This window comes from Neorhizobium petrolearium (assembly GCF_029854435.1).
Lineage (GTDB): Bacteria > Pseudomonadota > Alphaproteobacteria > Rhizobiales > Rhizobiaceae > Neorhizobium > Neorhizobium petrolearium.
Genome location: NZ_CP123000.1, coordinates 5,348,693 through 5,404,488, shown reverse-complemented (window position 1 = coordinate 5,404,488; position 55,796 = coordinate 5,348,693). Strand labels below are relative to the sequence as shown.

Sequence of the window (55,796 nt, the reverse complement as noted above, 5' to 3'; positions counted from 1 at the left end):
CATCCGGGCATTGGGAGATCGCCGGAACTCCAGTGATGTTCGACTGGGGTTATTTCCCGGGCGAGGGCGATGCGTTTCCGCCCGAACTGATCGAGGCGATCTGCCGGGAAGGCAATATTCCGGGCATTCTCGGCAATTGCCATGCTTCAGGCACGGAGATCATCGCACGCCTGGGAGAGGAACATATCCGCACCGGAAAACCGATCTGCTATACCTCAAGCGACTCCGTGTTCCAGATCGCCGCCCACGAGACCCATTTCGGCCTCGACCGGCTCATCAAGCTCTGCCAGGTGGTGCGCGAGTTGCTCGACCCGCTCAACATCGGCCGGGTGATCGCGCGCCCCTTCGTCGGCGAAACGACGGAAACCTTCGAGCGCACCGGCAACCGCCGCGACTTTTCCGTTCCCCCGCCCGAACCGACACTCCTCGACCGATTGATCCAGGAGGGACGATCGGTACACGCCATCGGCAAGATCGGCGATATCTTTGCCCATCAAGGCGTATCGCGCGTGATCAAGGCAAACGGCAATGCGGCCCTGATGGACGCGACGCTTTCCGCGATGGACGAGGCAGCCGTCGGCGATCTCGTCTTCACCAATTTCGTCGATTTCGACATGCTTTACGGCCATCGCCGCGACGTTCCCGGCTATGCGGCGGCGCTCGAAGCCTTCGATCGCGCATTGCCGGACATTCACCGACGGCTGAAGCCCGGCGATCTGGTGATCCTCACCGCCGACCACGGCTGCGATCCGACCTGGCGCGGAACCGACCATACCCGCGAACGGGTGCCGATCATGGCATTCGGCCCCGGAATACGCTCCCGTTCCATCGGGCTGAGGTCGACCTATGCGGATATCGCGGAGACGATCGCCGCCCACCTCTCCATCCCGCCGGGACCGCACGGACGGAGCTTCCTTTGACTGCGCACCTTCTCAAGGCCGAAATCCATTGCCACATCGAAGGCGCGGCGCCGCCGGCACTTGCCGCAGCGCAGGCCAAAAAATACGGCGTCGATACGAGCCACATTTTGCGCAACGGCGCCTATGTCTGGTCGGACTTTGCCGAATTCCTCATCTGTTATGACGCAGTCGCTGCCCTCTTCAAGACGGCCGACGACTATGCACTGCTGACCGAGACCTACCTGACGGAGCTTGCCGACGCCAATGCGATCTATAGCGAGATCATCGTCTCGCCGGACCATGGCGACCGGATCGGGCTCGGGGCCGACGCCTACCTTGCCGGCATCTCGGACGGTATCCATGCCGCGCGTGAAAAGACCGGTATCGAGGCGCGCATCATCGTCACCGGCGAACGGCACTTCGGTCCGGACCGGGTAATCGCCGCCGCAGAATATGCCGCACGGGCAAAGAACCCGCTGGTGACGGGCTTCAACATGGCCGGCGAAGAGCGCATGGGCCGAGTCGCCGACTATGCGCGCGCTTTCGACATCGCCCGCGATGCGGGACTCGGGCTGACGATCCATGCCGGAGAAGTCTGCGGTGCCTTCAGTGTCTCCGATGCACTCGATCTCGTAAAACCTTCGCGGATCGGGCATGGCGTGCGTGCGATCGAAGACCCGGTGCTGGTGGCGCGTCTTGCCGATCTCGGCATCGTGCTGGAGATCTGCCCGGGCTCCAACATCGCTCTGAACGTCTTCCCGGACTTCGACAGTCATCCGCTGAGGCGGCTCAAGGTCGCCGGCGTGCGTGTCTGCCTCAATTCCGACGATCCACCCTTCTTCGGTACGTCACTGGCCCACGAATACGAGATTGCCTCGAAAATCATGGGATTTTCGGATCAGGAGATCGATACCATGACACGCACGGCGCTCGATGCCGCCTTCGTCGACGAGGATACGCGCTGCAGGTTGCTGGCGCGTTTCGACGCACAGGCTGGGGACGAGGCTGCAAAACGCGCCTGACGGCTTGCGGAACGTGGCTTTTTCCTCAAAAGAAGGAACAGGCAGGAATAAGGGGAAGCTCATGGACGGCGTCACTGTTATCGATCATCCGCTGGTGCAGCACAAGCTGACGATCATGCGCAAGAAAGAAACCTCGACGGCCGGCTTCCGACGGCTGCTGCGCGAGATTTCCATGCTGCTCTGCTATGAAGTGACCCGCGACCTCGAACTGACCATGGAGACGATCGAGACGCCGCTTACCGAAATGCAGGCGCCAGTCGTCGAAGGCAAGAAACTCGTCTTCGCCTCCATCCTGCGCGCCGGCAACGGCCTTCTGGAGGGCATGCTCGAACTTGTGCCTTCGGCACGCGTCTCGCATATCGGCGTCTATCGCGACCACGAAACGCTGCAGCCGGTCGAATATTACTTCAAGGCGCCGGAAGACATTGCCGAACGGCTCATCATCGTGGTCGATCCGATGCTGGCGACCGGCAATTCCTCGATCGCGGCGGTGGACAAGCTGAAGGAGCGCGGCGCTCACAACATCCGCTTCCTCTGCCTGCTAGCCGCTCCGGAAGGCATCAAGAATTTCCAGGGCGCCCATCCGGACGTCAAGATTTATACCGCTGCGATCGACAGCCATCTCAACGAGAAGGGTTATATCGTGCCCGGCCTCGGCGACGCCGGTGACCGCATGTATGGCACAAAGTAGACTTCAGAGTTTCCTTACCAAACTTTGAAATGAACGGTCCGTGGAAGCTCCATGGGCCGTTTTCTTATGGATTTCGCGCTATCGGAAGACGATACCGATTCATGCCGAGGGGACGGTCATGCTTCTGCGCACAGTCATTTTCGCAGCCATCGTAACGCTCATCGCCACCCAGATTCCCGCGATGATCAAGTTCGACGGCCAGCCGCAGGAGGCCCCGGCAGTCGAGGTGCCGGCGAGGCCCGAGCCCGTAGCGATCGCGCCGGGCAGCGTCTCCCTGAAGGCCGACGGGCGTGGCCATTTCATCGGCATGTTCCGCATCAACGGCAAATCCATCGACGGTCTGGTGGATACCGGCGCTTCCCTGGTGGCGATCAACGAAAGCACGGCGAGAAGGCTCGGCTTCGGCGTGAACAGCCTGGATTTCCGCCATACCGCCAATACCGCCAACGGCGGCACGGAAGCCGCGCATGTCGTGCTCGACCGGATCGAGATCGGCAGCGTGCGGGTGGAGGACGTCGATGCCTTCGTGCTGCGCGACGAGGCACTCTCGGGCACGCTGGTCGGAATGAGCTTTCTCAAGAGGCTGAAAGCCTTCCAGGTGGAACGCGGAATCCTGAAGCTCACCCAATGATCAGCCGATGCGCTCGATGACGACCGGCGATGGTTCAGGCGGCGTGTCGGCGATCGTGTAGAAACGAGCCACGTCCTTCGCGATCCGCTCCGCATCCTCCCGGGTTTTCGCATGCACCATGGCGATCGGCTCGCCTTTTGAAACCCGTGTGCCTAAAGGCAGAAGTTCGCTGATGCCGACACGATGATCGATCGCATCCGCCGCGCGCCTGCGTCCGCCGCCGAGTTCGACCACGGCCAGACCGAGAGCACGGGTCTCGCAAGCCGTAAGATATCCGTCCTGCGGCGCCTCAACGCGCAGCCGCACCGGTGCACGCTCAAGATAGGCATCAGGGCGCTCGCAAAAATCAGATGGCCCGCCCAGCGCATGCACCATGCGGGCGAAACGCTCCATCGCCTCGCCGGATGCCAGAACCTGTCGGGCATTCTCCTCCGCTTCCGGCCGATCGTCGGCAATGCCGGCCAGAACCAGCATTTCGGCGGCTTCCGCGATGACAACCGTTTCCAGCCGCGTGCCAGACTTCAGTCCAGCCAGAAAATCGAGGCAGTTGATGACCTCGAGCGTGTTACCGGCCGCATCGGCAAGCGGTTCATTCATGTTGGTCAGCAATGCGGCGGTCCTGACACCTGCACCATTCGCCACCTCGACCAGAGAGCGGGCGAGTGTCTCGGCTTCCTCCAGACTTTCCATGAAGGCGCCGTTGCCGACCTTGACGTCGAGCACCAGACTGCCAAGACCCGCGGCAAGCTTCTTCGACAGGATGGAAGCGGTGATCAGCGGCACGGACTCCACCGTCGCGGTGACGTCGCGGATCGCATAGAGACGCCGGTCGGCGGGCGCAAGCTCGGCGGTCTGTCCTATTATGGCACAGCCAATCTCATCGACGACCTTCCGGAAGAGAGCCTCTTCCGGCATGACATCATAACCGGGGATCGACTGCAGCTTGTCGAGCGTGCCGCCCGTGTGCCCCAGCCCACGGCCAGAAATCATCGGGACCGCAAGGCCGCAGGCCGCGACGATCGGCGCCAGCATCAAGGAAACGTTGTCACCGACGCCGCCTGTCGAATGCTTGTCCGCCACGGGACGATCGAGGCCGCGCCAATCCAGAACCGTGCCGGAATCACGCATCGCGAGCGTCAGCGCCACTGTCTCATTACGGGACATACCCCGAAAGAAGACAGCCATGGCGAAGGCCGCCGCCTGACCCTCGGTGATTTCCTCCTTCGTCAGGCCTGCGATGAAGGCTCCGATCTCTTCAGCGGAAAGAATCTGCCCGTCGCGTTTGCGGCGGATGATTTCCTGCGGGATCATGATCTTCTCTTCAGTAGCCGCCCGACGCGCGAATGGCGGTGCTGCCGCTCAGGAGGCCCAGGATATCGTCGAGCAGGCCGGATGCCCCGAAACGGAATGTCGACGGCATGATCCAGTTCGGACCCATGATGGTTTCGGCAAGGCGCAGATAGAGATCGGCATCCGCAACGCTGCCGATGCCACCCGCGGGCTTGAAGCCGACGCGCCTTTTGGAATCCCGGATCGCCTGCAGCATGATGTCGGCCGCTTCAAGCGTCGCATTGACGGCGACCTTGCCTGTCGAGGTCTTGATGAAATCCGCGCCGGCGGCGATTGCGAGCTCGGAAGCGCGGCGGATGAAGCCGCTGTCCTTCAGTTCCCCCGTCTCGAGGATCACCTTCAGGCAGGCATTCGGGCATGCGGCGCGCACAGCCTCGACCATCTCCGTCACGGCAGCCTCGTCGCCGGCCAGAAACTTGCGATAGGGGATGACCATGTCGATTTCGTCGGCACCGTCCTCGATCGCCTTCTTCGTTTCCTCCACGACATTCGCGACGGCCAGGTCGCCCGATGGGAAATTCACCACGGTGGCGATGCGGACCGCATGCTCAGGCCCCAGGATGGCGCGCGCATGCGCAACGAAACGCGGCCAGATGCAGATGGCCGCGGTATGGCCGTAGGGCGTCTCGGCGCGCAGGCACAGTTTCTCGATCGCGGCATTGTCGCAATCGTCGCGCAGGTTCGTCAGGTCGAGAAGTGAGAGCGCGAAGGCTGCCACCTCGCGTGGGCTCAGGAGTTCCATTTCGTGTGCCTCCCCGGCTTAAATCAGCCGGTATATTTATCGTTCAAACGATTAGATGCAACCCGCAGCCTGAGGGCAGATCGCCACACCGAGCGTATCCGTTTGAAATCCATCGTGTAATCAAGCCAAGATTTCTTTCAGGATCGCGGCCAATCGCTGCCCGCCGACGGGCGCCATGTCCTTGGTCTCCTCGTGGCTCAATTCCGCGCCGGTCATGCCCGCACCGAAATTGGTGATGACCGAAGCCGCCGCAACCTTTAGCCCGAAATAGCGCGCGAGAATGACTTCCGGCACCGTCGACATGCCGACCGCATCGGCACCCAGGATTCGCGCCATGCGGATCTCCGCCGGCGTTTCGAAACTCGGGCCGGAGAACCACATATAGACGCCGGAAAACAGGGGAATACCGCAGCGAATGGCCGCATTGCGCATGTCCAGAGCAAGGCCCGCGTCATAGGCACTGGTCATCCCGACGAAACGGCGGTCGCCCTTCTCTCCAATCAACGGATTCATGCCGGAATAGTTGATGTGGTCGGTGATCTGCATGACCGAACCGGGCGGCATGTCTTCGCGGAGCGATCCCGCCGAGTTCGTGAGGATCAGCGACCGGACGCCGAGCCCTTTCAAGACCTCGATCGGAAAGCGCATCGCCTTCGCGTCGCCATGTTCATAATAATGGGCCCGGCCCGAAAGCATGATGACCGGCGTGCCGCCCAGGCGGCCGGCGACCAGTTCGCCCGCGTGACCGGTGACACCGCTGACCGGAAAGCCTTCCAGCATTCCGTAAGGAATGCGGACCTGCCCCTTCACCTCATCGACCAGCGAACCCAGGCCGGAGCCAAGCACGATCGCATGGCGCGGCATGAGGCCACCAAGGCGATCCACGAGCAGGTCGACAACCTCTCTCATCCGATCACATCCGTTTCGAAGGCGTAGGGCAGAAGCTCGGCCATGGTGACCGTCTTCTGAACGCCGGCATCGTCGCAAAGATAGATACGGGTATCGGCCGCCGCGAATTCCGAAATCTTCTGCCGGCAGCCGCCGCATGGCGTGCAGAGCGGCAGCTTTTCAGCGATCACGGCGAGTTCCTCGATCTTCTTAGCTCCACCCATGATCATCGCACCGATCGCGGTCGGCTCGGCGCACCACCCCTGGGGAAAGGAAAGGTTCTCGATATTGGCGCCGAGATAGACCTTTCCATCGTCGGCCCGGATCGCCACGCCCACCGGGAATTTCGAATAGGGCGCATAGGCCTTGGTCATCGCCTCGCGAGCGGCTTCGAAAAGCTCATGAGACATCGATCAACGCTCCTTCGTATAGGGCACGCCGCCCGCCTTGGGCGGACGGGCGATGCCAATGAAGCCCGCCAGCAGCACGCAAGTCAGAATATAGGGCAGCGCCTGGAAAATCTGAACCGGCACTTCGCCGACCAGCGGCACCGATTTTCCCTGCATGAAGTTGGCGAAAGCATCCAGGAAACCGAAAAGCAGGCAGGCCAGCATGACCGGCACCGGCTTCCACTTGGCGAAGATCAGCGCGGCTAGCGCAATATAGCCCTTGCCCGCCGACATGTTGTTGATGAAGGCGGCCGATTGGGCAATCGCCAGATAGGTCCCCGAGAAGCCGCAGAGGAAGCCCGCCACGATCAGCGCGCGATACCTGAGCCAGCTCACGGAAATGCCGGCCGTATCCACCGCGCCCGGATTTTCGCCAACGGCCCGCAGCCTAAGACCGAAGCGCGTGCGATAAAGCACCCACCAGGAAACCGGCACCATCAGGAAGGCGATATAGGTCAGGATATTATTGCCGGAAATGACGTTGGCATAAAGCGGCCCGATGATCGGCACCTCACGCATGGCATCCGCACCGGGCAGGACGATGGAGGAGAAGCGACCTTCCGGCGGCACCTGCCCCGTTCGTCCTCCCTGGTTGAACCAGGCCTGGCCCAGCACGATCGTCAGGCCGGCCGCCACGAAGTTCAATGCCACGCCGGAGACGATCTGATTGCCGCGATTGGTGATCGAGGCAAAGCCGTGCACGAGCGAAAAGACGATCGATATGCCGATGCCCGCAAGGAGGCCGAGCCAAGCATTGCCGGTCCAGTAGGCCACGCAGGCGGATGCGAAGGCGGACGCCAGCATCTTGCCTTCCAGCCCGATATCGAAGATGCCGGCGCGTTCGGAAAACAGTCCGGCAAGCGCGGTGAACAGCAGCGGGACCGACAGGCGGATCGCCGAGCCGAGAATACTGATGAGAATATCGAAATAATCCATGAGCCTCGTTCCCGCCTATTTGCCGCCTACGGCCTGCTGGTAGAACCGGACGATGGCCGGGCGGAGCATATATTCCAATGCACCGGCGAACAGGATCACCATGCCCTGGATGACGACGATCATATCACGGGTGACTTTCGGCATGTCGAACGAGAGTTCCGCGCCACCCTGATAGAGAATGCCGAAAAGCAGCGCCGACAAGATGATGCCGACGGGATGGTTTCGGCCCATGAGCGACACGGCGATGCCGACGAAGCCGGCGCCACCGACGAATTCGATCTGCAGGCGGGCGGACGCGCCCATGACCGGATTGAGCGCCATCATGCCGGCCAGGCCACCGGAAATCAGCATGGTGATCATGACGATCTTCGCATAGGGGATGCCGGCGTAGCTCGCAGCACTCGGGCTGATGCCGAGCGTGCGCATCTCGTAGCCCAGCCTGGTGCGCCAGATCAGCACCCAGACCAGGAAACACATGACGAGCGCGATCAGGAAGGAAAAGTTGAGCGGTGCCGCCCCCAGCTTGCCGCCGAACATGGAGATCAGCCAGTCGAGCTTGGGGAGTTGCCCGCCGGGCAGAAAGGTGCGGGTTTCAGGCGCCATCTTGCCCGGCACGATCAGCACGCGCACCAGCACGTAATTCATCAGCGACGAGACGATGAAATTGAACATGATCGTGGTGATGACGATATGGCTGCCCCGCTTGGCCTGAAGCCAGGCGGGAACGGCGGCGCAAGCCGCGCCGAACAATGCCGCTCCGATCACCGCAAACGGCATGGTGACGTACCAGGGGACGTAATGGTCTAGCGAGAGCGCCACCAGGGCCGCCCCCAGACCACCGAGATAGGCCTGCCCTTCCGAACCGATGTTGAACAGACCCGCATGGATGGCGACCGCTACGGACAGACCGGTGAAGATGAAGCTCGTCGTGTAGAACAGGGTAAAGCCTATGCCCTCCCCGCGGCCAAGCGCGCCGATCAACAGAAGCTGCAGCGCCTCAAAAGGATTTTCGCCGATCGCCCAGACGACCAGTCCGGAGAAGAAGAAGGCAAGGACAAGATTGAGGAGCGGGATGACGCCGTAATTGATCCAGGCAGGAAGCGGTACGGATGCGGTGCTCATACCTCCTCCCGCACTTTTCCGGCTGCCGTCACGGCGCTCAGCATCTCATGGTTCAAACAGATCGATCCTTCAAAGGTCATGCGGCGATCCCAGCCATCATCAGGCCCAGCGTCTGCTCACCCGCCTCGCCCGACTTTTCGCCGACGACCTTGCCGGCAAACATCACCAGGATGCGGTCGGAGAGAGAGCGTATCTCATCGAGCTCGACCGAAACCAGGAGCACCGCTTTGCCGGCATCGCGCATCTCGATGATGCGCTTGTGGATGAATTCGATCGCACCGATATCGACGCCGCGGGTCGGCTGACCGATGATCAGGACGTTCGGATCGCGCTCGATCTCGCGCGCGACGACGATCTTCTGCTGGTTGCCGCCGGAGAAATTCGCCGTCCTCAATCGCGGGTTCGGCGGACGGATATCGTATTTGGCGATCTTCTCCTCCGCATCCTTGCGGATGGCATCGAGGTCCAGCAACGCACCACGCCCGTAACGCTGGTCGCGGTGATAGCCAAGGATCGAGTTCTCGTATTCCTCGAATTTCAGCACAAGGCCCATGTGGTGACGGTCTTCCGGGATGTGGGCAAGGCCGAGACTGCGCAATTCGGCCGGACCGACGCCGGCAACCGGTTTGCCATCGAGGAAGATCTCGCCGGAGGCCGGTTTGCGGATACCGGCAATCGCCTCCAGAAGCTCCGACTGGCCGTTGCCGGCAACACCCGCAATGCCGACGATCTCGCCAGCGCGAACCTCCAGAGAGACATCGTCCACCATGGTAACGCCGCGGCTATCCTTGACCGTCAGGTTCGTGACGGAGAGCAGGACCTTGCCGGGCTTGGCCTCGCCCTTTTCGACCCGCAACAGCACCCGGCGGCCGACCATCAGCTCGGCGAGTTCTTCCACCGTCGTCCCGGCCGTCTTGCGGGTCGCAACCATTTCGCCCCGGCGCATGACGGAAACCGTGTCGGTGATCGCCATGATCTCCCGCAGCTTGTGGGTGATCAGAATGATCGTCTTGCCCTGGTCGCGCAGCACCCGCAGCACCTTGAAAAGGTGGTCCGCCTCAGCCGGGGTGAGCACGCCCGTCGGTTCGTCGAGAATGAGAATCTCGGCGCCGCGATAAAGCGCCTTCAGGATTTCGACGCGCTGCTGGCTGCCGACCGGCAGTTCCTCGATGACCGCGTCCGGATCGACCTCCAGGCCGTAGTCGTCCTCCAGGCGCTTCAGCTCCTGGCGGGTACTCGCAACGCCCTTGCGAAGCAACTGGCCGCCTTCGGCGCCGAGCATGACATTTTCCAGGACCGTGAAGTTCTCGACCAGCATGAAATGCTGGTGCACCATGCCGATGCCGGCGGCGATTGCTGCCTGGCTGTCGCGTATGGTGATCGGCTTGCCCGAAATGCGGATTTCACCCTGGTCGGCATGATAGAAACCGTAGAGGATCGACATCAGCGTCGATTTTCCGGCACCGTTTTCCCCGATGATGCCGTGGATCGAGCCCTTGGCAACCGTCAGATTGATGTTCTTGTTTGCATGCACCGCGCCGAACCGCTTGTCGATGCCGACAAGCTCGATCGCGGGCTCATTGGAAGAGTCGAGGCTCAATCGTCCGCCTTTCCGCTTGATATGCAAAAAGGGCGCATGGCGATTCCCGTCGCCATGCGCCCCTGCAACCGTCCTTAGTTCGGGCAGGAATTGTCCGACATGTAGTCGTGCACCTTGACGGCGCCCGAAATGATTTCGGCCTTGGCCTTTTCAACGGCGGTTTTCATTTCCGGCGTGATGAGCGACTTGTTGTTGTCGTCGAGTGCGTAGGCGACACCGTCTTCCTTGACGCCCAGAGCCTGGATGCCGGCCGAGAACTTGTCGTCCTTGGTATCCTTGAACGCATTGTAGACAGCAAGATCGACGCGCTTGACCATTGAGGTCAGGACGGAACCCGGATGCAGGTGGTTCTGGTTGGAGTCGACACCGATCGAAAGCTTCTTGTTGTCGGCCGCCGTCTGCAGCACGCCGAGGCCTGTCGCACCGGCTGCCGCATAGATCACGTCGGCGCCCTGGTCGATCTGGTTCTTGGTGAGCTCGCCGCCGCGGACCGGGTCATTCCAGGCCGCACCCGTCGTGCCGGTCATATTCTGGAAGACCTGAGCATCGGCCTTGGCAGCCTTGACGCCCTGGACATAGCCGCAGCCGAACTTGCGGATCAGCGGGATGTCCATGCCGCCGATAAAGCCGACCTTGCCGGTCTTGGAGGCCATGCCGGCGAGAAGGCCGACGAGATAGGAGCCCTCTTCTTCCTTATAAAGGACGGAGCGGACGTTCGGCAGGTCGACGACGGAATCGACGATCGCGAACTTGGTGTCAGGATATTCGGCTGCGACCTTTTCCATGGCCGAGGTCCACGCAAACGAGACGGCCACGACCGGATTGAAACCACGGCTTGCAAAGTTGCGGATGGCCTGTTCGCCCTGGGTGTCGTTGGTGGGCTCGAAATCCCGGAACTCGATGCCCGTTTCCTTCTTGAACTGTTCGGCGCCCGCAAAGGCGGCCTCGTTGAAGGATTTGTCGAACTTGCCGCCGGTACCGTAGACCAATGCCGGCTTGACCTCTGCGGCAAGCGCCGTTGCCGACATGGCAGCCAAGGCAATGAGGCTCAAAAAGGTTTTCTTCATTGTGCAGCCCTGTTTTTTAGCTGTTTGGATCCTCCCGCAAGCCCGTTCCCCGGTACATCTGCGGCCACCTGCCCCCTTTTCCAAGGGTCCGGCTCCGGCCACTCTTGCACGGGTTTCGGAAAAATTCACGAGATTTTTTTCAACTGGTAAAAAACGAACGAATTGCCGAAAACTTATCCAAAGAGTTGACGAAACTGCATAAATTCGCAGCTCCAAGCGACTTTCATGGACCATCGATAGGCAGGGCGTTATCCCCGTCAGGCGGAAAACCGCCCGGCGAAGCGCGGCTTGCGATATCCGGCCATCCAGAAAAGAAGCGCCAGCACCAGGAACACGGCAAAAGCCGGCTGGGCCAGCACCGGTGCCACGAAGGGCCGCCAGATATCGGGGCTGACATAGGTCTCGGCGGAGATCTCGGCGAGCGTCAGGCTTTCCGGATCAAGATTGAGCCAGGCGTTGCCGAGGCTCGTCACCACGACCGACGAAGCTGAAACCGACTGGATCGAATCCAGCACGCCGGCAACGATCGCGGCCAGAAGCGCAAAAGCACTCAACAGATGGAAGATACCCCGGACGATTCTCATTCCAGACAAAGCCGTTCGTTATCTGCGGCCCACCCGATACTGTCCGGCCGCAATCCGCCCCGCAGAAATAAGGCAGGTTCGGCGGGCTTGGCAACGAGGCAGCGAAGCTTTTGTGGGCCGGTGTCAAAAATCGTTCAGATTCCGGTTGATCCCTGAGAATTCATCGGTATATATCGCGCCCGACCGCTGCGTTGCCCCGATTTCAATGCAGCCCTTACTCCAAGGACAGGTGGCCGAGTGGTTGAAGGCGCACGCCTGGAACGCGTGTATACGTGAAAGCGTATCGAGGGTTCGAATCCCTCTCTGTCCGCCATTCTCCCTTTATCCGCTACTGAAGATCCGGGTGCCCGGGAGTCCTCGGCGCGGTCTAACGCGTCATCGAAAAGCCGGCCTGCTGCCATCGGCGCGCTTGCGGATCGAAAGCCACCAGGAGTTCGAAACCCAGGCGGTCCGGACCTGCGCCGGTCTCGACATCTGCATAACCATTCATGGCGAAACGGCAATCGTCCACCCACCGAAAGCCTTTCAAGGACATGTCGATCACCTCCGGGCGGCCTTCCATAAGCTGCCGTGCCTTCTCGAAGGCAAGAGTTCCGGAGCAGGCACTCTCATCCGTCTTCTCTCCGAACTCCATGAGAAACGCCAGGCCGGCAAGCGGGACGACGAAGGCGACAGACTTGAAGACATTCAGTCCCATAGGGTTCCATCCCTGGAAAGCCGAAGCAGTGCATTCGGCCGACATCAATCAGTCAGGCAATCCTGATAGGCTTATTTACAAAAACAGGATAACACCATTATCCGAATCCGGCCAAGCGCTGCGGGAGAGGGAAGACTGATTGGCACTCATGACGGTATATATAATGATTTCAAAGACAATCCTGGTATAGATTAGGTCAGTAATGACAGTTTACGGCGTCGCGAGTTTCGGCTTTATTTCCATGCGAAACGAACCCTGGAATGATGAGGGCTGTAATTTTCATATGGGTACTTCATGAAGTTCGGCACAAGTGGTCTTCGTGGACTTGTGACGGCCCTGGAGGGCCGGGCGTCATCGCTCTATACGCAGGCGTTTGCGCGGCGCTTGATCGAAACAGGTGCGGCAAAGGCGGGTGACGTCGTGCTGGTCGGTCGTGATTTCCGGGCATCGAGTCCGGGGATTGCTCAGACCGTTATTGGCGCCCTGCAGCGTGCCGGCCTGTCGCCGGTCGATTGCGGCGCAGTGCCGACGCCGGCACTGGCGCTTTACGGGTTGAAGCTCGGCGCCGCCGCGCTGATGGTCACCGGTTCGCATATCCCGGCCGACCGCAACGGCATCAAGTTCTACCGCCCCGACGGCGAGATCGACAAGCAGGACGAGGTCCGCATCGGCGCGATCGCCGCCGGGTTCGACGGGCAGGAGATCGATGCGACACCCGGCGCGGCACCGGATCGCTCGGCGGAGGCCGAGGCGCTTTTCCTCGCCCGTTATGCCGGGCTCTTGCCGCAGCGCGAGCTCGCCGGCCTCAGGATCGGCGTCTACCAGCATTCCACCGTCGCCCGCGACCTGCTCGTGACGATGCTTGAAGGTCATGGCGCCGATGTCGTGCCGCTTGGCCGCTCCGCGGAGTTCATCCCCGTCGACACGGAAGCGGTCTCGACTGAGACCGCCGTCCTCCTGAAGGGCTGGGCGGCGGAACACAAGCTCGATGCGATCGTCTCGGCCGACGGCGACGGCGACCGACCGCTGATGGCCGACGAGACGGGAGAGGTGCTGCGCGGCGATCTTCTCGGCCTGATCGCCGCCAGGTTCCTGGAGGCGAAGGTGGTGGTGACGCCGGTCACCTCCAATTCCGGCATCGAGGCGGCGGGGGATTTTGCCGTCATCCGCACGAAAGTCGGCTCGCCCTTCGTGATCGCCGGCATGCTGGAAGCGCTGCGGGCCGGGAAGACGGGCATCATGGGCTTCGAAGCCAATGGCGGCCTTTTGACCGCCTCGCCGTTCGTGGTCGATGGCGCATCGCTCCATCCGCTGCCGACCCGCGACAGTTTCCTGCCGCTGCTCGCCGCACTTTCGCTTGCCGCAGCGGAGAAGAAACCGCTGTCTGAGATCGCCGCCTCTTTCCGGCTACCGTTTGCGGCCGCCGACCGGCTGGAGGATTTTTCGGTCGAGACGAGCGCGGCGTTGATGGCACATCTGCGCGCCTCCGACGATAATCTCGCCGCCTTCCTTCGGCCGCTCGGCGCGATCGCGGACAAAAGCGATATCGACGGCCTGAGGGTGAGGCTGGACGACGGGCGGATCATCCATTTCCGACCGTCCGGCAATGCCCCGGAGATGCGCTGCTACGTGGAAGCCCGGACGGAAGACGCAGCGAAGGCCCTGCTCGACCAGGGCCTTTCATTGATCCGCGAATGGGCCGGGCAGCGGACGCTGCGCCCGACGACGAACGAATGAACCGGAGATCGTTTCGATGAAGACCAAGATCATCCCCGTCATCATGGCCGGTGGCAAGGGGACGCGGCTGTGGCCGCTGTCGCGTGCGAGTGCGCCCAAACAGTTCATCCAGTTCGTCGGCGACCGGACGCTGTTCCAGGCCACCCTGTCGCGCGTTTCGGATCCGGCGCTGTACGAGGCCCCGGTGGTCATCACCAACGAGGATTTCCGCTTCCTGGTCGCCGAACAGGCCCGCGAGCTCGGCATCAGGCTTTCCGGCATCCTGCTCGAGCCAGTGGCCCGCAACACTGCGCCTGCGGTGGCCGCGGCGGCTGCCTTCGCGGCAAGCCGGTTCGGCGAGGACGCCATCCTGCAGGTGCTGGCCTCCGACCACGAGATCGTCGCCGATGAAGGGTATTTCGGGGCGATCCGCATCGCACGGGAGACCGCCCTTGCCGGCAAGCTCGTCACTTTCGGCATCACGCCGACGGAACCGGCCACGGGCTACGGCTATATCGAGATCGGTGAGGCGCTGGAAACCGGCGCCTGCAAGGTGAGGCGCTTCGTCGAGAAGCCGGCCCTGGCGGAGGCGGAGCACATGCTGGCGGCCGGCGGGTTCGCCTGGAACTCCGGCATCTTCATGTTCACCGCCGGACAGGTGCTGAAAGAGATGGCCGCCTTCGCCCCCGAGGTGGACAGGGCGGCCCGTGCCGCCGTGGCCAAGACCTCCGGCGACCTCGACTTCACCCGCCTGGACGCGGAAGCGTTTTCGGCCAGCCCGGACATCTCGGTCGACTACGCGATCATGGAGAAGACCGCCAACGCCGCAGTCGTGCCATCTTCCTTCACCTGGTCGGACCTCGGCAGCTGGGATGCGGTCTGGAAGCTCGGCACCCGCGACGCGGCCGGCAATGTCGCCACCGGCAAGGCGACGCTGGTCAATACGAAGAATTCGCTCGTCATGTCGCGCACCAGCCATCTCGCCGTCCAGGGGCTCGATGGGGTCGCCGTCATCGCCAGCGAGGATGCCGTCTATGTCGGCCGGCTGGACGAAAGCCAGAATGTCGGCGCACTCGTCAAGCAGCTCGCCGCCGCACGGGCGACCGCCGCACTGACGGAGACCCATCCCACCTCCTATCGTCCCTGGGGCGGCTATACCTCGGTGCTCAACGGCGACCGTTTCCAGGTCAAGCGGCTGTTCGTCTCCCCCGGCAAGAAGCTTTCGCTGCAGAAGCATCACCACCGGTCCGAACACTGGATCTGCGTCAAGGGCACCGCGGAAGTGACGATCGGCGACGAGGTCAGGATCGTGCGTGAGAACGAATCCGTCTACATTCCCCAGGGCGAAGTCCATCGCCTCGCCAACCCCGGCAAGATCACCCTCGAAATGATCGAGGTCCAGACCGGTTCCTATCTCGGAGAAGACGACATCATCCGCATAACCGACGAATTCGGAAGGGGCTGAGACGATCGCGTCCTCGGGCGGTTCCGGATCATCGGCACCGATCAGTCGATCTCGTGCCGATGATCCAGATACCACTGAACGAAAGCTCTGACGCCCTCTTCCAGGTTCGTTTCGGGTTTCCTGCCGGTGAGCGCAACAAGCAGATCCGGGCTTGCGAAGGTCCGCGGCACATCACCTTTCTGCATCGGCAGCATCTTGCGATTTGCCGGCTTTCCCATGATCCGTTCGATCGTCTCGACGAAGTCGAGGAGGCCAGCCGGCTGGCCACCGCCGATATTGACGACACGGAACGGCCCCTGACTGGACAGCGTGTCGACCTCGGGGACGCGGTTATCCTCGCCGGGAAGGATGCGCGACAAATCGACGATCGAATCCACCAGATCATCGATATAGGTGAAATCCCGGCTCATCCTGCCTTCGCCGTAGACCTCGATCTCGCGATCCTCGATCATCGCCTTGACGAACTTGAAGAGCGCCATGTCCGGCCGGCCCCACGGGCCGTATACGGTGAAGAAGCGGAATGCGGTGGTCGGCACCTTATAGAGATGGGCGTAGCTGTGGGCCATCACCTCCATGGCCTTCTTGCTTGCCGCATAGAACGTGAGCGGCTCATCGGCCTTGTCGGTCTCCCGGAACGGAACCTCGGGATTGGCACCGTAAACCGAAGAGGTCGAGGCGAGCATCAGGTGTCCCACACCATAGGTGCGGGCGATTTCCAGGATGTTCCAGGACCCGACAAGATTGGAATCGAGATAGGCCTTGGGATTTTCGAGACTGTAACGCACACCTGCCTGCGCGGCGAGGTGGACCAGGATATCCGGCTTGAAATCGGCCAAGGATCTTTCCAGCAGCACCTTGTCTTCCAGCATGCCCATGACGGGACGGAATGATGGAAACTGCGCCAATCCCGCATTGCGTGCCTCCTTGAGGCGAAGGCTGTAATAGGGAGTCATGCCATCGAAGCCGAGCACTTCGTGCCCTTGTTCAAGCAGGCGCCGCGCCAGATGGAAACCGATGAAGCCTGCCGTTCCGGTGATGAAATAACGCATTGTGAGCCCGCTGCTGCCTGGATGTATCCCAATCCGTTGACTGCCATAGCCTGTCATCAACGGATTGAACAACCTGTTTTGGTCGGGCAGGCAGAATTTAATGGAAAAGCCGCAATCTTGCCGGCGGGGTTCCCGGTCGGCCGTTCTTTCGATCGACCGCGAACTGGATCAGGTCCATGGAGGCCTGGTCGGAGAGTGGCTTCGCCATGACGCCGACCGCACCCGAGACCCCGGACGCGACCAGGCCGGGATTGCCCGTAATCATGATCACGACGATGTCGTATTCGGCAAGCGCCCTTGCGATCTCGGGACCGGTTTCACCATCGGCAAGGTGTACATCCACGAAGGCGATATCCGTCTCACGCGTATAGTTCAGCGCCCCCGTCATGTCGGGCGCGATGCCGACGACCTCATGCCCACTTCGCTGAATCGCATCCTCGATGTCCATGGCCACCAGCGGGCTGTCCTCGACAATCAGGAAACGGTATTCCATGGCCAGATCCTCCCCGGCTTCAAGGAGGCAAATAGATTCCGATCGACCATTGGCAATGGGGCCGGCGGACCGGACGTGTTTTTTTGATCGCAGCTCTCAAGATGAAGAGGCGGCACGCGGTGTCTGCCGGGTACGTCTCACGAGCACGGTATCGACGAAGCGCTCCAGGATCGCGTTGAAAGGCTCCGGCCTCTCCCGAAACAAGGCATGTCCGGCGCCTTCGATCACTTCAACATAATGACCGCGAGCGCGATCCTCGAAGCCGGCGACATAGCTTTGGCGGATGAACGGATCGTCCCCGCCATTGACGAGGAACACCGGCACATCGGCATCCAGCACGGCACGGCGCTGATTGTGGCCGTCGCCACGCAGCATGCTTCGCGAGAAGACCGCCCGCAACCGGCCATCCGTGCGGATGAGCCCATTGCGGATGTCGGGTGTCGCGCTCCGGCCGAAACAGATGCTTTCGAAGCGATCGATATCCCGTTCGGACCAGTTCGGCTTCGAGGCCAGCATGAGGTCGAATGACGGGTGGAACCCTCGCAGCATCCCGATCAGGCCCGGCGCGACCGGCGGAGTGCCGGCGATGAGTATCCCCTCCACCGCATGGTTGCGGGCCAGCAATTCGATCGCGAGGTGACCGCCGAGCGACCAGCCGAATACCGCGAGCCGATGAATGCCAAGCTTGCCGAGAACGTCCTCTACCGTCTCGACAAGGCCGGTCATCGTATAGGCGATGTCAGGGTCAGCCGCATCATCGGATTCGCCGTGTCCGGGCAGGTCGAGGGCCAGGATGCGCGTCTTCTCCAGGAGCCTCGGATCATATTGCCGCTCGAAAACCTTCCGTGAGGAGGAAGAGCCATGCAGGAAGAGCAACGGAAGGCCAGCGCCCTGCGTATCGCTTATTCGGATGCGCCCATGCCGGGTCGTGATCGTTCGTTCCGCGGCCTTCACGCCGTCATTCCTGACTTCAGATATAACATCGATAAAGTCTGGGGCTTTTTCACAAAGAAAGCTTTAAACTTTGAAAGCGAGCACCAAACTGCCTTGTAACAGGATGAACGGATCGTTAGTTTCTGCATCGCTCGCGGGGGACAGAGTTATGCAAGGCGTTTTGGATACCCTCATTACCATCACCAGTCTTACGGTCATCGGCTTTTATACGTGGTCGCTGAAGAATCACTTCACGTCGGCTGCCATGACCTGGAGAGCGCGCCTCATATCCGCGGCGGTGATACTGACGACTTTGCTTTTCCTTTACCTGCAATGGACAGGGACGCAGTTGCTCTGGGTGCAGGCCGTTGGCCTGATCATCGAGATCGCCGCCGCCGCCCTCTTCTGGTGGGCGATCTGGGCCTCGCGCCAGGCCCGCCTGCGGTTCGCTTTCGATCCCGCCCTGCCCCACGGCATCGTTTCCGATGGCCCCTACCGCTATCTCCGCCATCCCTTCTACAGTTCCTACCTGATGTTCTGGTCCGGATGGGCGCTGGCTTCCTGGTCGTCGATCTGGTCGCCGGTTCCCGTGATCTTCTTCGCGATCGTCTATATCGCCGCGGCGAAGATGGAGGAGCGCAATTTCGAGACCTCGCAGCTTGCCGACGAATACCGGGAATACAAGCGCAGGACGGGATTTTTCATCCCGCGCATCGGCCGGGACTGATTTTCTCCCGACCTGTTTGGTTTTGACGAATCCTCAAACCAGGACGGCTTGGTCGTGCCGGCCTTCCTGGCCGAAGAACTTCAGGTAGCGTTCCACCTCGGCCGGATCGCCGGTCGCCTTGCGGGGGTTGTCCGAAAGCTTAACCGCCGGGCGGCCGTTCGCCTCGCTGACCTTGCATACCACGGAGATCGGCATCAGACCGGCGATCTCGCGAGGAGCACAGCCGGCGAAGTCGTTCGTGAGATTGGTGCCCCAGCCGAAGCTCATGCGGGCCCGACCCTCGAAATGCTTGTAGGTGTCGATGATCGCATCGACATCGAGTCCGTCGGAAAAGATCAGCAGCTTGTTTTTCGGATCGCGGCCCATCTTCTTCCACCAGGCGATGATCATCTCGCCGCCTTCGATCGGTGGTGCACTGTCCGGCCGGAAGCCGGTCCAATCGGCCACCCAATCCGGTGCATCGCGCAGGAAGGCTGCTGTACCAAAAGCATCCGGCAGCACGATGAGCAGGTTACCGTGATAAAGCCGGTTCCAGTCCTTCAAAACCTGATAGGGTGCATTGCGCAATTCCTCATCGCTCCTGGCGAGTGCCGCGGCGACCATCGGCAGTTCGTGGGCGTTGGTGCCGACCGCTTCGAGGTCGGAATCCATGGCGAGCAGCACATTGCTCGTACCGGTAAAAGCCGGGCCGATACCCTCCTTCAATGCCTCGACACACCAGCGCTGCCAGAGGAAGCTGTGGCGCCGGCGGGTGCCGAAATCGGAGATGCGCAAGCCAGGAAGTTTCCTTAGCCGCTCGACCTTCTCCCACATCTTGGCCTTCGCCCGTGCGTAGAGCACGTCGAGTGTGAAATAGCCGAACGAGCGCATGGCGGCACGTGAACGCAGTTCGTTGATGATGGCCAGCGCGGGAATTTCCCAAAGCGTCGTCTCCATCCATTTCCCGTAGAAATTCAGCTCATACTGACCGTCCCGCTTGGAGAGTTCGTATTCGGGCAGCTTATAGGTGGAGAGCCAGTTCAGGAATTCCGGTTCGAAAATCTGCTTGCGGCCATAGAAGGTGTTACCTGCGAGCCAGATCATCTCCTTCTTGGAAAGGCTCACCGTGCGGGCGTGATCGAGCTGTTCGCGCAGTGCTCCTTCGTCGATCTCCTCGGCCAGTTTGACGCTGGTCGTGCGGTTGATTACGGAAAAGGTCGCGTCGATCTGCGGATAGAGCTTCCAGATCATCTGCAGCATCAGGAGTTTGTAGAAATCCGTATCGATCAAGCTGCGGATGATCGGGTCGAGCTTCCAGGTGTGGTTGTAAACCCTGGTCGCGATATCGGTCTTGGTTGTCATGCCTGCCCTTGCCCCGATCTGTGAGAAGACCGGCTCCACCGCCTGAGATGCATTCGGAGGCAACGGCTGATCAACCTCCGGCAGTTTTATCGAAAAAAATGCCGAGGAAGTCCAGAACACAATTCGGCCGCGAAGATCGCGGCCGAGAGACTCTATCCTGGCTGTCAGTTGTTGGCCGGCGCGTTGCCTGCGGGCGGCGTGGGTGCCGGCGGATTGGCCGGATCGGCAGAGGGTGCTGCGTCCGGATTCTGCGGCGCCGTGCTTCCCGCAGGTGGCGTTGCCGTCTGTTCAGGCGGAGGCGCAGTGGTTTCCCCCCACCATTCGGCACCGCCCCAAGCGAGCATCGCCAGGATGAGACCCGCAATCAGCACCATCAGGACGGGAAAACCCCTTCGCCCCTGGCGGGCTTCGGTCGGGCTCATCGGTTCCTCTACCGGCGAGCCGATGGGGTTCGGATGACGCTTCTCGGGGCCTTTTGGATCGGGACGGGTATCCATGAATTCGCTCCTTGTCCGAGCCGGACTACCCCGGCCCATGGACAAGAAACGGCTGGCGGATGCGAATGTTCCGGCGCGCCTAGTAGCCGGTCCTGCGGTCCACCACGTGCTGAAGAGGTTGACCCGCTTCATGCCGCTCCATCTGGGCCTCGGCATTGCGGAACAGGGCCCTGACATCGGAAGCCGAAGCTGCATGCGGCGTGACGATGACATTTTCCATCGCCCAATAGGGGCTGTCGGTCGGTAAAGGCTCCTGCTCGAAAACGTCAAGCGAAGCGCCGCCGAGGATGCCTTTCCCGAGCGCTGCAGCAAGATCGGCATCTACCTGGCTGCCACCGCGACCGGCATTGATGAAGACGGGCCTGCCAAGCGCGCCGCCTTGCCGAAGCTTTGCGAAAAGCGACGCATCGAAGATGCCGCGGGTATCCGGCGTCAACGGCAGGAGGCCGACGAGAATGTCCGTCCTCGCCAGAAAGGCGTCCAGCTCGCCGCTGTCGAATGTTTCGACACCTTCGATCGTCTTCCTGCTGCGCGACCATCCGATCACGTCGAAGCCCATGACCTTCAGCTTTTTCACGGAATCCTGGCCAAGCACCCCGAGCCCCATGACCCCCACGGTGAGATCCTTCGCCTCCGGCTGCGAAAGCTCGCGCCAGTGGTGTTCGCGCTGCTGTTTCAGATAGGCCGGCGCCTGCCGCAGATGGCTCAGGCATTGCAGCACGACCCACTCGCTCATCCGGGTGGTCAGGCTCTCGTCGACGAAACGAACGATCGGGATGTCCGGCAGGTTCGGCATGGACAGGATGTGATCGACACCCGCACCGCCCGAAAAGAGAACTTCCAGCTTCGGCGCGCGCTCAAAGAGGTTCGGTTCCGGTTTCCAGATGACTGCGTAACGTGCTTCCGAAAGATCGAGGTCTGGATCCGAGGCATGCAGCACCGTCCGGCCGGGAAAGGCACTGGCGAGTGCGGCATCCACCTCGCGGCGTTCGAACTTGAGATCGATGACGACCGGTTTTTTCGCAGACATGAGCTTACCCTTGACGATTATTGGCTGACGGCGCCGGTCTCGACGGCTTCGAGATTGAAGGCGGCCGCCATCAGCGCACGGGTATAATCCTCCTTCGGCGCACGGAAAATCCGCTCCGACGGCCCTGCCTCCACCACCTTGCCGAGTCGCATGACGATGACATGGTTGGCGAGCGCCTTCACGACCTTGAGGTCGTGACTGATGAAGAGATAGGCGAGATCGTGTTTCTTCTGCAGGTCGCGAAGCAGGTCGACCACCTGCGCCTGCACGGTCATATCCAGCGCCGAAGTGGGTTCATCGAGCATCACGAAACGCGGCTTCAGAACCATGGCGCGGGCAATCGCTATGCGCTGCCGCTGGCCGCCGGAAAACTCGTGCGGATACCGCCAGCGCGTGGCGGGGTCGAGACCCACTTCCGTCAGCGCCCAGGCGACACGCTCGTCGCGTTCGTCGGCAGAAAGAGCTCGCTCGTGCACCTTCAACCCCTCCGCGACGATATCGCCCACCGACATGCGCGGGCTGAGCGATCCATAAGGGTCCTGGAAGACCACCTGCAGCCGATCGCGGAACGGCCGCATTTCCTTGAACGAGAACTGATCGATCTGGTTGCCGATGAAGACAATGCGCCCTTGCGAGGAGATAAGGCGGGCAAGCGCCAATCCAAGCGTCGTCTTGCCGGAGCCGGATTCGCCTACGACACCCAGCGTTTCGCCGGCGCGCAGTGTCAGATCGACACCATCCACAGCCTTCACGTGATCGACGACCTTGCGCAACAGCCCTGCCTTGATGGGGAACCAGACGCGGATGTCCTTGCCTTCCATGACCACCGGTTTCGAAGGATCAGCCTGCGGCGGCTCGCCCCTCGGCTCGGAAGCGAGCAGATGGCGCGTATAGGTATGCTGCGGATTAGTGAAAACGTCTTCGACCGCCCCGGCTTCGACGATCTTGCCCTTGGTCATGACGCAGACACGGTCCGCGAACTTGCGAACGATGCCGAGGTCATGGGTGATGAACAGCATGGACATGCCATGCTCACCCTTGAGACCCCGCAGAAGATCGAGAATCTGCGCCTGTACCGTGACGTCGAGCGCCGTCGTCGGTTCATCCGCGATCAGGAGCTTCGGACGGTTGGCGAGCGCCATGGCGATCATCATGCGCTGGCGCTGTCCGCCGGAAAGCTCGTGCGGATAAGCCTTCAGCCGCTTTTCCGGCTCACGGATGCCGACCTGGTTCAGAAGTTCCAGAATGCGGATGCGGGCCGCTTGCCCGGTGATGCCCTGATGCAGTTCGAGTATTTCGCCGATCTGCTTCTCGATCGCGTGTAGCGGATTGAGCGAGGTCATCGGCTCCTGGAAGATCATGGTAACATCGTTGCCGCGCACGCGGCGCAATTCAGGCTCGGAAGCTTTGAGCAGATCCCTGCCCTCGAACAGGATTTCCCCCGAAGGATGGCTGGCGGACGGATAGGGCAGCAGTTTCAGGATGGAGTTCGCCGTCACCGACTTGCCGGAACCGGATTCGCCGACCAGTGCCAGGACTTCCCCCGGCCGGATATCGAAGGAAACCCCATCGACGGCAAGGGTGGTGTCTGTGCCCTGATGAAAGGCGACGGAGAGATTGCGGACGGAGAGCAAAGGATCAGTCATCGGCTCACCCGAACGTCTTTCTGGGATCGAAGGCATCGCGCACCGCTTCCCCGATGAAGATCAGCAGCGACAGCATGATCGACATGGTGAAGAAGGCCGTGAAACCCAGCCATGGCGCCTGGAGATTGTTCTTGCCCTGCGAGATCATTTCCCCAAGCGAGGGCGAACCGGGCGGCAGGCCAAACCCGAGGAAATCCAGCGAGGTCAGCGTCGCGATCGAACCGGACAGGATAAACGGCAGGAAGGTCAGGGTCGCCACCATGGCATTCGGCAAGAGATGCCGGTACATAATCGTCCAGTTGCCGACGCCGAGCGCCCGCGCAGCCCTGACATATTCGAAATTGCGCGCCCTGAGGAATTCGGCACGCACCACGCCGACGAGGCTGACCCACGAGAAGAGCAGCAGGATGCCAAGCAGGATGAAGAAGCCGGGCGGCAGGATCGAAGCGATGATCAGTAGGATGTAGAGAACCGGCATGGCGGACCATATTTCGATGAAACGCTGCATCAAAAGGTCGGTCCAGCCGCCGAAATAGCCCTGCACCGCGCCAGCGGCGACCCCGACGATCGCCGAACAGATGGTGAGCGCCAGCCCGAATAGAACAGAGATGCGGAAGCCGTAGATCATGCGGGCGGTGACATCGCGCGCCTGATCGTCGGTACCGAGCCAGTTGAGGTTGCCGAGAGTGCAATTCGGGTCCTGATCGCCCTGCGGATAGGCCTTGCAGCGATCACCCTTCTCCATCAGCCAGAAGGGCTTGGTCGGAGCTGAATGCGGGATGTTGGAATTGACCGTCTGGTAGGAATAGCGGATGGGGGGCCAGATCATCCAGCCGTTCGCCTCGATTTCCTGCTGGATATAGTCGGAGCGGTAGTCGGTCGTCGCCAGGAAACCGCCGAACTTTTCCTCCGGATAATCGACAAAGACCGGATAGAGGATTTCGCCCTTGTAGGAGGCGATGATCGGCCGGTCGTTCGCAATGAATTCGGCCAGCAAGCTGAGCACGAAAAGGACCATGAATAGCCAGAAGGACCAGAAGCCGCGCTTGTTGGCACGGAAGTTGGCAAGCCGGCGCTTGTTGGTCGGCGACAGGAACGGCCGCTTGCGCGGAGGTGCCAGAGGTGTCGTCGTAACGGCGGACGCTTCCATCACACGTCCCTCCGTTCGAAATCGATACGTGGATCTATCCAGGTATAGATGAGATCGGAAATGAGGTTCACCACCAGACCGATCAGCGAGAAGATGTAGAGCGTGCCGAAGACAATCGGATAGTCGCGATTGATGATCGAGAGGTAGCCGAGCCGCCCGAGTCCATCCAGCGAGAAGATGTTCTCGATCAGCAGCGAACCGGTGAAGAAAGCGGAGATGAAAGCCCCGGGAAAGCCGGCAATGACGATCAGCATGGCGTTGCGGAATACGTGACCATAAAGCACCTGCCGTTCGTTGAGGCCCTTGGCGCGCGCAGTCGTCACATATTGTTTCTTGATCTCGTCGATGAAGGAATTCTTGGTCAGAAGCGTCGTGGTGGCGAAGGCCGAGAGCGACAGCGCGATCAGCGGCAGGGTCAGGTGCCAGAAATAGTCGACGATCTTCTGCCACCAGGAAAGCTCGGCAAAGTTATCGGACACAAGGCCGCGTAGCGGGAACCAATCCAGGAACGAGCCGCCGGCAAAAAGCACGATCAGCAGGATGCCGAACAGAAAGCTCGGAATAGCGTAGCCGATGATGATGATACCGGAAGTCCAGACGTCGAAGGTCGACCCGTCCTTCACCGCCTTGCGGATGCCGAGCGGAATCGAGATCACGTAGGAAATGATCAGAATCCAGAAACCGAGCGAGATCGACACCGGCAACTTGTCGATGATGAGGTCGAGAACGGACGTGTTTCGGAAGAAGCTCTCGCCGAAATCGAAGCGGATATAATTCCACAACATGTCGACGAAGCGCGTCAGCGGCGGCTTGTCGAAACCGAATTGTTGCTCCAGCTTCTTGATGAATTCCGGATCGAGGCCCTGGGCGCCGCGATAGCGGCTTTCTTCACCACCGCCCTGGACCGCGAGATCGTTGCTGCCGCCGGAAAGCCGGTCGCCGGTATCCTGGCCCTGGATCTGGGCAATGATCTGCTCGACAGGGCCGCCGGGCGCGAACTGCACGACGAGGAAGGAAATCGCCATGATGCCGACAATGGTCGGGATCATCAGCAGGAGACGGCGGAGGATATAGGCGCCCATCAGAATTCCCTGCCAGACGCTACGAGCTTTGCCTCACCGCGTATCTCAGCGCAAATCAAATGGCTTTTCCCTCGTTCTCTCTTGCGAATCATCGGGCTCATTTGGAACAGGTGCCGGTGGCCGGCGCAAGCCCGCGCTCCATACCTTCACTTCGCGGCGGCTTTGGACGACCAAATATCGGGAAAGCCGATGCCGTATTCCGGCAGCTTTTCCGGATGCGTTATGCGGTTCCAATAGGCAATTTTCGCCTCGCCGGAATAGAAGAGCGGAATGACATAGTGGTTGGCCAGGAGTACGCGGTCCATCGCCCTGACGGCGGCAACCTGTTCTTCCCGGTCGGTCGTGAAGACGATCTTGCGGATCAACGTGTCGACCGCCGGATCGGCAATGCCCGCATAGTTGCGCGAGCCCTGACGATCCACGGATTCTGAACCCCAATATTCCGACTGTTCATTGCCGGGGTTCATGGTCTGCGCCCAAATGCCCCATATCATGTCGTAATCGAAGCTCCTGACGCGATTGATATATTGCGAGGCATCGACCGTGCGGATGCGGGCCTCGACACCGATCTTCTTCAGGCTGGCTACGTACGGGTTGACGGATCGCTCGAACGACGGGCTGTTGAGCAATATCTCGAAGCTCATCGGTCGGCCTGTCTTCACATTGACCATGCGATTGCCCTTCAGCTCCCAGCCGGCCTCCTTGAACAGGTTGACGGCGGTGCGGAGGTTGTCGCGCACCTTGTTCGGATCGCCACCGACGGGATTGGTATAGGGCGTGGTGAAGACTTCCGGCGGAACCTTGTCTTTCAGCTCCTGCAGGATCGCCAGCTCGCGGCCTTGCGGCAGACCCGAGGAGGCGAGTTCGGTGCCCCAGAAGAAGCTATCGACGCGCTTCAAGCCACCATAAGCGAGGTTTTTGTTCATATCCTCGAAGTCGAAGGCGTAATTCAGCGCTTCGCGCACCCGCGCGTCCTTGAAGATTTCGCGGCGCATGTTCGGCACCATCGCCTGCATGACGCCGGTGGCCTTGAAGGGATTGGTCAGCGCTTCCTTCGTGATCCGGCCGTCCTTCACCGCGTCGAAATCATAACGGGTCGCCCAGCGGCTCGAACTGTTCTCCTGACGGTAATCGATCGTGCCGGCGCGGAAGGCTTCGAATTCCACGTCGGAGTCGGCGAAATAGGTGTAGCTGACCGTCCGGAAATTGTACTGGCCGATATTGATCGGCAGGTTCTTGCCCCAGTAATCATCCCGCAACTCATAGCGGATGGTCGAACCGGGCTGGATGGATGCAATCTTGTAAGGCCCCGACCCCATCGGCGGCTCGAGCGTGGTGCGGGAAATATCGCGCTGTTTGCCCTGCGCATCCTTGCCCTCCCACCAGTGCTTCGGCAGAACCGGAAAATCGCCGACGATGGAGGGCAGTTCGCGGTTGTTCTTTTCGTCGAAACGGAAGGTCACCTCGCGCTCGCCGGTCTTTTCCACGCCGGTGACGTGGCGGTAATAGCCGGAATAAAAGGCACTATGCTCCTTCAGCTTCTCCATGCTGAAGATCACGTCTTCCGGCGTGACCGGCTGGCCATCCGCCCATTTTGCCTCCTGCCTCAGCCGGAAGGTGACCGAAGACATGTCGTCCGGATAGGACACAGCCTCGGCCAGAAGACCATAGGTACCGAAAACCTCGTCCTCCGACCGCTTCATGAGCGTGTCATAAATTATGCCGGCGCCCGCAGCCACTGCGCCACGGTCGATCACGGGATTGAGGTTGTCGAAAGTGCCTTCGTCGCCGAGGCGCAATTCGCCGGCCTTCGGCGCATTCGCGTCGACATAGGGGAGTTGCTTGAAGTCTTCCGGCAGTTCCAGGTCGCCGATGACAGCCATGCCGTGGCGCCATTTCGGTTCCTGGGCCGTCGTTGCCGATGCCACAAGAACAGTCGTCGCGAGAACGACTGCAAACCCCATCTTCAGCCGGGCGAAGATCATCCATAACCCCTTATTGGTTTGTTTGTTGCGGTGAAGCATAGGGCAAAAGCAGGCAAAAAACAGGAGTTGACCACTCACATCCATTTTATCCGCTTCGGAAATCGCGTGAAATTGCCGCTTCCGGCCTGATCTCCATTTCACCAAAATCTTGTTTCACGGTAGATTCGAAGCCATCGGGTGATTTGCGGCGGACGGGCATGACTTTGATTTCGGGTACAATTCTGCGGCTGACCATGGCCGCTTTCCTTTGCGGTACATTCACCGGGCCCACGACGGCTCAGGAAGCGACACCGGCAAAGCAGCTTTTCGGCGCCGCGAAGCTTCCAAGCGCCGCCGACGCCGAGCCCCTCGGTTTCTACGCCAAGGGCTGCATGTCCGGCGCAGTTGCGCTGCCCACCGACGGGCCGACCTGGCAGGCCATGCGCCTTTCGCGCAACCGCCGCTGGGGCAATCCCGAAATGATCGCGCTTCTGGAGCAATTCTCCCGCGACGCCGCTAAGCTCGGCTGGGGATCGGGCATCCTCGTCGGCGACATTTCGCAACCCCGCGGCGGTCCGATGCTTTCCGGCCATTCCTCGCACCAGATCGGCCTCGATGCGGATGTCTGGTTCACCCCGAAGCCATCGCAGCCGCTTTCGCCGCAGGAGCGCGAAAGTATGCCCTTCACCTCCATGCTCGACAAGAGCAAGTTCCTCACCGTGGATCCGAAGAAATGGACGAACACCCATGCGCGGGTGGTCATGCAGGCGGCAAGCTATCCGCAGGTGGAACGCGTCTTCGTCAATCCGGCGATCAAGAAGAAGCTCTGCGAGACCTGGACCGGCGATCGCAGCCTGCTCGGCAAGGTGCGGCCGATCTACGGCCATGACGAACATTTCCACATCCGCATTTCCTGTCCGCCGGGTTCCGCGAGCTGCCGGAAGCAGGCTGCGGTACCGAAGGACGACGACTGCAGCAGCAAGGCGTTTGCCTGGTGGTTCACCAAGGAGCCATGGGCGCCGCCGAAGCCCGATCCGAACAAGAAGCCGGTCAAACCGCGCCCGGTCACCCTGTCCGACCTTCCGAAAGCCTGTGCGGCCGTGCTTGCCTCCTCCTCGCGTTCCGAAGACGAAGCGACCTTCGGCGGCAGCGCCATGGCCTACACCGATCAGCCGGCCGCACCCTCGCCCGTGAAAAACATCGAGGCGATCATCAACGATCCGCCCGTCGCCGCCGCCAATGTGCCGATTCCTGTGCCGCGCCCGCTACAATAATCATTGAACAGGCCGGCGGTTGAAAGCGCCGGCCCCTCCTCCACCTTCCCAAGGATGATCTGGCACGCTAGAACGCGTTGCAAATCGATTGAAAGTCGCTTTCGGGAAGGATGCCCCTCATGTCGGCCACAGCCTGCATCGCGCTGATCGCGCACGATCAGAAGAAGGACGACATGGCCGATTTTGCCCGCCATCATCAGGACGCGCTCGCCCGTTTCCGCATCGTCGCGACCGGCACGACGGGCGGGCGGGTCCAGGACGCCTGCCCGGAGCTTGAGGTCACCAGGCTGAAGAGCGGCCCGCTCGGCGGCGATCAGCAGATCGGCGCGATGATCGCCACCGGCGAAGTCGATATGCTGATCTTCTTCATCGACCCCTTGAGCGCGCTGCCCCATGACGTCGACGTGAAGGCGCTGACGCGACTTGCGACCGTCTACGATATACCCATGGCACTCAACCGTGCTACAGCCGAAAAACTCATCGACTTTCAGAAGGACTGAGCTCCCCGATGGCCGATAGCATGAAGACCGACAAACTGCCCTTTCCGATCCTGATCGGCGATATCGGAGGGACGAACGCCCGCTTTTCGATCCTGATCGACGCCTATGCCGAGCCGAAGCCCTTCCCACATGTCCGCACCGCCGATTATGCCACGATCGATGACGCGATCCAGACGGTCGTGCTGGACAAGACTTCGGTGCAGCCGCGTTCGGCAATCCTTGCCGTTGCCGGGCCGATCGACGGTGACGAGATCGACCTGACCAATTGCGACTGGATCGTCCGCCCGAAGATGATGATCGCCAATCTCGGCTTCGAGGACGTGCTGGTCGTCAACGACTTCGAGGCGCAGGCGCTCGCGATCGCCGCGCTGCCGGAGGAATATCGCGAAGCGCTAGGCCCCAATGACGAGCCGCATCTCGCCTCCCGCGTCGTGCTAGGCCCCGGAACAGGACTCGGCGTCGCAGGCCTCGTCTACGCCCGGCACATGTGGTTTCCGGTTCCCGGCGAGGGAGGGCATGTGGATGTCGGGCCCCGTTCGGAGCGTGATTTCGAGATCTTTCCGCATCTCAGGAGGATCGAAGGCCGCGTTTCCGCCGAAGAGATATTGAGCGGCCGCGGCGTCGTGAACATCTATCAAGCTGTCTGTGCGGCCGATGGGCTGGAGCCGGCGTTTTCCGATCCCGCCGATATCACGGCGCATGGCCTCAACGGCGCGAACCCGCAGGCGGTCGAAACGCTTGCGCTTTTTGCCACCTATCTCGGCCGCGTGGCGGGCGACATGGCGCTCATCTTCATGGCCCGCGGCGGCGTCTATCTCGCCGGCGGCATCTCGCAGAAGATCATCCCGGCGCTGAAAGGCCCGGAATTCCGCACAGCGTTCGAGGACAAGGCACCGCATACCGAGCTGATGCGCACGATCCCCACCTTCGTGGTCACCCATCCGCAGGCGGCTCTCGCCGGGCTTGCAAGCTTTGCCCGCACGCCCTCCGCCTATGGGATCTCCATGGATGGCCGTCGCTGGCTTAAATGACCTCTTGCCTTCCCTCCGATTTTGATGGAGACGGTATCCACTATTTGGGGGCATTATCTTCATGTTTTCTAATATTTTTCGTAATTTGGGCGTTGTCGTCATTTGCATAGGTCTCGCGAGTTGCACGACCGAAAAGGAGTTCAAGGAGCTTGCGGCAGCGCTGAAATCGAATCCGGGATTGCGGGCGAAAGCTGTCGAAAAATGCGTCGGCAAACCGATCGATTGGAATGCCGAAATGCGTGAAGCACTCGGATGGTTCGCCAATAGTGCCGATGCGAAGACCCCTCGGATCGTCTGCCAGCGGTACGTCAATGCCATCGCTTCCGGTCGGCTAAGCTACAAAGACGTGCGGAGCTTCAGCCAAGGCGAACTCACTCCCACCATGGCCCGGGTTCTTCGCGGTTCGTAAGGAACAACGCGGAACCAAACCCGGCGCTGGCCTGCAAGGATCATAATTACACAAGCCGCCGATTTTGGTCTCGGCCCATGCCGGAATGCAACAGCACACTCGAATCTGGGACCTGCCGCTTTCAAAAGCGTTCCTGAGCGTTTAATACGCCCCGCACGGATATCGCATCTTTAAAGCCGGTACGGGAAAACCTTTGAAAGCTGCCAAGGACAAAAGACACCATATCGATTCGGGCACAGCCGCCAGCGTTCTAAAACGCGTCATCGCTGAGAATGGCAAGGATCACGTTCGTGGCTACATCTTTGCGATTCTGTGTCTCGTGGCGATGTCGCTTTCCACCGCTTTCACCGCCTGGATCATGGAGTCGGTCGTCAACGAGGCCTTCGCCAACAAGCGAGCCGATATCGTATGGTGGATCTGCGGCTCGATTTTCCTGGCGTTTCTGCTTCGCGGCTTTGCGACTTATGGTCAGGCCGTTACTCTCTCGAAAATCGGCAACAACATCGTCGCCAGATATCAGCAGCGCATTTATAGACACCTCATGGCGCTCTCGGTCGGCTTTTTCGCCGAAAAGCGCTCGGCCCAGCTTGCAGCTCAGCTCAACCAGAATATCTCCGGCATCCGCGACGTGCTGAACCTGACGGTTACGTCTACGGCGCGCGACCTGCTAACGCTCATTGCCTTGATCGCTGTCATGGTTTCCAAGGATTGGGTTCTGTCGCTGATCGTGTTCGCCGTTGCTCCGCCGCTTCTTTATGCCCTGCGCTATGTTTCACGACGTCTTCGCGCAGCAACGCGGGAGTCGGTGGAAGTCAACAGCCAGGTGCTCGGCGCCATGCAGGAGACAATCCAGGGAATTACCGTCGTCAAGGCGTTTACCATGGAGGATGAGCTCAACCGCAAGGTCAATCGCATCATCGACACGGCGGAACGTCGCAGCAACCGCATAGCCCGGCTTTCGGAGCGCACGTCGCCATTGACCGAGACTTTTGCAGGCCTCGCTATTTCCAGCGTAGTCGCCTATGCGGCCTTCCGCTCGATCTATGACAATATCCCGCCCGGAGCTTTCTTCGCCTTTGTGGCGGCGCTCCTGATGGCCTACGACCCGGCCCGGCGGCTTGCCAAAATGCAAGTCCAGATCGAACGCGCGGTTGTAAACGCCCGAATGATCTATGATTTGCTCGACATGCAACCGCACCAGCGGGAAAAGCCGGGCGCCAAGGATCTCGTCGTTAAGGATGCCCGCGTCGAACTGCAAGGCGTCACCTTCTCCTATGCCAATGGCGGCCCGATTCTTCAGGGTGTCGATATCGTCGCCGAGGGCGGAAAGACGACCGCGCTGGTCGGTCAATCGGGAGCCGGCAAATCGACGATCATCAACCTCATCCCGCGCTTCTACGACCCGACGGAAGGCCGCATCCTGATCGACGGACAGGACATCGCCGACGTCACCAGGCAATCGCTACGCCGCCAGCTCGCCTATGTCTCGCAGCAGCCCTATCTCTTCGAGGGCTCGATCCGCGACAATATCCGCTACGGTCGGCCGGATGCGACCGATCAGGAAGTCGAGGAAGCCGCGCGGCTTGCCTATGCGCATGACTTCATCCTCACGCAGCCCATGGGCTATGAAACGCCGGTCGGCGAAAACGGCATGACGCTTTCCGGCGGCCAGCGGCAGCGCCTTTCGATCGCCCGGGCACTGGTGCGCAACGCACCCATCCTGCTTCTCGACGAGGCCACGTCCGCGCTCGACAACGAATCCGAAGCCGCCGTCCAGAAAGCGCTCGATACGGCCATGCGCGGCCGCACCGTGATCGTCATCGCCCATCGTCTTTCGACCGTTGTCAAGGCCGACAAGATCATCGTCATGCATGAAGGCCGCGTCGTGGAGGAAGGTACCCACGATGTGCTTGCACAGCGCAAGGACGGTCTTTACGCTCGGCTCAACAATCTGCAATCGCCTGAAAAGCGCATCTGACGAAACTAGGGACTACGTCGCACATGGCCGCAAATGACATGAGACTGGTGGTGGTCGGCGCGGCGGGCCGGATGGGCCAAGCCCTGATTCGGGTTATCCATGAAACCGAGGGCGTGACGCTGCATGCGGCGGTGGGACGCGAGGGGTCGGCATTCATCGGCAAGGACGCGGGCGAGATCGCGGGTGTCGGCCCGCTCGGCGTGCCCGTGAGCACCGATCCGCTGCAGGCCTTTCTCGATGCCGAAGGCGTGCTCGATTTCACCACCCCGGCAACAAGCGTCACATTCGCCGGCCTCGCCGCCCAGGCCCGTATCGTCCATATCATCGGAACGACCGGCTGCTCGATCGAGGACGAGGAGAAATTCAAGGCCGCCGCCCGTCATGCGCGCGTCGTCAAGTCCGGCAATATGAGCCTCGGGGTCAACCTGCTTGGCGTGCTTACCGAACAGGCGGCGAGAGCCCTTCCCGCAACGGGATGGGATATCGAGGTTATGGAAATGCATCACAAGCACAAGGTCGATGCACCGTCCGGGACGGCGCTGCTGCTCGGCGAAGCGGCGGCCAAGGGGCGCGGGATCGATCTGGCAAGCCAGTCCGTCAGGGTCCGCGATGGCCATACCGGGGCACGCCCTGTCGGCACGATCGGCTTTGCGACGCTTCGCGGCGGTTCGGTCGTCGGCGACCATTCCGTCATCCTTGCCGGCGAAGGCGAACTCGTCACGCTGTCGCACAGCGCGCGCGACCGCTCCATCTTCGCGCGTGGCGCGGTTGCGGCTGCGCTCTGGGCGCGCGACAAGAAGCCCGGCTTTTATTCCATGCTCGACGTGCTCGGGCTTTCCCGCTGAACTTTCCGGAGGATTTCTTTTCATGAGCGGCACCCTCGTCCTTGTCCGTCACGGCCAGAGCGACTGGAATCTCAAAAACCTGTTCACCGGCTGGCGTGACGTCGATCTCACCCCGCTCGGCATCCAGGAAGCCGAGACGGGCGGGCAGGCGCTCGCCGACACTGGCATCAAGTTCGATATCGCCTTCACATCGGCGCTGAAGCGCGCCCAGGAAACCTGCCGCATCGTGCTTGAAAAGGTCGGCCAGCCTGACCTCGAAACGATCCGCGACCAGGCGCTCAACGAACGCGACTACGGCGATCTTTCCGGCCTCAACAAGGATGACGCCCGCGCCAAATGGGGCGAGGAGCAGGTGCATGTCTGGCGCCGCTCCTATGACGTGCCGCCGCCGGGCGGCGAGAGCCTGCGGGACACCGGCGCCCGCGTCTGGCCCTATTACATGACGGAGATCCTGCCGCGCGTACTGCGAGGAGAGACGGTTCTCGTCGCCGCACACGGCAATTCCCTGCGTGCGCTGGTAATGGTGCTCGATCGGCTCAGCAAGGAAGAGATCCTGAAGCTCAACCTCGCGACCGGCGTGCCGATGGTCTACAAGCTCAACCCCGACTCGACAGTCGCCTCCAAGCAGGTTCTAGGCGACATGTCCGGCGCGCACTGACATCGAGCGCCGCTTCTTCTATTCTGGATGCCGGCCTTTGTTTCGTACGGGGGCCGGCGTTTTCAATTCGCGATCGTGAACTGGACCATATCCGCCGGAAAACGGCTGACGGCATACTGCACGGGCACCCCGTCCGGATCGACGTTCAACGCCCGGGCGACGAGGATGATGGCCCCCGGCGACAATTGCAGGTCGGCAAGGTCTGCCCCATCCGCATGGGTTGCGGTGATCTCCGTCGAAAAGCGCCAGTAATCGGAAAGGCCGAGTGCCTGAAAGGCCGCAGTGATCGAACCACTGGCCTCATAAGCCTCCTTCATTCCGGCGAAACGGCCGGCCGGGAACCAGTTGGTCGAGCGCGAGACCGGTCGCCGGTCGGCCTTTCTCAGCGTTTCCAGCCGGATGACCGGAGCACCCTCTGCAATGCGCAGGCTTGCGGCAAGAGCGGCCGATGCCGGCTCCTCCGCCGAGCTCAACAGCAAGCCTTCCTTTTTCCGCGCCTGATCGCCGATACCCTCCGTGAAACGGGTACGCTGGGAGATCGGGAAATTCAAACGCTCCTTGCGCTCGATCAGCGTGCCGCGTCCCTGCATGGCACGGACGATGCCCTCCTGGGCCAGCGCCGCAAGCGCGCTCCTCACCGTATGGCGGTTTACGCCGAACTGGGCGGCCAGCACCATCTCGGGCGGCACCATGCCGGTCGCGTCGTATTCACCGTTGGCGATCGAAGCCCGGATGCGATCGGCGATCTGCCGCCAAAGCGCCACGCCATTCTGCCGTTGGACGTTTATCTGTCCCACATCCATGTCACACGCTTGTTATATCCGAGAGTTATGAATAATATGATTTGTATGGTTGTCTATATTAATAGACATTTGAGGGCTTGGCAATGGACCTAGCAAAACAAATCGAGGCGAGTGAAGAAATGGCCGGACGCCGCCGCGCGGCCAACCTCCTCGCGCGCGCAAAGACGGTCGAACTGAACACCGCCTGGGAGGAGCTTCCGACAAAACCGGATGTGAAGCCCGTGCGAGGGCCGGAGACCGGGCTCGTCATGGTGCGCGGGCGCATCGGCGGCGGCGGCGCCCCCTTCAACCTCGGCGAGGCGACGGTGACCCGCGCAACGGTGCTGCTCGCATCCGGCACGGCGGGCCACGCGCAAGCGCTCGGGACCGATAAGGAAAAGGCGCGGCTTGCCGCCGTGTTCGACGCGCTCTGGCAGGAAGCGGAGACGCGCGCTTTCGTGGAGGCCGCTTTGCTTGCCCCCATAGAGACACGCATTGCCGCGGAGGACCGGCAAAAGGCGGAGGAGACCGCAGCAACCCGGGTCGATTTCTTCACAATGGTACGGGGGGAGGATTGATGAGCATCAAGCCGCAAGCGTTTTCCGGCGGGTTCGGTGAACCGGTATTCGAATCCCAGAGCATGTTCCGCCTGCTGATGGACGGCATGGCGCGGCCGGGGATGATCCGCACCGTGAGCTCCGATGTCGGCCAGCCTGAACCTCTGGGAGGAGCGGCAGGCGCAATCGCGCTGACCCTCTGCGACCACGAGACGCCGGTCTGGCTGAGCGCCGGCCTTGCAAAATCCTCCGTCGGCGAATGGATGGTGTTCCACACTGGCGCGCCGGTTACCCGCGAGAAAGCGGAGGCCCGGTTCGCGTTCGTCGAGGCTGGCGCAACGCTCGCCTCCTTCGGCCTGTTTGCCGCCGGCACTCAGGAATATCCGGACCGTTCCACGACGCTGATGATCGAGGTCGCAGCTCTCGACGAGGGCCAGCAGCTTACACTGACCGGCCCCGGCATCCAGGACGCCACGACCGCCAGGGTCAGAGGACTTCCCGACGTTTTTCCGAGACTGTGGGCCGAGAACCGGGCGCTCTTCCCGCGCGGCATCGACGTCATCCTGACGGCCGGCAAGACCCTGTTGTGCCTGCCGCGAACGACCAAGATCGCAGTCCAGTGAACGGGTGTCTGATTTTTCAGCCCCTGAGGCAGAGTGACCAACCCTTTCCGGCATCTAGCGGGGATGCCGGACGATGGGCAGGAGAGTGAAACCATGTATGTTGCCGTCAAGGGTGGCGAGGCCGCCATCAATAACGCTCACGAGTTGCTGGCCGACCGGCGCCGGGGCGACCGCTCCCTTCCTTCCGTCACCATCGGTCAGATCATCGAGCAACTCGGGCTTGCCGTCGACCGGGTGATGGCAGAAGCTTCGCTCGATGATCGGGCGCTCGCAGCCCTTGCCGTCCGGCAGTCACGCGGTGACCTGATCGAGGCGATCTTCCTCCTGCGTGCCTATCGCACGACACTGCCTCGTTTCGGCGCTTCTGTTCCTCTCGATACCGCAACCATGAAAGTCGAGCGACGCATCTCGGCGACCTACAAGGATCTGCCGGGCGGCCAGCTTCTCGGGCCTACCTTCGATTACACGCACCGCCTGCTCGACCCCTCGCTGCTCGCCGACGAGCCGGTCGATGAGCCGAAGCGGAAGGATGCTTCGGATGAACGCATCATGCGGGTTTCCGACATCCTTGCCCATGAAGGCCTGATCGAGCCGGACGGTGAGTTTCCCGCGGATCATCAGGCCGGTGACCTGACGCGGGAACCGATGGAATTTCCGATGAGCCGGGACCTGCGCCTGCAGGCGCTTGCCCGCGGCGACGAGGGTTTTCTGCTCGCCCTCGGCTATTCCACCCAGCGCGGCTACGGCCGAAACCACCCGTTCGTCGGCGAAATCCGCATCGGCGAAGTGGAGGTGGAAATGGAGGTCGCGGAACTCGGCTTTGCCGTCTCGCTCGGGCGCATCCGCGTCACCGAATGCCAGATGGTCAACCAGTTCAAGGGCTCCTCCAAGGCGCCGCCGCAGTTCACCCGCGGCTACGGCCTGGTCTTCGGCCAGAGCGAACGCAAGGCGATGTCTATGTCGCTGGTCGACCGCGCGTTGCGTGCCGAGGAGCTTGGCGAAGACATCACCGCGCCGGCCCAGGACGAGGAATTCGTCATCTCCCATTCGGACAACGTGCAGGCCACCGGCTTTGTCGAACACCTGAAGCTTCCGCACTACGTCGACTTCCAGGCGGAACTCGCTCTGGTGCGCAAGATGCGCGCCGATATCGAAGCCGCCCGCAACAGCGGCAAGGACCTGCAGGAGGCTGCCGAGTGACCGACCTCGCCACCTATAACTTCGCCTATCTCGACGAGCAGACGAAGCGGATGATCCGCCGCGCGATCCTGAAGGCAATCGCCATCCCCGGCTACCAGGTGCCCTTCGCCTCCCGCGAAATGCCGATGCCCTATGGCTGGGGTACCGGCGGCGTGCAGGTGACCGCCTCGATCATCGGCCCCGACGACGTCTTGAAGGTGATCGACCAGGGCGCCGACGACACGACCAACGCGGTTTCGATCCGTGCCTTCTTCCAGAAGGTCGCGAACGTCGCCGTCACCACGCATACCAAGGATGCGACGATCATCCAGACGCGCCACCGCATTCCCGAGCAGAAGCTCGCCGAAGGCCAGATCCTCGTCTATCAGGTGCCGATCCCGGAGCCGCTGCGCTTCCTCGAACCGCGCGAGACCGAGACGCGCAAGATGCACGCGCTGGAGGAATACGGGCTCATGCATGTGAAGCTCTACGAGGACATCGCGCATAACGGCCGCATCTCGAAGACCTATGCCTATCCGGTGAAGGTCGCCGGGCGCTACGTCATGGACCCGTCGCCAACGCCGAAATTCGACAATCCGAAAATGCATCTGTCGGAAGCGTTGCAGCTTTTCGGCGCCGGCCGCGAGAAGCGCATTTATGCCGTGCCGCCCTATACCGACGTAGTGAGCCTTGATTTCGAAGACTATCCGTTCGAGATCCAGAAATTCGAACAGCCCTGTGCGCTCTGCGGCGCCGGGGGCGTCTATCTCGACGAGGTGGTGCTCGACGACAAGGGCGGCCGCATGTTCGTCTGCTCCGACACCGACCATTGCGAGGAACGCCGCGAACACGGCCATGCCGGCGCGATGCTGGCGCCCAACAAAGAGGCAGCAGAATGACCGGATGCGTCGGCATTCAAGGACAATACGCCATGACCGATACCCCCCTCCTCAAAGTCAGCGGCGTTTCGAAATTCTATGGCAGCCGCATCGGCTGCAAGGATGTTTCCTTCGAGCTCTGGCCGGGCGAAGTGCTCGCCATCGTCGGAGAATCCGGCTCGGGCAAGACGACGCTCCTGAATTGCCTTTCGACCCGGCTGATCCCGACGACCGGCAGCGTCGAATACCGCATGCGCGACGGCAATTTCCGCGACCTCTACCACATGGGCGAGGCGGAGCGCCGCTTCCTGATGCGCACGGATTGGGGCTTCGTGCACCAGAACCCGGCCGACGGGCTGCGCATGACGGTCTCCGCCGGCGCCAATGTCGGCGAGCGGCTGATGGCGGTCGGCGACCGGCATTACGGCAAGATCCGCGAGACGGCGAGCGACTGGCTCGCCCGCGTCGAAATTTCGACCGACCGCATCGACGACCAGCCGCGCGCTTTTTCCGGCGGCATGCGCCAGCGCCTTCAGATCGCCCGCAATCTCGTCACCCATCCCCGCCTCGTCTTCATGGACGAGCCGACCGGAGGGCTCGATGTTTCCGTGCAGGCCCGCCTGCTCGACCTGGTGCGCGGCCTCGTCAACGACCTTGGCCTGTCGGCGATCGTCGTCACCCATGATCTTGCAGTCGCACGCCTGCTGTCGCACCGGATGATGGTGATGAAGGACGGCCACGTGATCGAGCATGGGCTGACCGACCGGGTGCTCGACGACCCGCGCGAGCCCTATACGCAGTTGCTCGTCTCTTCCATTCTTCAGGTCTGAGGAGAAGACCAATGGCAACTCCCCTCGTCGTTTCGGAAGTCTTCAAGAGCTTCACCATGCACCTGCGCGACGGCATCAAGCTGCCGGTCGTCAACGACGTGAGCTTTTCCGTCGCAAGCGGAGAATGCGTCGTGCTCGGCGGTCCCTCGGGCATCGGCAAGAGCTCGATCCTGAAGATGCTCTACGGCAACTATGCCGTCGATTCCGGACAGATCCTCGTGGACCACAAGGACCGGCTCATCGATATCGCCCGTGCCGATCCACGCACAGTTCTCGATGTCCGCCGGCATACGATGGGCTATGTCAGCCAGTTCCTGCGCACCGTGCCGCGCGTGGCGGCGGTCGATGTCGTCGCCGAACCGCTCGTCGCGCGCGGCGTTGCGGCAGCCGAAGCCCGGGGGAAAGCCGCGGAACTGCTCTCGAAGCTCAATCTGCCGCAGGAGCTCTGGTCGCTGCCGCCCGCCACGTTCTCCGGTGGCGAACAGCAGCGCGTCAACATCGCGCGCGGTTTCATCACCAGCCACCGCATCCTGCTCCTCGACGAGCCGACCGCCTCGCTCGATGCCGTCAACCGGCAGGTCGTGGTCGAGATGATCGCAGGGAAGAAGCGGGAAGGCGTGGCCCTTCTCGGCATCTTCCACGACGAGGAAGTGCGCGAGGCGGTGGCAGACCGCATTCTCGACGTCACGCAATTCTCTCCCCGAAAGGCAGTCGCAGCATGAGCAAGAAGCTTGGTCTTGAGCCGGCTATCCATCCAAGCGCCCGCGTCAACAATTCCACGCTAGGCCGCTATACGGAAGTCTCCGAACGCTGCCGCATCGACGAGGCCGAGATCGGCGACTATTCCTACATCATGCAGGACGGGTCGATCTGGTGCGCGACGATCGGCAAGTTCGTCAACATGGCCGCTTCCGTGCGCATCAACGCCACCAATCACCCCACCTGGCGGGCGACGCTGCATCACTTCACCTACCGCGCTGCAAATTACTGGGACGACGCGGAAAACGAACAAAGCTTCTTTGAATGGCGGCGCGACCATCGCGTCGTGATCGGGCATGACGTCTGGATCGGCCATGGCGCAACCGTCCTGCCCGGCGTCACCGTCGGCAACGGCGCGGTGATCGGCGCCGGTGCGGTCGTCTCGAAGGATGTCGCGCCCTACACGATCGTCGGCGGCGTGCCGGCTAAACTCATTCGCGAGCGCTTTACAAAAGCGGTCGGCGAGGCCATGGACAGGCTCGCCTGGTGGGATTGGGACCACCTGAAATTGAGAGCCGCACTTGAGGATTTCCGGGCACTTTCAGCGGAAGAATTCCTGTCCCGCCATGCGGCGTAACACAACCGTTACAAACACCGGGGGATTGTAACAATACCGACATAAAACCGACATTCAGGCTTCATGAACCCCCGCTAATCGAAACTGTATAACAGGGTTGGACGGGCAAGAGAGCATGAAGTTCGAACTGAGGAAGGTCACCCGCCGTTTTGGCGATCGTATCGCGGTCAATGCCGTGAGCGTGGAAATTCCCCAGGGCCAGATGGTCGGCGTCATCGGCCGCTCCGGCGCCGGCAAATCCACCCTCCTGCGCATGATCAACCGCCTTCAGGACCCAAGCTCCGGCTCCATCCATTTTGGCGGTATCGAGGTGTCCTCGCTCAAGGGTGCCGCGCTCCGCAACTGGCAGCGTGACTGCGCGATGATCTTCCAGCAGTTCAACCTGGTGCCGCGCCTGGATGTGCTCACCAATGTGCTGCTCGGCCGGCTGAATCACCGTTCGACGGTGACGAGCCTTCTCAACATCTTCAGCCGGGAAGAGCGGCTCATGGCGATCGCCGCCCTGGAACGTCTCGGCATCGAACAGACGGCGCTGCAACGGGCCGGAACTCTGTCGGGCGGGCAGCAGCAGCGGGTCGCGATTGCCCGTGCGCTCATGCAGGATCCCAAAATGGTGCTCGCCGACGAGCCGATCGCATCGCTCGATCCGCTCAACGCCAAGATCGTAATGGATGCGCTTCGCGACATCAACGAGCGCGAAGGCATTACCGTCATCACCAACCTGCATACGCTCGATACGGCGCGAAACTATTGCGAACGCATCATCGGCATGGCAGCGGGCCATGTCGTTTTCGACGGTCCGCCGCAGGAGCTGACGGCGGCGGCAGTGCGCGAAATCTACGGCTCCGACAGGGACGGTGCCGGCATCGATGAAACCATGACATCCACCAGCATCGACATTTCCGGCGCAGCAAGCCCCGCCGGCAAGCCGCTATCTGCCGGCATCGAGGCACTGGCGACCGCCAGGGCCTGAGCCGCACCAGGATCGTCTGCCCGCGTCAAGGGCACCCTTTCTGAACCAAGCTTCCGGTAACCCCGGAAAACCAGGAGATGAACTCATGTTGAAGAAAGCCCTTCTCACAGCGGCCGCACTCATCGCGGTCGCCGGTTCCGCTGCGGCCGAAGACCTCAAGGAATTCCGCATCGGCATTCTGGGCGGCGAGAATGAAGCCGACCGCCTGCGCAATTTCCAGTGCATGGTCGACAAGCTGCCGGCCGCTCTGGGCGTCGAAAAAGTCTCGCTCTTCCCGGCCGCCGACTATGACGGCGTCGTTCAGGGCCTGCTCGGCGGCACGCTCGACTATGCCGAGCTTGGCGCCTCAGCCTATGCCAAGGTCTACCTTGCCAATCCGGCCGCCGTCGAGCCGATCCTGACCACGGTCCAGACCGACGGATCGATGGGCTACTACTCCATCATGGTCGCCCGGAAGGATTCGGGCATGACCAAGCTCTCCGACATGAAGGGCAAGAAGCTCGGCTTTGCCGATCCGGACTCCACGTCCGGCTTCCTCATCCCGACCGTTACCCTTCCGGAAGCCATCGGCGCACCGGTCAAGGAATATTTCAGCGAAACCGGCTTTGGCGGCGGTCACGAGAACCTCGTTCTCGAAGTCGTCAAGGGCACGTTTGCTGCCGGCACGACCTGGGGCTCGGGCGTCGGCGAATTCAAGGACGGCTATTCGTCCGGCAACCTGCGCAAGATGGTCGACAAGGGCATCCTCAACATGGACGACCTCGTCGAGCTCTGGAAATCGCCGCTCATCCCGAACGGCCCGGTCGTCGTCCGCACGTCCATGAATGCCGACATGAAGGCCAAGTTCAAGCAGTTCATGATGGATCTGCCGAAGGCCGATCCGGCCTGCTTCTCCGCCGTTCAGGGCGGTGACTTTACCGGCTTCGCCGAAGTGAATGCCGACTTCTACAAGCCTATCGTCGACGCCCGCAAGGCAACGATCGGCGGCTGATAAAGCCCGATGAAGCGGCCGTCGAACGGATATCCGCTCGACGGCCTTATCTTGCCTGCCGGGATCAGGGAAAGCATATGCCGACTTCCGTATCGCAGCCGCGATTGACCGACAACGGGCTGATGGTCGAGCGCCACTGGCAGCAGCTTGCGGGCCAGCGCCGCCTCTATACCGTGCTGACCGCAGTCATCCTGCTGATCACGGTTTCAGGCTCGCTGTGGTTCGCCAACGAGACCAATGCCGGCAAGTTCTTCGACCGGCTGCCGCATTTCTTCGACTTCGTCGGCGAGCTCGTACCGCGGGACGGGATGGAAATCTGGCGGGCGCTATTCGACCTTCCATCGCCCTATTACGACGGCAGCATGAAATACGACTATGTGGAGGGCCGCCAATATGTGACCGGCAGCATCTACATACCCGAATATTTCTACAAGATGGCGGAAACGCTCAACATCGCGCTTCTGGCCACGCTGATCGGGCTGGTTTTCGGATTTCTCCTGTCATTTCTCGCCGCCCGCAACATGACCACCAATGTCTGGATACGCGGTACGGCACGCCGGTTCATGGAAATCCTGCGCGCCTTCCCGGAAGTGGTGCTCGCCGGCTTCTTCCTGGCGATCCTGTCTCTCGGGCCGCTGCCGGCGGTGATCGCTGTTGCGATCCACACCATCGGTGCGCTTGGCAAGCTGTTCTTCGAAGTGATCGAAAACGCCGACATGAAGCCGGAGGAAGGCCTGAAGGCCGTGGGCGCGAACTGGGTGGAGCGGGCCTGGTTCGGCATGGTGCCGCAGGTCATGCCGAATTTCATGAGCTACTTCCTGCTGCGCCTGGAGATCAACGTCCGGGCCTCGACCATCATCGGCGCCGTCGGCGGCGGCGGCATCGGCGAACAACTCCGCCTGTCGATCGGACGCGGTCACGAGGCGAAGACGCTCGCGATCATCCTCCTGCTGCTTCTGACGATCATCGCCGTCGACCAGTTTTCCGCCTGGCTCCGCCGCAGACTGGTCGGCGAGCAGGCCTTCCACGTGATCTGACCGGGTGCCACCATGACTCTTCTCAATACCGCCGAGATGGAAATGCTGGCGAAGCGCCACCCCGAGATATTCAGGCGCACCCTGTGGCAACGGTTTCACATTCCCATCATCGTGTTCTCGTTTGCCGTCTATCTGGTTTTCTCCTGGTGGTTCTTCGCGGTCGGCAAGGTCATCAACGATGCCAACTGGGGGATTGCCGGCAGCTATCTGGCCGATTGGATTTCCTACGAAATCCGCCCGGATATCGAGATCGACGCGGACGGCGCCATGCGGATCAGCTATCCCCGTTTCGACCCGATTGGCCCCAATCCGAACCCTGACTGGCTCGAGGCCACGCGCGAAACGGTAACCCGCACGATCGAGGCTCCGGCGGCACCCTCCACCCGGTCCGCGGCCCCCTCATCCAGCTTCAGCTTCATGGCGCAGGCACAGAAGCCGGGGCAGGCCGCCCCGCAAGCGGCGACCGCCAGCCAGACACGCAAGGAAGAGATCGTGACGCATGCGTTCGTCACACTGGGGACATCGCGCACGATCGACGTGAAACCGGACGAGGTCGTTCTCACACGCGGCACGGAAACCGTCACCCTCATTCTCGACCGCACGTCCGGCGAGGTGCGCGCGGACGGCCCCCTGCCCGAATGGGCCGAGCAACGGTCTCCGGGCGCTCGCGTGGTCGCCTATTTCGGCTTCTCCGGCTGGGCGGAAATATCCGCGGAGCGGGTGCGCGTGCGCAAGCGGTTCCTCGGCTGGGAGAACTTCTTCTTCGACACCAATTCCGTCTTCTTCGGGAAATCCGCCGGCGAGGTGGCGGGCCTCGTCATCTCCGGCGAACGGCTCGATCCGTCGCGCAGCAACCTGTCGCTCGCCTGGAACGACATCCTCTACAATCCGTCCTGGCAGCACCTGGACGTGTGGACCAAGCTTTTGCAGACGGTCGTCATGGCTTTCATCGGCACGCTGTTCGCCACGATGCTCGCCTTTCCGCTGTCGTTCATCGCCGCCCGTAACATCCTGCGCAACCGGCCGGTGAACCAGATCACCAAGCGCTTCTTCGACTTCCTGCGCTCGGTGGACATGCTGATCTGGGCGCTGTTCTTTACCCGCGCCTTCGGTCCCGGGCCGCTTGCCGGCATCTCGGCGATCTTCTTCACCGATACCGGCACGTTCGGCAAACTCTATTCGGAAGCGCTGGAGAATATCGATGACAAGCAACGCGAGGGCGTGCGCTCCGTCGGGGCGCCGCCGTCCGCCGTGCAGCGCTTCGGCGTCGTGCCGCAGGTCATGCCGGTCTTCATGTCGCAGGCGCTCTATTTCTGGGAGTCCAATATCCGGTCCGCCACCGTCATCGGCGCGGTCGGAGCCGGCGGCATCGGCCTCAAGCTCTGGGAGGCGATGCGCACCAATTCCGACTGGGAGAACGTCGCCTATATGGTGGTGCTGATCCTGATCGTCGTCTTCCTGTTCGACAATATTTCGAATGCCCTGCGCTCCCGGCTCATCGGTAAAACGAACCATTGAACAGCCGGCATCATCATTCTGTCATGGAAATCTTTTAGCCGGAGGTCCTGTTTTGACGTGAGGCGGCGGGGTAGTCTTCCGCCGGCTTCTTCTGATTCCGGAATCCTGTCTTGCGCTATGCTCTTTACTTTTCGCCCGCCGAAACCAATCCGCTGACGAAAGCGGCGACGCAGTGGCTCGGCCGCGACGCCTTTACCGGCGAGACGTTCCCGACGCCGGAGGCGGACGGTTTGGCCAGGGACACTATCCATGAGCTGACCGCCGATCCGCGCCGCTACGGCTTCCATGCGACGCTCAAGGCGCCGTTCGAGCTGCATCCGGACCAGACCGAGGCGCAACTGGTGGCCGCCGTCGAGCGCTTCGCCGCAGACACTCCGGCATTCGACATTCCGAACGTCATCGTCGGGCAGCTCGGGCGTTTCTTCGCGCTCGTTCCCGACACGGTCTATCCCGATCTCCAGCATTTCGCCGCCCGTGTCGTCGAGGAATTCGAATCTTTCCGCGCTCCGCTTTCGGATGCGGATATCGCGCGGCGCAAACCGGAGACCATGAGCGCCACGCACCGCGCCAACCTCGACCGCTGGGGTTATCCTTACGTCATGGACGAATTCCGCTTCCACATGACGCTGACCGGTCAGGTGCCATCCGAATATGCACCGGCCATGCGGGAAGAGCTGGACCGCCGCTTTTCCGAGTTTGCAAACGCGCCGCTCACGATCGACGGGCTTGCGCTCTTCATCGAGACCGAGCGGGGCGCGCCCTTCACCGTCCATCGCTGGCTTCCGCTCGCGCCCGTTTCCGAGAATAGAAAGATCGCATCATGACCGCCGAACTCGTCCTCACCAATGCCTGTATCGTGCTGGAGGACGGCACGATGCACGGCACCATCCAGATCCGTGACGGCAGGATCGCAGACATTTCCGAAGGCAGTGTCCGGGTCGGCGAGGATTTCGAGGGCGACTACCTGATCCCCGGCCTTGTCGAGCTGCATACCGACCATCTGGAACAGCACTATTCGCCCCGTCCGGGCGTGCGCTGGAACACGACGGCCGCAATCCAGGCGCATGACGCTCAGGTCGCGACCTCCGGCATCACCACCGTTTTCGACTGCCTGCGCATGGGCGCGGATGAAGACGGCGGCTTTGTCAGGGGTGAGATGCGCGAAATGGCCGATGCCATCCAGGCTGCCGGCCGGCAAGGCCGGCTGCGTTCGGAACACTTCATCCACCTGCGCTGCGAGGTCTCGGCCGACAACTGCATGGAGCATTTTGTCGATTTCGAGAACGATCCGCATGTCCGGCTTGTTTCGCTGATGGATCATGCGCCGGGCCAGCGGCAATTCCAGACGATGGACCAGTATACCCTCTATTACCAGACGAAGCGGGGTCTCAGCGACGAGGCCTTTGCCGCCTTCGTGGCCAAGCGCCAGGGGGAGTCGGCCCGCAATTCGGGGCCGCACCGTAGCGCCATCTCCAAAGTCTGCGCCGAGCGGGGCATCACGGTCGCAAGCCATGACGATGCAACGCTCACCCATGTGGACGAGGCGATCGAAAACGGCGTCAGGCTCGCGGAATTCCCGACCAGCTTCGATGCGGCCAAGGCATCGCACGAGGCCGGCATGAGCGTGCTGATGGGCGCCCCGAACATCGTGCGCGGCAAGTCCCACTCCGGCAATATCGCTGCCCGCGATCTCGCCGAACGGGGCGTGCTCGACGTGCTTTCTTCCGATTACGTGCCGCTCAGCCTGCTGCACGCACCCTTCGTGCTGGCTGACGAAGTGGAAGGCATTGCCCTGCCGAAGGCGCTCGCCATGGTGACCGCGACGCCGGCCCGCACCGTCGGCCTCGATGATCGCGGCCGGATCGCGACCGGGCTGCGCGCCGATGTCGTGCGCGTCCACCGCATGGAGGGTGTTCCGGTCGCCCGAGCGGTCTGGCGGGAAGGACGGCGGGTAGCCTGATGGACGCGAGGCCGACAGGGGCCGAACCGGTCTCACGTGGCTGCATGGTCGCCGTCGTCGGTCCGAGCGGCGCCGGCAAGGACACGTTGATGGCCTATGCCGCCCGGTTCTTCGAGGGGCGCGACGAAGTCATCTTCGTGCGGCGGGTCATCACCCGCGATGCAGCCGCCGGCGGCGAGGACCATGACAGCGTGTCGGAAGCCGAATTCGAAGCGCTTGAAAAGGCCGGCCGTTTTGCCGTGTCCTGGGGTGCGCATGGCTTACGCTACGGCATCCCCGTCGAGACGAAGGAGGCAGTCGACCAGGGATGGCTCGTCGTTGCCAATGGTTCCCGCTCCGCCCTCGGCCGTTTCAAGGCGGCATATTCACGGCTCATCGTGATCAACGTGACAGCGAGCCTCGATGTGCTTGCCGCCCGTCTGGAGGGACGTGGCCGGGAGACGCGGGAAGAAATCCTTCGCCGGCTTGAGCGTAGCTCGCTTTCGGTCGAAGGCGATTATGAGGTCATGACGGTCGATAACAGCTGCTCGATCGAAATGGCAGGCAAGGCCATGGTCGAGGCGCTCCATCGTTGTGTTGCGTTCGGAAGATAATTCGCGAAAACCCTTCCAACAATGCTTTAAAGTCCTCCGCATGGCTCTATTTGCTTTCCCGTGGGCGAAAGGGCAAAGCATGGATCAGACCAAACCGATTGACGGACAGCGACGTGCCGGAGCGGCAACCGACCTTGAGGCGCGTGTCGTCGTTCTCGAAATCCTCTCCATGACCGCGCTGGCATTGGCCATGGACACGTCTGAAGATGCCGATGTCGGGCATGCCCGCGGCATTGCCAGTCTGGTGCTGGAGACCGTGCGCCAGAGGTGCGACGAAATGGGAATGACAGCGGACGCACGGCTTTCCGCCCGTTCCTATGCCGACCAACTGCTTTCGACGGCACTCCTCTCCCTCTACCCGGATTCTCCGCGCGAGCACTGAGCCCAATCGTCTCAGTGAGCCTCGTCCCAGTTGCCCGCCGCACGCGCATCCACCTTCAGCGGCACTTTCATGGCAATCGCCGGCATGGCCGCCTGCTCCATGGTCGAAATGATCACCGGCAGCGTCCGTTCAATCTCCTCATCCTCGACTTCGAAGATCAATTCGTCGTGCACCTGCAGGAGCATGCGCGCCGACAGGCCCGCTTTCGCGAGCGCGTGCTCCATCTTCACCATGGCGCGGCGGATGATATCCGCTGCCGAACCCTGGATCGGAGCGTTGATCGATGCCCGTTCGTTGAATGCCCGCACGGAGGGATTGGAGGACTTGATCTCCGGATAATGCGCTCGGCGGCCGAAGATCGTCTCCACATAGCCGTTCTCTCGCGCAAAACTCTTGGTGCTCTCCATATAGTCGCGGATGCCCGGGAAGCGCTCGAAATATCTCTTGATGTAGTCGCCCGCTTCCGAACGTTCGATGCCGAGCTGGTTGGCAAGCCCGAAGGCGGAAATGCCATAGATGATGCCGAAATTGATCGCCTTGGCGCGGCGGCGAACCTCGCTCGGCATGCCTTCCACCGGCACGCCGAACATTTCGGACGCGGTCATGGCATGGATGTCGATACCGTCTGAAAAGGCTTGCCGCAATTGCGGAATATCGGCGACATGGGCGAGCACGCGCAGCTCGATCTGGCTGTAGTCGGCCGAGACGAGCTTGTGGCCGGGCGTCGAGATGAACGCCGTGCGGATTTTTCGTCCTTCCGCCGTGCGTACCGGGATGTTCTGCAGGTTCGGCTCGGAGGACGAAAGGCGCCCGGTCGTGGTGGACGCCAGCGAATAACAGGTATGGACCCGTTTCGTCTCGGGATGGACATAGCCCGGCAGCGCATCCGTATAGGTGGACTTCAGCTTGGTGAGCTGCCGCCAGTCGACGATCTTGCGCGGCAGTTCATGGCCTGTAGCCGCAAGGTCTTCCAACACGCTCGCCGACGTCGACCATTGGCCGGTCTTGGTCTTGGCTCCGCCCGGCAGGCCCATCTTGCCGAACAGGATATCACCGAGTTGCTTCGGCGAGCCGATGGTGAACTTCTCGCCCGCGAGCTGATAGATTTCGTCTTCGAAAGCAGCCGCCTTCTGGGCAAGCTCGCCGGAAAGGCGCGAGAGGATCTGCCGGTCGATCGTGATGCCGCGCTCTTCCATGCGCGCCAGGACTTCGACCAGCGGCCGTTCCAGCCGTTCGTAGACGGTGGTCAGACCCATGGCAGCCAGTTGCGGCTTCAAGACCATCCAGAGGCGCAGCGTCACATCGGCATCTTCCGCCGCATAGGCTGTCGCCTTGTCGATGTCGACATAGTCAAAAGTCACGCCCGACTTGCCGCTGCCGGCGACATCCTTGAAGGCAATCGGCTTGTGGTTCAGCCAGCGTTCCGAAAGCGCGTCCATGCCGTGGTTGGCCTTGCCGGCCTCCAAGACATAGGACATCAGCATCGTGTCGTCGTAGCTTTCGACCGTGATGCCGTGGCGCTTCATCACCAGATAATCGAACTTCAGGTTCTGGGCAACTTTGAGGACCGATGGATCTTCAAGCAGCGGTTTCAGGCGGGCAAGCGCCTCGGATGTCGGAATCTGGTTCTCCGCAAGTCCTCCGCCGAGCAGGTCACCCACTCCCGTCTTGTGGATCAGCGGCACATAGGCCGCACGAACGGCAAGGCCGGTCGGATTATCGGTATTGTCGGCGATTGCCAGCGAGAAGCCGACGAGTTCCGCCTGCATCGGATCAAGGGAAGTGGTTTCCGTATCGAAGCCGACGAGGCCTGTCTCCTGCGCCGCCCGGATCCAGTCGTCGAGCACCTCGACATCGCGGACCGTCACATAGCAACTCGGGTCGAGCTTGGCCTTGGCAAAAACCTCGATGCGGGCCTGCGCCAGTTCGGCGGGCGTTGCAGCCCCGACACCCTTTGCGATGGCCGCCTTGGGGAGACTCGCCGGCGCTTCGGCCGCGGCCTCGCCGGTATCGATCGGCGCTTTCGCCGGAACCCCGGCATCGAGATCCGGTCCGCGGGCCCTCTCTCCCCATTCGATCTTCAGGACGGCCGGTTCGATCTCCTCGGCATTGCAATCGCAGGCCGCCGCCACGCGCCGGGTCAGCGTGGTGAACTCCATGGCCTTTAGGAAGGCGATCAGCTTCGGGCCGTTCTGCGGCTCCAGCACCAGCGCATGGAGGGCCAGGTCGAGCGGCACGTCGGTCCTGAGTGACACGAGCTGGCGCGACAAGCGCGCCTGGTCGGCATTGGCAACGATGTTTTCCCGCCGTTTCACCTGCTTGATCTCGCCGGCACGGGCAAGCAGCGTATCGAGATCGCCGAATTCCTCGAGAAGCTGTGCGGCCGTCTTCGGACCGATGCCCGGAATACCCGGCACGTTGTCCACCGAATCGCCGACCAGGGCCTGGAGGTCGATCATCTTTTCCGGCGGCACACCCCATTTCTCGATGACGTCCGGAATGCCGATCTGCTTGTCCTTCATGCTGTCATACATGTGGACCATCGGCGTCACGAGCTGCATCAGGTCCTTGTCTGAGGAGACGACCGTCACGTCGGCTCCGATCGCCTCGGCCTGACGCGCGTAGGTGGCGATGATGTCGTCCGCCTCGAAACCTTCCGTCTCGATGCAAGGCAGGTTGAAGGCGCGGGTGGCCTCGCGAATCAGCCCGAATTGCGGGATGAGCTCTTCAGGCGGCGCCTGCCGGTTGGCTTTATAGGCGTCATAGATGTCCTTGCGGAAGGTCTTCGCGGAATAATCGAAGATGACCGCGAAGTGCGTCGGCGTCACACCGACGGATGTGTCACGCGCATCGGTCAGCAGCTTCCAGAGCATGTTACAGAAGCCGGAGACGGCGCCGACCGGCAGGCCGTCGGATTTACGAGTGAGCGGCGGCAACGCGTGGAACGCACGGAAGATGAAGCCGGAACCGTCGACAAGGAAAAGATGATCGCCTTTTTTCATGGGCCAAAGGAATAGCGTGAGGCATTTCATCCGTCCATGAAAACTTCGCCTGTCGCCCGGCTTCCGATCCTCACCCGAACGTTACTGATTTGTAATAGACGGTTCCCTTGAAAAGCCGCATTCAGCCTCACATCTCATGTGTACCGGCGATTGATCACGCCGCAGTCTGGCAGCCGGCCTGTCCCCCGCCGCACCAGACCGGGCAAAGACCTATCCCCCTCTCCGGGTCTTTGCCCCTCCATCAGAACCGCCATGGCTGTCCCCTCCCGGCCATGGCGGTTTTTCATTTTCCTGAGAACGAAAAACTTGTCATCCTGCATGTCTTCGCACAGGCTTGGCGAAAGCATGGCGTGCGATATATCTGTAGGATTTACATCTCGAAGGGCGCATCAAGGGAGGGGATGGAGACCTAGATTATGACATTCGACCGTCGGCATTCTGCCACCTATCTGGCCAGTCAATTGGCCAAGGGTTTTGCACGCTCCCTGCAGAGCCGGTCGATGGCACTGGGGTTCTCCCCGGGCCAATTCCCCGTCCTGCTCGAACTCTGGCAGGAGGACGGGCTTACCCAGAAGCAACTCCTTGACAGGCTGGACGTGGAGCAGGCGACGCTTGCGAATACGCTTTCGCGGATGGAACGGGATAGGCTCATCCAGCGCGCGCCCCACCCCGGTGATCGCCGGGCGCAGATCATCACACTCACCCAGCTTGGCCGCGATCTCGAGGTCCAGGCCGTGGAAGCTGCAGCCGAAGCGGATGCCGCCCTTTTTTCCGGCTTCAAGCGCTTCGAACGGGAGCTGATGATCGAGTACATGCGAATGATCGTCGAGAACGCGCGGAAACCTTAGCCTCTCCCGGCAGGCTTCCCATCTGTGGCCGCAGTTTTCCTCTTTGCCATTGTGCCGACCCGCGGAGGCTTGCTAACACAGTCGGACGCCGTAACGATTGACACGTTTTCCAAGAGACCCGCTTCCGAGAGGCTTCAGGGTCTCACATTTCAAAGACAGGATCTCTTCATGACTGATCTTTCCTCCGTTCTCGACCGCGCCGACCAGAACCTTACAGCCAGCCTCGAACGCCTGTTCGGCCTTGTCCGCATCCGGTCGATCTCCACCGATCCCGCTTTCAAGGACGATTGTCGCAAGGCGGCCGAATGGCTGATGGCGGAGCTTGAAAATATCGGTTTCGAAGCCTCTGTGCGCGATACGAGCGGTCATCCCATGGTCGTCGGCCATCATCCGGGCGCGAGGACCGATGCGCCGCACGTGCTCTTCTACGGCCATTACGACGTGCAGCCGGTCGACCCGATCGAGCTCTGGGAAGACGACCCCTTCGACCCTAAGGTCAAGGACCTCGGCAACGGCCGCAAGATCGTCACCGGTCGCGGCGTTTCCGATGACAAAGGCCAGCTCCTGACCTTCGTGGAGGCCTGCCGCGCCTACAAGGACGTGCACGGCAACCTGCCGGTGCGGGTTACCGTGCTTTTCGAAGGGGAAGAAGAATCGGGCTCGCCCTCATTGAAGCCTTTCCTCGAAGCTCATGCCGACGAGCTGAAGGCCGACTACGCGCTCGTCTGTGATACCGGTATGTGGGACGCGGATACACCGGCAATTACAGCCTCGCTGCGCGGCCTGGTCGGCGAGGAAGTCATCATCACCGCCGCCAATCGCGACCTGCATTCCGGTATGTATGGCGGCGCAGCAGCCAACCCCATCCAGATTCTCTCGAAGATCCTCGGCGGCCTGCATGACGAAACCGGTCGCGTGACGCTCGAAGGCTTCTACGACGGCGTCGAAGAAACTCCCTCCAACATCAAGTCGTCATGGGAAGCGCTGGGCAACAGCCGCAGCGATTTCCTCGGCGAAGTCGGTCTTTCCGAACTCGCCGGCGAAAAGGGTCGTTCGCTGCTCGAGCTCCTCTGGGCGCGGCCGACCTGCGAGATCAACGGCATCAGTGGGGGCTACGAGGGTCAGGGGTTCAAGACCGTCATCGCCTCGAAGGCATCGGCAAAGGTCTCCTGCCGCCTCGTCAGTGGACAGGACCCGGAAAAGATCCGCGAGAGCTTCCGCGCTTATGTTCGCTCGAAGATCCCGGCCGATTGCTCGGTGGAATTCCTGAAACATGGCGGTTCGCCGGCAATCCAGCTCGCCTATGATTCTCCTGTGCTGACCAAGGCCAAAACCGCCCTTACGGAAGAATGGGCGAAGCCGGCGCTCGTCGTCGGCGTCGGCGGCTCGATCCCGATCGTCGGGGATTTCCAGAAGATGCTCGGCATGGAGTCACTGCTCGTCGGCTTCGGCCTCAGCGACGACCGAATTCATTCGCCGAACGAGAAATACGACCTGAAGTCCTTCCACAAGGGCATCCGCTCCTGGGCGCGCATCATCGAAGCGCTTGCGAAGTAACTCCGAAGACATGAAAAGACCCTGCCGCGGAAGCGGCAGGGTCTGAAAAACAAAAAGGCCGGGCGAGCCCGACCTTTCCACCCCATTCACCGGTGCCAGTACATCCGTGGTCACTCGAAATGGGGGCAAGCATTTCCGACGCGGCCGCTTGCGATCTTCAGTAAGATCACTCCGGCTCCAGCGGTCATCGTCTCGCCAAATGGAAAACATTCCGTTAACGCGGACATGAAAACCATTTTAGAGACGGCACGGTCGCCCGTATTTGCCGTTACACACATCATCGACAGGCCTTCTCAAGCCCCGACCATGCGGTGCGTCGGAAATGCTGTTGAGCAACAGATGGGGATGATCATCAGCTTCTGCAAGAGACGAACTGGAAACATCAAAAAAGGCCGGACAAGCCGGCCTTTCGAAAAGCGTCGGTTGTCGCGCTGATCAGGCCGCCTGGAGGCGATCCGCCGAAACCTTGCCCGAACGCTTGTCGCTGACGAGTTCGTAGGAGAGCTTCTGCCCGTCCTTGAGCTGACCGAGGCCAGCGCGCTCCACAGCGGAGATATGAACGAAGACGTCCTGCGAACCGTCGTCCGGCTGAATGAAGCCATAGCCCTTGGTTGCGTTGAACCACTTTACAGTACCGGTCGCCATAACGATGCCTTTCTCTTGCAAATGACCGACTATTCCGCGCCTAGGCGCATAGGAACGTTGAAAGTTTCGTATTTGAAGGAGAGATCGTCGCAGGCGAGGCAAATGAGCCAAGTGCTGGCTATCAAACAAATATCGATAGTCGAGGATTTAGTGCCCGCAGCGGCACGCGTCAAGGCCGGCTGACACTTGCAGATGTCTTGAAATAAGAAGCCGTCAGCTTCGCCAAAAGCAGAAAGCCCGGCGCGGGAGGAGGTGCGCCGGGCTTCTGAAACTGACCAACAACCGGGAGGAGGAGGTGTTGCTGGTCCCATCGTGGGCGCTTGGGAGGAGGAGTGCGCCCGTCGATGATTTGGTTATACAGGATTGAAGCTCAAAAAACAGCCAAAATTTTGCACCGCAGCAATGCAAGAATTGCATAGCTTTCTTCCTTGCTTGCGATACGCCTTTTCCTGGGCCATGTTTCGCTCATGAGTCTCGAATCCGTCCGCGCCTTCTTCGCCACCCGCGCTCCCGATATCGAAGTCATCGTCACCGAGGAAAGTTCCGCCACGGTGGCGCTTGCTGCCGAAGCCCATGGCGTGGCACCTGAACAGATCGCCAAGACGATCTGCGTGCGCGCGGGCGAATCGACGGCGCTTGTCGTCATGTCAGGCACAAGCCGGCTCGACAACCGGAAATTCCGGGATCGTTTCGGCGCAAAGCCGCGGATGCTCGGCAGCGAAGAGGTCATGGCGATCACCAGCCATCCGGTCGGCGGCGTCTGCCCGTTCGGACTTGCAACGCCGGTGCCGGTCTATTGCGACGTCTCGCTCCGAAAATTTTCCGAAGTCGTGCCGGCGGCGGGCGCGATCAACGCCGCCGTCCGCATCGGCCCGGACCAAATGGCGGACCTGACCGGAGCAATCTGGGTCGATGTCAGCCAGGACCCGGCATCGAACGGCGAAGCAACCTCCTGAAAGCGCGCCGCGTCACGGGCCACGCTTTCAGTTTCCGGTCTTTCCGCACCTGCCATCCGGAAACGACTTCCTCTTTTGCTAGAAGCGGTCGTTGATATAACGACGGTACCACGCCTGTTTGCTGTCGGCCGCGGCGGTCGCGACGACATAACCGATCGCAAAGCCGATCGCGCCGATCAGAGTAAAGAGGGTGGTCGTGGCGGCAGGATGTTCCCTGATCGTGCCTGCGACCGAAGAGGCCTCGTGCTGGACGTAACTTGCCGCACCGCTGGCACGTTCTGCGATCTTGCCGTAGGCCATGCCGGTCTTTTCAGCGAAAAGCTCGCGCAGGCTGGCGATCTCGGAGCGCAGGGTTGCAATCTCGTTGCCGAAGTCTTCGCTGGGCTCGTGGTCGAAAGACGACCTATTTCTGACTGGCTCTGCCATACCGGCCTCCTTGTGGGTTGATCGAGAGATCGGTCAACTGCGGAAGGCCGGATAGGTTCCTCTTTTCAGGAAAAGAGCCTACCGGCTTTTGGCCAGGGCCTCGGCTAATGCCGCCAGCTTTTCCTTGTCATCCGAGCCTTTTTGCAGGGAGTTCACGAGGATCAGCGCGAGCGCTTCGGCGTCGGGGCTGGTCTTGTCGATCCGGTGCTCAGCGCAGGCCTGGTCAAAAACCTGCTGCAGCAGGTTGAGCTGATCCG

57 protein-coding genes and 1 tRNA gene (2 of these 58 running past the window's edge) are annotated in these 55,796 nt (G+C 61.5%); 33 read left to right on the top strand and 25 right to left on the bottom strand.

What is annotated here, in order from left to right; translation table 11 throughout:
- The 4 genes from QEO92_RS26010 to QEO92_RS25995 all read left to right on the top strand — a co-directional run.
- On the top strand, nt 1-920 hold the 3' portion of the coding sequence (locus QEO92_RS26010; protein WP_227704946.1) for a phosphopentomutase. Its footprint begins 301 nt before the window's first position; 920 of the gene's 1,221 nt are visible here — the last part of the coding sequence; its start codon lies off the left edge, out of view; its stop codon occupies nt 918-920.
- Nucleotides 917-1,921, top strand: a complete 1,005-nt coding sequence (locus tag QEO92_RS26005; protein WP_227704945.1) for an adenosine deaminase — start codon at nt 917-919, stop codon at nt 1,919-1,921. Before QEO92_RS26010 ends, QEO92_RS26005 begins: the two co-directional genes overlap by 4 nt.
- 61 nt (nt 1,922-1,982) lie before the next feature.
- Complete coding sequence (gene upp, locus QEO92_RS26000; protein ID WP_037159594.1) at nt 1,983-2,612, top strand: uracil phosphoribosyltransferase; 630 nt, start codon at nt 1,983-1,985, stop codon at nt 2,610-2,612.
- 118 nt (nt 2,613-2,730) lie between these two features.
- A complete protein-coding gene (locus tag QEO92_RS25995) occupies nt 2,731-3,243 on the top strand; it encodes a TIGR02281 family clan AA aspartic protease (RefSeq protein WP_227704944.1) in 513 nt (170 codons plus the stop codon).
- Here the strand turns inward: QEO92_RS25995 and deoA are convergent, their stop codons facing one another.
- The 9 genes from deoA to QEO92_RS25950 form a co-directional block, all read right to left on the bottom strand.
- Nucleotides 3,244-4,554: a thymidine phosphorylase gene (gene deoA, locus QEO92_RS25990; RefSeq protein WP_227704943.1), complete on the bottom strand. Its 1,311-nt coding sequence runs from the start codon at nt 4,552-4,554 to the stop codon at nt 3,244-3,246.
- A 10-nt stretch (nt 4,555-4,564) separates the two neighbouring features.
- Entirely contained in the window at nt 4,565-5,335 is a 771-nt protein-coding gene (gene deoC / locus QEO92_RS25985) for a deoxyribose-phosphate aldolase (protein WP_037159603.1), read from the bottom strand.
- A 120-nt stretch (nt 5,336-5,455) separates the two neighbouring features.
- A complete protein-coding gene (locus QEO92_RS25980) occupies nt 5,456-6,244 on the bottom strand; it encodes a purine-nucleoside phosphorylase (protein ID WP_037159606.1) in 789 nt (262 codons plus the stop codon).
- Nucleotides 6,241-6,633, bottom strand: coding sequence for a cytidine deaminase (locus QEO92_RS25975; RefSeq protein WP_227704942.1), 393 nt, complete (start codon nt 6,631-6,633; stop codon nt 6,241-6,243). Before QEO92_RS25975 ends, QEO92_RS25980 begins: the two co-directional genes overlap by 4 nt.
- A 3-nt stretch (nt 6,634-6,636) precedes the next feature.
- The gene (locus QEO92_RS25970; protein WP_037159611.1) at nt 6,637-7,608 is read right to left on the bottom strand and encodes an ABC transporter permease; all 972 of its coding nucleotides are present in this window, start codon (nt 7,606-7,608) and stop codon (nt 6,637-6,639) included.
- A gap of 15 nt (nt 7,609-7,623) precedes the next feature.
- Nucleotides 7,624-8,730 (bottom strand): ABC transporter permease, encoded by a 1,107-nt coding sequence (locus tag QEO92_RS25965; protein WP_227704941.1) that lies wholly within the window; start codon nt 8,728-8,730, stop codon nt 7,624-7,626.
- 76 nt (nt 8,731-8,806) lie between these two features.
- Nucleotides 8,807-10,330 carry an ABC transporter ATP-binding protein gene (locus tag QEO92_RS25960; RefSeq protein ID WP_227704940.1) on the bottom strand — a complete coding sequence of 508 codons (1,524 nt, stop codon included), beginning with the start codon at nt 10,328-10,330 and terminating at the stop codon, nt 8,807-8,809.
- A gap of 74 nt (nt 10,331-10,404) precedes the next feature.
- Nucleotides 10,405-11,397 carry a BMP family lipoprotein gene (locus tag QEO92_RS25955; RefSeq protein WP_227704939.1) on the bottom strand — a complete coding sequence of 331 codons (993 nt, stop codon included), beginning with the start codon at nt 11,395-11,397 and terminating at the stop codon, nt 10,405-10,407.
- Nucleotides 11,398-11,654: 257 nt separating this feature from the next.
- The gene (locus QEO92_RS25950; RefSeq protein WP_227704938.1) at nt 11,655-11,981 is read right to left on the bottom strand and encodes a hypothetical protein; all 327 of its coding nucleotides are present in this window, start codon (nt 11,979-11,981) and stop codon (nt 11,655-11,657) included.
- A gap of 223 nt (nt 11,982-12,204) precedes the next feature.
- Between QEO92_RS25950 and QEO92_RS25945 the strand changes: the two genes are divergently transcribed.
- Nucleotides 12,205-12,294 (top strand) — tRNA-Ser (locus QEO92_RS25945).
- Between the two features lie 54 nt (nt 12,295-12,348).
- On the opposite strand, the gene QEO92_RS25940 is transcribed toward QEO92_RS25945, so the two are convergent.
- Entirely contained in the window at nt 12,349-12,678 is a 330-nt protein-coding gene (locus tag QEO92_RS25940) for a hypothetical protein (RefSeq protein ID WP_227704937.1), read from the bottom strand.
- 294 nt (nt 12,679-12,972) lie between these two features.
- Here QEO92_RS25940 and QEO92_RS25935 point away from each other — a divergent pair, with 294 nt between their 5' ends.
- Both QEO92_RS25935 and QEO92_RS25930 read left to right on the top strand, forming a co-directional pair.
- Nucleotides 12,973-14,415 carry a phosphomannomutase gene (locus QEO92_RS25935; protein WP_227704936.1) on the top strand — a complete coding sequence of 481 codons (1,443 nt, stop codon included), beginning with the start codon at nt 12,973-12,975 and terminating at the stop codon, nt 14,413-14,415.
- 16 nt (nt 14,416-14,431) lie between these two features.
- Nucleotides 14,432-15,859, top strand: a complete 1,428-nt coding sequence (locus QEO92_RS25930; RefSeq protein WP_227704935.1) for a mannose-1-phosphate guanylyltransferase/mannose-6-phosphate isomerase — start codon at nt 14,432-14,434, stop codon at nt 15,857-15,859.
- Nucleotides 15,860-15,900: 41 nt separating this feature from the next.
- Here the strand turns inward: QEO92_RS25930 and QEO92_RS25925 are convergent, their stop codons facing one another.
- From QEO92_RS25925 to QEO92_RS25915, 3 genes are all read right to left on the bottom strand, one after another.
- Nucleotides 15,901-16,908 carry an NAD-dependent epimerase/dehydratase family protein gene (locus QEO92_RS25925; RefSeq protein WP_227704934.1) on the bottom strand — a complete coding sequence of 336 codons (1,008 nt, stop codon included), beginning with the start codon at nt 16,906-16,908 and terminating at the stop codon, nt 15,901-15,903.
- Nucleotides 16,909-17,005: 97 nt separating this feature from the next.
- The gene (locus QEO92_RS25920; protein WP_052182867.1) at nt 17,006-17,401 is read right to left on the bottom strand and encodes a response regulator; all 396 of its coding nucleotides are present in this window, start codon (nt 17,399-17,401) and stop codon (nt 17,006-17,008) included.
- Between the two features lie 96 nt (nt 17,402-17,497).
- Nucleotides 17,498-18,355 carry an alpha/beta fold hydrolase gene (locus tag QEO92_RS25915; protein ID WP_227704933.1) on the bottom strand — a complete coding sequence of 286 codons (858 nt, stop codon included), beginning with the start codon at nt 18,353-18,355 and terminating at the stop codon, nt 17,498-17,500.
- Nucleotides 18,356-18,503: 148 nt separating this feature from the next.
- Between QEO92_RS25915 and QEO92_RS25910 the strand changes: the two genes are divergently transcribed.
- A complete protein-coding gene (locus QEO92_RS25910; protein ID WP_037151478.1) occupies nt 18,504-19,061 on the top strand; it encodes a methyltransferase family protein in 558 nt (185 codons plus the stop codon).
- A 33-nt stretch (nt 19,062-19,094) separates the two neighbouring features.
- Here the strand turns inward: QEO92_RS25910 and pncB are convergent, their stop codons facing one another.
- The 7 genes from pncB to QEO92_RS25875 form a co-directional block, all read right to left on the bottom strand.
- Nucleotides 19,095-20,402, bottom strand: coding sequence for a nicotinate phosphoribosyltransferase (gene pncB, locus QEO92_RS25905; protein WP_037151859.1), 1,308 nt, complete (start codon nt 20,400-20,402; stop codon nt 19,095-19,097).
- Between the two features lie 164 nt (nt 20,403-20,566).
- Nucleotides 20,567-20,899, bottom strand: a complete 333-nt coding sequence (locus QEO92_RS25900; protein WP_052182868.1) for a flagellar basal body-associated FliL family protein — start codon at nt 20,897-20,899, stop codon at nt 20,567-20,569.
- A 79-nt stretch (nt 20,900-20,978) separates the two neighbouring features.
- Nucleotides 20,979-21,929 carry a 2-hydroxyacid dehydrogenase gene (locus QEO92_RS25895; RefSeq protein ID WP_227704932.1) on the bottom strand — a complete coding sequence of 317 codons (951 nt, stop codon included), beginning with the start codon at nt 21,927-21,929 and terminating at the stop codon, nt 20,979-20,981.
- A gap of 17 nt (nt 21,930-21,946) precedes the next feature.
- Nucleotides 21,947-23,575 carry an ABC transporter ATP-binding protein gene (locus QEO92_RS25890; protein WP_227704931.1) on the bottom strand — a complete coding sequence of 543 codons (1,629 nt, stop codon included), beginning with the start codon at nt 23,573-23,575 and terminating at the stop codon, nt 21,947-21,949.
- Between the two features lie 4 nt (nt 23,576-23,579).
- A complete protein-coding gene (locus QEO92_RS25885) occupies nt 23,580-24,725 on the bottom strand; it encodes an ABC transporter permease (protein WP_037151483.1) in 1,146 nt (381 codons plus the stop codon).
- Complete coding sequence (locus QEO92_RS25880) at nt 24,725-25,807, bottom strand: microcin C ABC transporter permease YejB (RefSeq protein ID WP_227704930.1); 1,083 nt, start codon at nt 25,805-25,807, stop codon at nt 24,725-24,727. The genes QEO92_RS25885 and QEO92_RS25880 overlap by 1 nt, the downstream gene beginning before the upstream one ends.
- Nucleotides 25,808-25,953: 146 nt before the next feature.
- Nucleotides 25,954-27,792 carry an extracellular solute-binding protein gene (locus tag QEO92_RS25875; protein ID WP_227704929.1) on the bottom strand — a complete coding sequence of 613 codons (1,839 nt, stop codon included), beginning with the start codon at nt 27,790-27,792 and terminating at the stop codon, nt 25,954-25,956.
- Between the two features lie 197 nt (nt 27,793-27,989).
- Between QEO92_RS25875 and mepA the strand changes: the two genes are divergently transcribed.
- The 7 genes from mepA to QEO92_RS25840 all read left to right on the top strand — a co-directional run bounded on the left by mepA (nt 27,990) and on the right by QEO92_RS25840 (nt 34,466).
- Nucleotides 27,990-29,045 carry a penicillin-insensitive murein endopeptidase gene (gene mepA, locus QEO92_RS25870; protein ID WP_407721970.1) on the top strand — a complete coding sequence of 352 codons (1,056 nt, stop codon included), beginning with the start codon at nt 27,990-27,992 and terminating at the stop codon, nt 29,043-29,045.
- A 119-nt stretch (nt 29,046-29,164) separates the two neighbouring features.
- The gene (locus tag QEO92_RS25865; protein WP_037151501.1) at nt 29,165-29,545 is read left to right on the top strand and encodes a methylglyoxal synthase; all 381 of its coding nucleotides are present in this window, start codon (nt 29,165-29,167) and stop codon (nt 29,543-29,545) included.
- 8 nt (nt 29,546-29,553) lie between these two features.
- On the top strand, nt 29,554-30,576 hold the full coding sequence (locus tag QEO92_RS25860; protein WP_037151505.1) for a glucokinase: 1,023 nt from the start codon (nt 29,554-29,556) through the stop codon (nt 30,574-30,576).
- 61 nt (nt 30,577-30,637) lie between these two features.
- Nucleotides 30,638-30,985: a hypothetical protein gene (locus tag QEO92_RS25855; protein WP_037151508.1), complete on the top strand. Its 348-nt coding sequence runs from the start codon at nt 30,638-30,640 to the stop codon at nt 30,983-30,985.
- Nucleotides 30,986-31,178: 193 nt separating this feature from the next.
- Nucleotides 31,179-32,963, top strand: a complete 1,785-nt coding sequence (locus QEO92_RS25850; RefSeq protein WP_227704928.1) for an ABC transporter ATP-binding protein — start codon at nt 31,179-31,181, stop codon at nt 32,961-32,963.
- Nucleotides 32,964-32,986: 23 nt separating this feature from the next.
- Nucleotides 32,987-33,808, top strand: coding sequence for a 4-hydroxy-tetrahydrodipicolinate reductase (dapB, locus tag QEO92_RS25845; protein ID WP_227704927.1), 822 nt, complete (start codon nt 32,987-32,989; stop codon nt 33,806-33,808).
- Between the two features lie 22 nt (nt 33,809-33,830).
- Nucleotides 33,831-34,466, top strand: a complete 636-nt coding sequence (locus QEO92_RS25840) for a 2,3-bisphosphoglycerate-dependent phosphoglycerate mutase (protein WP_227704926.1) — start codon at nt 33,831-33,833, stop codon at nt 34,464-34,466.
- A gap of 62 nt (nt 34,467-34,528) precedes the next feature.
- Here the strand turns inward: QEO92_RS25840 and phnF are convergent, their stop codons facing one another.
- Nucleotides 34,529-35,269, bottom strand: coding sequence for a phosphonate metabolism transcriptional regulator PhnF (gene phnF, locus QEO92_RS25835; protein ID WP_037151518.1), 741 nt, complete (start codon nt 35,267-35,269; stop codon nt 34,529-34,531).
- Nucleotides 35,270-35,352: 83 nt separating this feature from the next.
- Here phnF and phnG point away from each other — a divergent pair, with 83 nt between their 5' ends.
- From phnG to QEO92_RS25760, 15 genes are all read left to right on the top strand, one after another.
- Nucleotides 35,353-35,826: a phosphonate C-P lyase system protein PhnG gene (phnG, locus tag QEO92_RS25830; protein WP_037151521.1), complete on the top strand. Its 474-nt coding sequence runs from the start codon at nt 35,353-35,355 to the stop codon at nt 35,824-35,826.
- A complete protein-coding gene (phnH, locus tag QEO92_RS25825) occupies nt 35,826-36,428 on the top strand; it encodes a phosphonate C-P lyase system protein PhnH (protein WP_227704925.1) in 603 nt (200 codons plus the stop codon). The genes phnG and phnH overlap by 1 nt, the downstream gene beginning before the upstream one ends.
- A gap of 93 nt (nt 36,429-36,521) precedes the next feature.
- The gene (locus QEO92_RS25820) at nt 36,522-37,628 is read left to right on the top strand and encodes a carbon-phosphorus lyase complex subunit (RefSeq protein ID WP_227704924.1); all 1,107 of its coding nucleotides are present in this window, start codon (nt 36,522-36,524) and stop codon (nt 37,626-37,628) included.
- The gene (locus QEO92_RS25815) at nt 37,625-38,506 is read left to right on the top strand and encodes an alpha-D-ribose 1-methylphosphonate 5-phosphate C-P-lyase PhnJ (protein WP_227704923.1); all 882 of its coding nucleotides are present in this window, start codon (nt 37,625-37,627) and stop codon (nt 38,504-38,506) included. The genes QEO92_RS25820 and QEO92_RS25815 overlap by 4 nt, the downstream gene beginning before the upstream one ends.
- 32 nt (nt 38,507-38,538) lie before the next feature.
- Nucleotides 38,539-39,315 (top strand): phosphonate C-P lyase system protein PhnK, encoded by a 777-nt coding sequence (phnK, locus tag QEO92_RS25810; RefSeq protein ID WP_227704922.1) that lies wholly within the window; start codon nt 38,539-38,541, stop codon nt 39,313-39,315.
- 11 nt (nt 39,316-39,326) lie between these two features.
- Nucleotides 39,327-40,037 (top strand): phosphonate C-P lyase system protein PhnL, encoded by a 711-nt coding sequence (gene phnL, locus QEO92_RS25805; protein WP_227704921.1) that lies wholly within the window; start codon nt 39,327-39,329, stop codon nt 40,035-40,037.
- Nucleotides 40,034-40,651, top strand: coding sequence for a DapH/DapD/GlmU-related protein (locus tag QEO92_RS25800; RefSeq protein WP_227704920.1), 618 nt, complete (start codon nt 40,034-40,036; stop codon nt 40,649-40,651). The genes phnL and QEO92_RS25800 overlap by 4 nt, the downstream gene beginning before the upstream one ends.
- A 115-nt stretch (nt 40,652-40,766) precedes the next feature.
- Nucleotides 40,767-41,624 carry a phosphonate ABC transporter ATP-binding protein gene (gene phnC, locus QEO92_RS25795; RefSeq protein WP_227704919.1) on the top strand — a complete coding sequence of 286 codons (858 nt, stop codon included), beginning with the start codon at nt 40,767-40,769 and terminating at the stop codon, nt 41,622-41,624.
- An 85-nt stretch (nt 41,625-41,709) separates the two neighbouring features.
- Entirely contained in the window at nt 41,710-42,615 is a 906-nt protein-coding gene (gene phnD / locus QEO92_RS25790) for a phosphonate ABC transporter substrate-binding protein (RefSeq protein WP_227704918.1), read from the top strand.
- A 77-nt stretch (nt 42,616-42,692) separates the two neighbouring features.
- The gene (gene phnE / locus QEO92_RS25785) at nt 42,693-43,652 is read left to right on the top strand and encodes a phosphonate ABC transporter, permease protein PhnE (protein WP_037151546.1); all 960 of its coding nucleotides are present in this window, start codon (nt 42,693-42,695) and stop codon (nt 43,650-43,652) included.
- A gap of 12 nt (nt 43,653-43,664) precedes the next feature.
- Nucleotides 43,665-45,170 (top strand): phosphonate ABC transporter, permease protein PhnE, encoded by a 1,506-nt coding sequence (gene phnE, locus QEO92_RS25780; RefSeq protein ID WP_227704917.1) that lies wholly within the window; start codon nt 43,665-43,667, stop codon nt 45,168-45,170.
- A 110-nt stretch (nt 45,171-45,280) separates the two neighbouring features.
- The gene (locus tag QEO92_RS25775) at nt 45,281-45,994 is read left to right on the top strand and encodes a DUF1045 domain-containing protein (RefSeq protein WP_227704916.1); all 714 of its coding nucleotides are present in this window, start codon (nt 45,281-45,283) and stop codon (nt 45,992-45,994) included.
- Complete coding sequence (locus QEO92_RS25770; RefSeq protein ID WP_037151554.1) at nt 45,991-47,130, top strand: alpha-D-ribose 1-methylphosphonate 5-triphosphate diphosphatase; 1,140 nt, start codon at nt 45,991-45,993, stop codon at nt 47,128-47,130. The genes QEO92_RS25775 and QEO92_RS25770 overlap by 4 nt, the downstream gene beginning before the upstream one ends.
- Entirely contained in the window at nt 47,130-47,723 is a 594-nt protein-coding gene (gene phnN / locus QEO92_RS25765; protein ID WP_227704915.1) for a phosphonate metabolism protein/1,5-bisphosphokinase (PRPP-forming) PhnN, read from the top strand. Before QEO92_RS25770 ends, phnN begins: the two co-directional genes overlap by 1 nt.
- 79 nt (nt 47,724-47,802) lie before the next feature.
- Nucleotides 47,803-48,105, top strand: a complete 303-nt coding sequence (locus tag QEO92_RS25760; RefSeq protein ID WP_037151559.1) for a hypothetical protein — start codon at nt 47,803-47,805, stop codon at nt 48,103-48,105.
- A gap of 11 nt (nt 48,106-48,116) precedes the next feature.
- Here the strand turns inward: QEO92_RS25760 and polA are convergent, their stop codons facing one another.
- Nucleotides 48,117-51,107: a DNA polymerase I gene (polA, locus tag QEO92_RS25755; protein ID WP_227704914.1), complete on the bottom strand. Its 2,991-nt coding sequence runs from the start codon at nt 51,105-51,107 to the stop codon at nt 48,117-48,119.
- A gap of 416 nt (nt 51,108-51,523) precedes the next feature.
- Here polA and QEO92_RS25750 point away from each other — a divergent pair, with 416 nt between their 5' ends.
- Nucleotides 51,524-51,955 (top strand): MarR family winged helix-turn-helix transcriptional regulator, encoded by a 432-nt coding sequence (locus tag QEO92_RS25750; protein ID WP_037151567.1) that lies wholly within the window; start codon nt 51,524-51,526, stop codon nt 51,953-51,955.
- A gap of 168 nt (nt 51,956-52,123) precedes the next feature.
- Entirely contained in the window at nt 52,124-53,512 is a 1,389-nt protein-coding gene (locus QEO92_RS25745; protein ID WP_227704913.1) for a dipeptidase, read from the top strand.
- Nucleotides 53,513-53,947: 435 nt separating this feature from the next.
- On the opposite strand, the gene QEO92_RS25740 is transcribed toward QEO92_RS25745, so the two are convergent.
- Nucleotides 53,948-54,157 carry a cold-shock protein gene (locus tag QEO92_RS25740; protein ID WP_037151572.1) on the bottom strand — a complete coding sequence of 70 codons (210 nt, stop codon included), beginning with the start codon at nt 54,155-54,157 and terminating at the stop codon, nt 53,948-53,950.
- A 467-nt stretch (nt 54,158-54,624) separates the two neighbouring features.
- On the opposite strand from QEO92_RS25740, the gene QEO92_RS25735 reads away from it, so the two are divergent.
- Nucleotides 54,625-55,113 (top strand): YbaK/EbsC family protein, encoded by a 489-nt coding sequence (locus QEO92_RS25735; protein ID WP_227704912.1) that lies wholly within the window; start codon nt 54,625-54,627, stop codon nt 55,111-55,113.
- 78 nt (nt 55,114-55,191) lie between these two features.
- Here QEO92_RS25735 and QEO92_RS25730 read toward each other — a convergent pair whose 3' ends face one another.
- Together QEO92_RS25730 and QEO92_RS25725 are read right to left on the bottom strand one after the other, a co-directional pair.
- Nucleotides 55,192-55,539 (bottom strand): hypothetical protein, encoded by a 348-nt coding sequence (locus QEO92_RS25730; protein WP_037151575.1) that lies wholly within the window; start codon nt 55,537-55,539, stop codon nt 55,192-55,194.
- Between the two features lie 78 nt (nt 55,540-55,617).
- Nucleotides 55,618-55,796, bottom strand: the 3' portion of a protein-coding gene (locus tag QEO92_RS25725) for a hypothetical protein (protein WP_037151578.1). 22 nt of this gene lie beyond the right edge of the window; 179 of the gene's 201 nt are visible here — the last part of the coding sequence; its start codon lies off the right edge, out of view; its stop codon occupies nt 55,618-55,620.

Bases quoted from the DNA above. Each gene is read 5' to 3' on its own strand.
- upp (WP_037159594.1), top strand. From the start codon at position 1,983: ATGGACGGCGTCACTGTTATCGATCATCCGCTGGTGCAGCACAAGCTG.
- QEO92_RS25995 (WP_227704944.1), top strand. From the start codon at position 2,731: ATGCTTCTGCGCACAGTCATTTTCGCAGCCATCGTAACGCTCATCGCC.
- deoA (WP_227704943.1), bottom strand. From the start codon at position 4,554: ATGATCCCGCAGGAAATCATCCGCCGCAAACGCGACGGGCAGATTCTT.
- deoC (WP_037159603.1), bottom strand. From the start codon at position 5,335: ATGGAACTCCTGAGCCCACGCGAGGTGGCAGCCTTCGCGCTCTCACTT.
- QEO92_RS25980 (WP_037159606.1), bottom strand. From the start codon at position 6,244: ATGAGAGAGGTTGTCGACCTGCTCGTGGATCGCCTTGGTGGCCTCATG.
- QEO92_RS25975 (WP_227704942.1), bottom strand. From the start codon at position 6,633: ATGTCTCATGAGCTTTTCGAAGCCGCTCGCGAGGCGATGACCAAGGCC.
- QEO92_RS25970 (WP_037159611.1), bottom strand. From the start codon at position 7,608: ATGGATTATTTCGATATTCTCATCAGTATTCTCGGCTCGGCGATCCGC.
- QEO92_RS25965 (WP_227704941.1), bottom strand. From the start codon at position 8,730: ATGAGCACCGCATCCGTACCGCTTCCTGCCTGGATCAATTACGGCGTC.
- QEO92_RS25955 (WP_227704939.1), bottom strand. From the start codon at position 11,397: ATGAAGAAAACCTTTTTGAGCCTCATTGCCTTGGCTGCCATGTCGGCA.
- QEO92_RS25950 (WP_227704938.1), bottom strand. From the start codon at position 11,981: ATGAGAATCGTCCGGGGTATCTTCCATCTGTTGAGTGCTTTTGCGCTT.
- QEO92_RS25940 (WP_227704937.1), bottom strand. From the start codon at position 12,678: ATGGGACTGAATGTCTTCAAGTCTGTCGCCTTCGTCGTCCCGCTTGCC.
- QEO92_RS25935 (WP_227704936.1), top strand. From the start codon at position 12,973: ATGAAGTTCGGCACAAGTGGTCTTCGTGGACTTGTGACGGCCCTGGAG.
- QEO92_RS25930 (WP_227704935.1), top strand. From the start codon at position 14,432: ATGAAGACCAAGATCATCCCCGTCATCATGGCCGGTGGCAAGGGGACG.
- QEO92_RS25925 (WP_227704934.1), bottom strand. From the start codon at position 16,908: ATGCGTTATTTCATCACCGGAACGGCAGGCTTCATCGGTTTCCATCTG.
- QEO92_RS25920 (WP_052182867.1), bottom strand. From the start codon at position 17,401: ATGGAATACCGTTTCCTGATTGTCGAGGACAGCCCGCTGGTGGCCATG.
- QEO92_RS25910 (WP_037151478.1), top strand. From the start codon at position 18,504: ATGCAAGGCGTTTTGGATACCCTCATTACCATCACCAGTCTTACGGTC.
- pncB (WP_037151859.1), bottom strand. From the start codon at position 20,402: ATGACAACCAAGACCGATATCGCGACCAGGGTTTACAACCACACCTGG.
- QEO92_RS25900 (WP_052182868.1), bottom strand. From the start codon at position 20,899: ATGGATACCCGTCCCGATCCAAAAGGCCCCGAGAAGCGTCATCCGAAC.
- QEO92_RS25895 (WP_227704932.1), bottom strand. From the start codon at position 21,929: ATGTCTGCGAAAAAACCGGTCGTCATCGATCTCAAGTTCGAACGCCGC.
- QEO92_RS25890 (WP_227704931.1), bottom strand. From the start codon at position 23,575: ATGACTGATCCTTTGCTCTCCGTCCGCAATCTCTCCGTCGCCTTTCAT.
- QEO92_RS25885 (WP_037151483.1), bottom strand. From the start codon at position 24,725: ATGGAAGCGTCCGCCGTTACGACGACACCTCTGGCACCTCCGCGCAAG.
- QEO92_RS25880 (WP_227704930.1), bottom strand. From the start codon at position 25,807: ATGGGCGCCTATATCCTCCGCCGTCTCCTGCTGATGATCCCGACCATT.
- QEO92_RS25875 (WP_227704929.1), bottom strand. From the start codon at position 27,792: ATGATCTTCGCCCGGCTGAAGATGGGGTTTGCAGTCGTTCTCGCGACG.
- mepA (WP_407721970.1), top strand. From the start codon at position 27,990: ATGACTTTGATTTCGGGTACAATTCTGCGGCTGACCATGGCCGCTTTC.
- QEO92_RS25865 (WP_037151501.1), top strand. From the start codon at position 29,165: ATGTCGGCCACAGCCTGCATCGCGCTGATCGCGCACGATCAGAAGAAG.
- QEO92_RS25860 (WP_037151505.1), top strand. From the start codon at position 29,554: ATGGCCGATAGCATGAAGACCGACAAACTGCCCTTTCCGATCCTGATC.
- QEO92_RS25855 (WP_037151508.1), top strand. From the start codon at position 30,638: ATGTTTTCTAATATTTTTCGTAATTTGGGCGTTGTCGTCATTTGCATA.
- dapB (WP_227704927.1), top strand. From the start codon at position 32,987: ATGGCCGCAAATGACATGAGACTGGTGGTGGTCGGCGCGGCGGGCCGG.
- QEO92_RS25840 (WP_227704926.1), top strand. From the start codon at position 33,831: ATGAGCGGCACCCTCGTCCTTGTCCGTCACGGCCAGAGCGACTGGAAT.
- phnF (WP_037151518.1), bottom strand. From the start codon at position 35,269: ATGGATGTGGGACAGATAAACGTCCAACGGCAGAATGGCGTGGCGCTT.
- phnG (WP_037151521.1), top strand. From the start codon at position 35,353: ATGGACCTAGCAAAACAAATCGAGGCGAGTGAAGAAATGGCCGGACGC.
- phnH (WP_227704925.1), top strand. From the start codon at position 35,826: ATGAGCATCAAGCCGCAAGCGTTTTCCGGCGGGTTCGGTGAACCGGTA.
- QEO92_RS25820 (WP_227704924.1), top strand. From the start codon at position 36,522: ATGTATGTTGCCGTCAAGGGTGGCGAGGCCGCCATCAATAACGCTCAC.
- phnK (WP_227704922.1), top strand. From the start codon at position 38,539: ATGACCGATACCCCCCTCCTCAAAGTCAGCGGCGTTTCGAAATTCTAT.
- phnL (WP_227704921.1), top strand. From the start codon at position 39,327: ATGGCAACTCCCCTCGTCGTTTCGGAAGTCTTCAAGAGCTTCACCATG.
- QEO92_RS25800 (WP_227704920.1), top strand. From the start codon at position 40,034: ATGAGCAAGAAGCTTGGTCTTGAGCCGGCTATCCATCCAAGCGCCCGC.
- phnC (WP_227704919.1), top strand. From the start codon at position 40,767: ATGAAGTTCGAACTGAGGAAGGTCACCCGCCGTTTTGGCGATCGTATC.
- phnD (WP_227704918.1), top strand. From the start codon at position 41,710: ATGTTGAAGAAAGCCCTTCTCACAGCGGCCGCACTCATCGCGGTCGCC.
- phnE (WP_037151546.1), top strand. From the start codon at position 42,693: ATGCCGACTTCCGTATCGCAGCCGCGATTGACCGACAACGGGCTGATG.
- phnE (WP_227704917.1), top strand. From the start codon at position 43,665: ATGACTCTTCTCAATACCGCCGAGATGGAAATGCTGGCGAAGCGCCAC.
- QEO92_RS25770 (WP_037151554.1), top strand. From the start codon at position 45,991: ATGACCGCCGAACTCGTCCTCACCAATGCCTGTATCGTGCTGGAGGAC.
- phnN (WP_227704915.1), top strand. From the start codon at position 47,130: ATGGACGCGAGGCCGACAGGGGCCGAACCGGTCTCACGTGGCTGCATG.
- QEO92_RS25760 (WP_037151559.1), top strand. From the start codon at position 47,803: ATGGATCAGACCAAACCGATTGACGGACAGCGACGTGCCGGAGCGGCA.
- polA (WP_227704914.1), bottom strand. From the start codon at position 51,107: ATGAAAAAAGGCGATCATCTTTTCCTTGTCGACGGTTCCGGCTTCATC.
- QEO92_RS25750 (WP_037151567.1), top strand. From the start codon at position 51,524: ATGACATTCGACCGTCGGCATTCTGCCACCTATCTGGCCAGTCAATTG.
- QEO92_RS25745 (WP_227704913.1), top strand. From the start codon at position 52,124: ATGACTGATCTTTCCTCCGTTCTCGACCGCGCCGACCAGAACCTTACA.
- QEO92_RS25740 (WP_037151572.1), bottom strand. From the start codon at position 54,157: ATGGCGACCGGTACTGTAAAGTGGTTCAACGCAACCAAGGGCTATGGC.
- QEO92_RS25735 (WP_227704912.1), top strand. From the start codon at position 54,625: ATGAGTCTCGAATCCGTCCGCGCCTTCTTCGCCACCCGCGCTCCCGAT.
- QEO92_RS25730 (WP_037151575.1), bottom strand. From the start codon at position 55,539: ATGGCAGAGCCAGTCAGAAATAGGTCGTCTTTCGACCACGAGCCCAGC.